The 57,671-nt window shown below is 37.6% G+C and carries 50 protein-coding genes (1 of these 50 running past the window's edge); 17 read left to right on the top strand and 33 right to left on the bottom strand.

Annotation, left to right across the window (positions count from 1 at the left end):
• Together OSO01_RS13400 and OSO01_RS13395 are read right to left on the bottom strand one after the other, a co-directional pair.
• On the bottom strand, window positions 1–694 hold the 5' portion of the coding sequence (locus OSO01_RS13400) for a DUF1444 domain-containing protein (protein ID WP_147210954.1). It extends 116 nt beyond the left edge of the window; only the first 694 of its 810 coding nucleotides appear in the window; its start codon is at window positions 692–694; its stop codon lies off the left edge, out of view.
• 315 nt (window positions 695–1,009) lie between these two features.
• Window positions 1,010–1,333, bottom strand: coding sequence for a thioredoxin family protein (locus OSO01_RS13395; RefSeq protein ID WP_147211075.1), 324 nt, complete (start codon window positions 1,331–1,333; stop codon window positions 1,010–1,012).
• A 270-nt stretch (window positions 1,334–1,603) separates the two neighbouring features.
• Here OSO01_RS13395 and OSO01_RS13390 point away from each other — a divergent pair, with 270 nt between their 5' ends.
• Window positions 1,604–2,044: a YtoQ family protein gene (locus tag OSO01_RS13390; RefSeq protein WP_147210953.1), complete on the top strand. Its 441-nt coding sequence runs from the start codon at window positions 1,604–1,606 to the stop codon at window positions 2,042–2,044.
• Between the two features lie 56 nt (window positions 2,045–2,100).
• On the opposite strand, the gene OSO01_RS13385 is transcribed toward OSO01_RS13390, so the two are convergent.
• Together OSO01_RS13385 and OSO01_RS13380 are read right to left on the bottom strand one after the other, a co-directional pair.
• A complete protein-coding gene (locus tag OSO01_RS13385; protein WP_147210952.1) occupies window positions 2,101–2,610 on the bottom strand; it encodes a DUF84 family protein in 510 nt (169 codons plus the stop codon).
• A 4-nt stretch (window positions 2,611–2,614) separates the two neighbouring features.
• Window positions 2,615–3,679 carry a M42 family metallopeptidase gene (locus OSO01_RS13380; RefSeq protein ID WP_147210951.1) on the bottom strand — a complete coding sequence of 355 codons (1,065 nt, stop codon included), beginning with the start codon at window positions 3,677–3,679 and terminating at the stop codon, window positions 2,615–2,617.
• A gap of 183 nt (window positions 3,680–3,862) precedes the next feature.
• On the opposite strand from OSO01_RS13380, the gene OSO01_RS13375 reads away from it, so the two are divergent.
• A complete protein-coding gene (locus OSO01_RS13375; protein WP_147210950.1) occupies window positions 3,863–4,177 on the top strand; it encodes a PepSY domain-containing protein in 315 nt (104 codons plus the stop codon).
• A gap of 67 nt (window positions 4,178–4,244) precedes the next feature.
• Here OSO01_RS13375 and OSO01_RS13370 read toward each other — a convergent pair whose 3' ends face one another.
• Window positions 4,245–5,102, bottom strand: coding sequence for a YtnP family quorum-quenching lactonase (locus tag OSO01_RS13370; RefSeq protein WP_147210949.1), 858 nt, complete (start codon window positions 5,100–5,102; stop codon window positions 4,245–4,247).
• A 332-nt stretch (window positions 5,103–5,434) separates the two neighbouring features.
• Here OSO01_RS13370 and OSO01_RS13365 point away from each other — a divergent pair, with 332 nt between their 5' ends.
• Window positions 5,435–5,617, top strand: coding sequence for a hypothetical protein (locus tag OSO01_RS13365; RefSeq protein WP_147210948.1), 183 nt, complete (start codon window positions 5,435–5,437; stop codon window positions 5,615–5,617).
• Complete coding sequence (locus OSO01_RS13360) at window positions 5,614–7,083, top strand: sodium:solute symporter family protein (protein WP_147210947.1); 1,470 nt, start codon at window positions 5,614–5,616, stop codon at window positions 7,081–7,083. The genes OSO01_RS13365 and OSO01_RS13360 overlap by 4 nt, the downstream gene beginning before the upstream one ends.
• Window positions 7,084–7,128: 45 nt before the next feature.
• On the opposite strand, the gene OSO01_RS13355 is transcribed toward OSO01_RS13360, so the two are convergent.
• The 7 genes from OSO01_RS13355 to OSO01_RS13325 form a co-directional block, all read right to left on the bottom strand.
• Window positions 7,129–7,317: a hypothetical protein gene (locus OSO01_RS13355; RefSeq protein ID WP_147210946.1), complete on the bottom strand. Its 189-nt coding sequence runs from the start codon at window positions 7,315–7,317 to the stop codon at window positions 7,129–7,131.
• Between the two features lie 222 nt (window positions 7,318–7,539).
• Complete coding sequence (locus OSO01_RS13350; protein WP_147210945.1) at window positions 7,540–8,595, bottom strand: FUSC family protein; 1,056 nt, start codon at window positions 8,593–8,595, stop codon at window positions 7,540–7,542.
• A 279-nt stretch (window positions 8,596–8,874) separates the two neighbouring features.
• A complete protein-coding gene (locus tag OSO01_RS13345; RefSeq protein WP_147210944.1) occupies window positions 8,875–10,260 on the bottom strand; it encodes an NAD-dependent succinate-semialdehyde dehydrogenase in 1,386 nt (461 codons plus the stop codon).
• Between the two features lie 193 nt (window positions 10,261–10,453).
• Entirely contained in the window at window positions 10,454–11,620 is a 1,167-nt protein-coding gene (locus OSO01_RS13340; RefSeq protein WP_147210943.1) for a hydroxymethylglutaryl-CoA synthase, read from the bottom strand.
• 301 nt (window positions 11,621–11,921) lie between these two features.
• Window positions 11,922–15,008, bottom strand: a complete 3,087-nt coding sequence (locus tag OSO01_RS13335; RefSeq protein WP_147210942.1) for an AAA family ATPase — start codon at window positions 15,006–15,008, stop codon at window positions 11,922–11,924.
• A 17-nt stretch (window positions 15,009–15,025) separates the two neighbouring features.
• A complete protein-coding gene (locus OSO01_RS13330) occupies window positions 15,026–16,192 on the bottom strand; it encodes an exonuclease SbcCD subunit D (RefSeq protein ID WP_147210941.1) in 1,167 nt (388 codons plus the stop codon).
• Between the two features lie 105 nt (window positions 16,193–16,297).
• Window positions 16,298–17,512, bottom strand: a complete 1,215-nt coding sequence (locus OSO01_RS13325; protein WP_147210940.1) for an EAL domain-containing protein — start codon at window positions 17,510–17,512, stop codon at window positions 16,298–16,300.
• A 608-nt stretch (window positions 17,513–18,120) separates the two neighbouring features.
• Between OSO01_RS13325 and qoxA the strand changes: the two genes are divergently transcribed.
• From qoxA to qoxD, 4 genes are all read left to right on the top strand, one after another.
• Window positions 18,121–19,011 carry a cytochrome aa3 quinol oxidase subunit II gene (qoxA, locus tag OSO01_RS13320; protein ID WP_147210939.1) on the top strand — a complete coding sequence of 297 codons (891 nt, stop codon included), beginning with the start codon at window positions 18,121–18,123 and terminating at the stop codon, window positions 19,009–19,011.
• A 76-nt stretch (window positions 19,012–19,087) separates the two neighbouring features.
• Window positions 19,088–21,037, top strand: coding sequence for a cytochrome aa3 quinol oxidase subunit I (gene qoxB, locus OSO01_RS13315; protein ID WP_147210938.1), 1,950 nt, complete (start codon window positions 19,088–19,090; stop codon window positions 21,035–21,037).
• Entirely contained in the window at window positions 21,037–21,639 is a 603-nt protein-coding gene (gene qoxC, locus OSO01_RS13310) for a cytochrome aa3 quinol oxidase subunit III (protein ID WP_147210937.1), read from the top strand. The genes qoxB and qoxC overlap by 1 nt, the downstream gene beginning before the upstream one ends.
• Window position 21,640: 1 nt before the next feature.
• Window positions 21,641–21,928 carry a cytochrome aa3 quinol oxidase subunit IV gene (qoxD, locus tag OSO01_RS13305; protein WP_147210936.1) on the top strand — a complete coding sequence of 96 codons (288 nt, stop codon included), beginning with the start codon at window positions 21,641–21,643 and terminating at the stop codon, window positions 21,926–21,928.
• 69 nt (window positions 21,929–21,997) lie between these two features.
• Here the strand turns inward: qoxD and OSO01_RS13300 are convergent, their stop codons facing one another.
• A complete protein-coding gene (locus OSO01_RS13300; RefSeq protein WP_147210935.1) occupies window positions 21,998–22,228 on the bottom strand; it encodes a hypothetical protein in 231 nt (76 codons plus the stop codon).
• A gap of 197 nt (window positions 22,229–22,425) precedes the next feature.
• Between OSO01_RS13300 and OSO01_RS13295 the strand changes: the two genes are divergently transcribed.
• The gene (locus OSO01_RS13295; RefSeq protein ID WP_147210934.1) at window positions 22,426–23,184 is read left to right on the top strand and encodes a processed acidic surface protein; all 759 of its coding nucleotides are present in this window, start codon (window positions 22,426–22,428) and stop codon (window positions 23,182–23,184) included.
• Window positions 23,185–23,290: 106 nt separating this feature from the next.
• Here OSO01_RS13295 and OSO01_RS13290 read toward each other — a convergent pair whose 3' ends face one another.
• A complete protein-coding gene (locus OSO01_RS13290; protein ID WP_156985956.1) occupies window positions 23,291–23,521 on the bottom strand; it encodes a hypothetical protein in 231 nt (76 codons plus the stop codon).
• Window positions 23,522–23,933: 412 nt separating this feature from the next.
• Between OSO01_RS13290 and OSO01_RS13285 the strand changes: the two genes are divergently transcribed.
• A complete protein-coding gene (locus OSO01_RS13285) occupies window positions 23,934–24,749 on the top strand; it encodes a ZIP family metal transporter (protein WP_147210932.1) in 816 nt (271 codons plus the stop codon).
• 70 nt (window positions 24,750–24,819) lie between these two features.
• Here the strand turns inward: OSO01_RS13285 and prpB are convergent, their stop codons facing one another.
• From prpB to mmgD, 3 genes are read right to left on the bottom strand one after another with little or no spacing between them, the layout of a single operon-like run.
• Window positions 24,820–25,731, bottom strand: a complete 912-nt coding sequence (gene prpB, locus OSO01_RS13280; protein ID WP_147210931.1) for a methylisocitrate lyase — start codon at window positions 25,729–25,731, stop codon at window positions 24,820–24,822.
• A gap of 27 nt (window positions 25,732–25,758) precedes the next feature.
• Complete coding sequence (locus OSO01_RS13275; protein WP_147210930.1) at window positions 25,759–27,192, bottom strand: bifunctional 2-methylcitrate dehydratase/aconitate hydratase; 1,434 nt, start codon at window positions 27,190–27,192, stop codon at window positions 25,759–25,761.
• A 17-nt stretch (window positions 27,193–27,209) separates the two neighbouring features.
• The gene (gene mmgD / locus OSO01_RS13270; protein WP_147210929.1) at window positions 27,210–28,316 is read right to left on the bottom strand and encodes a citrate synthase; all 1,107 of its coding nucleotides are present in this window, start codon (window positions 28,314–28,316) and stop codon (window positions 27,210–27,212) included.
• 218 nt (window positions 28,317–28,534) lie between these two features.
• Here mmgD and OSO01_RS13265 point away from each other — a divergent pair, with 218 nt between their 5' ends.
• Window positions 28,535–29,404 (top strand): LysR family transcriptional regulator, encoded by an 870-nt coding sequence (locus OSO01_RS13265; protein WP_147210928.1) that lies wholly within the window; start codon window positions 28,535–28,537, stop codon window positions 29,402–29,404.
• A gap of 53 nt (window positions 29,405–29,457) precedes the next feature.
• On the opposite strand, the gene OSO01_RS13260 is transcribed toward OSO01_RS13265, so the two are convergent.
• A complete protein-coding gene (locus OSO01_RS13260; protein WP_147210927.1) occupies window positions 29,458–30,375 on the bottom strand; it encodes an AEC family transporter in 918 nt (305 codons plus the stop codon).
• A gap of 225 nt (window positions 30,376–30,600) precedes the next feature.
• On the opposite strand from OSO01_RS13260, the gene OSO01_RS13255 reads away from it, so the two are divergent.
• Window positions 30,601–31,026, top strand: coding sequence for a thiol-disulfide oxidoreductase DCC family protein (locus OSO01_RS13255; RefSeq protein ID WP_147210926.1), 426 nt, complete (start codon window positions 30,601–30,603; stop codon window positions 31,024–31,026).
• 184 nt (window positions 31,027–31,210) lie between these two features.
• Here OSO01_RS13255 and OSO01_RS13250 read toward each other — a convergent pair whose 3' ends face one another.
• From OSO01_RS13250 to OSO01_RS13240, 3 genes are all read right to left on the bottom strand, one after another.
• Window positions 31,211–31,498: a DUF378 domain-containing protein gene (locus tag OSO01_RS13250; RefSeq protein WP_147210925.1), complete on the bottom strand. Its 288-nt coding sequence runs from the start codon at window positions 31,496–31,498 to the stop codon at window positions 31,211–31,213.
• A gap of 938 nt (window positions 31,499–32,436) precedes the next feature.
• A complete protein-coding gene (locus tag OSO01_RS13245; protein ID WP_147210924.1) occupies window positions 32,437–33,633 on the bottom strand; it encodes an ornithine--oxo-acid transaminase in 1,197 nt (398 codons plus the stop codon).
• A 207-nt stretch (window positions 33,634–33,840) separates the two neighbouring features.
• Window positions 33,841–36,975, bottom strand: coding sequence for a DEAD/DEAH box helicase (locus OSO01_RS13240; RefSeq protein WP_246145164.1), 3,135 nt, complete (start codon window positions 36,973–36,975; stop codon window positions 33,841–33,843).
• A gap of 260 nt (window positions 36,976–37,235) precedes the next feature.
• On the opposite strand from OSO01_RS13240, the gene OSO01_RS13235 reads away from it, so the two are divergent.
• Window positions 37,236–38,807 (top strand): peptide chain release factor 3, encoded by a 1,572-nt coding sequence (locus OSO01_RS13235; RefSeq protein WP_147210923.1) that lies wholly within the window; start codon window positions 37,236–37,238, stop codon window positions 38,805–38,807.
• 46 nt (window positions 38,808–38,853) lie between these two features.
• On the opposite strand, the gene helD is transcribed toward OSO01_RS13235, so the two are convergent.
• The 6 genes from helD to trmB form a co-directional block, all read right to left on the bottom strand.
• Entirely contained in the window at window positions 38,854–41,163 is a 2,310-nt protein-coding gene (gene helD / locus OSO01_RS13230) for an RNA polymerase recycling motor HelD (protein ID WP_147210922.1), read from the bottom strand.
• A gap of 258 nt (window positions 41,164–41,421) precedes the next feature.
• Entirely contained in the window at window positions 41,422–41,868 is a 447-nt protein-coding gene (locus tag OSO01_RS13225; RefSeq protein WP_147210921.1) for a hypothetical protein, read from the bottom strand.
• Window positions 41,869–41,990: 122 nt separating this feature from the next.
• Window positions 41,991–43,220, bottom strand: coding sequence for a Zn-dependent hydrolase (locus OSO01_RS13220; protein WP_147210920.1), 1,230 nt, complete (start codon window positions 43,218–43,220; stop codon window positions 41,991–41,993).
• A gap of 27 nt (window positions 43,221–43,247) precedes the next feature.
• Window positions 43,248–44,435: a hypothetical protein gene (locus OSO01_RS13215; RefSeq protein WP_147210919.1), complete on the bottom strand. Its 1,188-nt coding sequence runs from the start codon at window positions 44,433–44,435 to the stop codon at window positions 43,248–43,250.
• 673 nt (window positions 44,436–45,108) lie between these two features.
• Window positions 45,109–46,374 carry a uracil permease gene (gene uraA / locus OSO01_RS13210; protein WP_147210918.1) on the bottom strand — a complete coding sequence of 422 codons (1,266 nt, stop codon included), beginning with the start codon at window positions 46,372–46,374 and terminating at the stop codon, window positions 45,109–45,111.
• A 247-nt stretch (window positions 46,375–46,621) separates the two neighbouring features.
• On the bottom strand, window positions 46,622–47,257 hold the full coding sequence (trmB, locus tag OSO01_RS13205; RefSeq protein ID WP_147210917.1) for a tRNA (guanosine(46)-N7)-methyltransferase TrmB: 636 nt from the start codon (window positions 47,255–47,257) through the stop codon (window positions 46,622–46,624).
• A gap of 180 nt (window positions 47,258–47,437) precedes the next feature.
• Between trmB and OSO01_RS13200 the strand changes: the two genes are divergently transcribed.
• The gene (locus OSO01_RS13200; RefSeq protein WP_147210916.1) at window positions 47,438–47,719 is read left to right on the top strand and encodes a YtzH-like family protein; all 282 of its coding nucleotides are present in this window, start codon (window positions 47,438–47,440) and stop codon (window positions 47,717–47,719) included.
• 17 nt (window positions 47,720–47,736) lie between these two features.
• Here the strand turns inward: OSO01_RS13200 and OSO01_RS13195 are convergent, their stop codons facing one another.
• The 6 genes from OSO01_RS13195 to OSO01_RS13170 form a co-directional block, all read right to left on the bottom strand.
• On the bottom strand, window positions 47,737–48,555 hold the full coding sequence (locus tag OSO01_RS13195) for a phosphotransferase family protein (RefSeq protein WP_147211073.1): 819 nt from the start codon (window positions 48,553–48,555) through the stop codon (window positions 47,737–47,739).
• Between the two features lie 433 nt (window positions 48,556–48,988).
• Window positions 48,989–49,897 (bottom strand): diacylglycerol/lipid kinase family protein, encoded by a 909-nt coding sequence (locus OSO01_RS13190; RefSeq protein WP_186813666.1) that lies wholly within the window; start codon window positions 49,895–49,897, stop codon window positions 48,989–48,991.
• Between the two features lie 35 nt (window positions 49,898–49,932).
• Entirely contained in the window at window positions 49,933–50,862 is a 930-nt protein-coding gene (locus tag OSO01_RS13185; protein WP_147210914.1) for a nuclease-related domain-containing protein, read from the bottom strand.
• A 193-nt stretch (window positions 50,863–51,055) separates the two neighbouring features.
• On the bottom strand, window positions 51,056–51,619 hold the full coding sequence (gene thpR / locus OSO01_RS13180; RefSeq protein WP_147210913.1) for an RNA 2',3'-cyclic phosphodiesterase: 564 nt from the start codon (window positions 51,617–51,619) through the stop codon (window positions 51,056–51,058).
• Between the two features lie 2 nt (window positions 51,620–51,621).
• Window positions 51,622–52,356 (bottom strand): pseudouridine synthase, encoded by a 735-nt coding sequence (locus tag OSO01_RS13175; RefSeq protein WP_147210912.1) that lies wholly within the window; start codon window positions 52,354–52,356, stop codon window positions 51,622–51,624.
• Window positions 52,357–52,372: 16 nt separating this feature from the next.
• Complete coding sequence (locus tag OSO01_RS13170; protein WP_147210911.1) at window positions 52,373–53,995, bottom strand: putative polysaccharide biosynthesis protein; 1,623 nt, start codon at window positions 53,993–53,995, stop codon at window positions 52,373–52,375.
• Window positions 53,996–54,215: 220 nt separating this feature from the next.
• On the opposite strand from OSO01_RS13170, the gene OSO01_RS13165 reads away from it, so the two are divergent.
• The 3 genes from OSO01_RS13165 (at window position 54,216) to OSO01_RS13155 (ending at window position 57,187) form a co-directional block, all read left to right on the top strand.
• Window positions 54,216–55,484 carry an aminoacetone oxidase family FAD-binding enzyme gene (locus tag OSO01_RS13165; protein WP_147210910.1) on the top strand — a complete coding sequence of 423 codons (1,269 nt, stop codon included), beginning with the start codon at window positions 54,216–54,218 and terminating at the stop codon, window positions 55,482–55,484.
• A 116-nt stretch (window positions 55,485–55,600) separates the two neighbouring features.
• Window positions 55,601–55,795, top strand: coding sequence for a hypothetical protein (locus OSO01_RS13160; RefSeq protein ID WP_147210909.1), 195 nt, complete (start codon window positions 55,601–55,603; stop codon window positions 55,793–55,795).
• 222 nt (window positions 55,796–56,017) lie between these two features.
• On the top strand, window positions 56,018–57,187 hold the full coding sequence (locus tag OSO01_RS13155; RefSeq protein WP_147210908.1) for a dicarboxylate/amino acid:cation symporter: 1,170 nt from the start codon (window positions 56,018–56,020) through the stop codon (window positions 57,185–57,187).
• The last annotated feature ends 484 nt before the right edge of the window (window positions 57,188–57,671 follow it).

Here is a 57,671-nt window from a genome sequence, read left to right as displayed (position 1 = left end):
TCATCTGTGCTAAAATATCATAACCTGTTTTATTTTGAATGTCACCTAAAATAAGAACATCCTGATGTGGTACAGCAACGGTTAATTCCCCTTTTGCATTCGCAAGCATTTCTTCTAAAAATGCTTCATTTAAAATGCGGCTGGCATCGTAACCGTCCTGTGTTGCGAGAAAATAGAAATCATTTCCTGCTACCTGGTCCACTTTGGGCTGATAAGATAGAGAACGAATATTAAAAGCCGCTATTTCATCCAGCCTTTCCTTAGTCCATTCTTCTTCCCCTAATAATTCTTCATCAATAAGGCGGTAAGATTTTCCTAAATCAAGTGCATAGAAAACCCTTGTTTCTGCAGTGTGATCCTTAAAAATAAGCTTTTTTCCTGCCTTTGTTTTCGTTGGGAAAGAAGGAGAACGCAGCACTGGAAAAATCTGTTTCTCCATTCCTTTTAAATGCTGTGTCTGATTCATGATTTTCAGAGCTTCGTGAACATGCTCCACAATTTCATCGACAGCTTCCATACCCCGCTCATTGTATTTAGCAATTAAGTTAGGCAGGGAAACCGTCATTCCTTCTTTTGATTCTTTCCACTCAATTCGCACTGCATCATCATCACGCTTGTACACAATCCGATAATCGGGATTTTTCAATTCATCCTCCAGCAGATGCTTCATCTTGATGCTGGTCATTTTTGCCATAAAAATGCCTCCTTGTTTATTTAGAAAGCCCCTCTAAAAGTGCGTGTTCAAAAAGTCCGATAAACAGGGCCAAGAAGTTCAAGGCGACGAATTTTTTCCGGACGCACTTTCACAAGACGTGATGACTTCTGTGTTGTCCATAACAGAAGTTCCTCTATGCCTAACAATACGTGAGTAACGCTTTTGGTGGGACGAGTAATCGCAGTCCCATCGGAAAAAATTCGTCAACGCACTTCCGCAGGATGCGGTGGCTTCTGCGTTGCCCACATGACGTGGGCGTTATTAGTAGAAGTTCCTTTTATCGCCGTGTCATTTTTATTGGGCTTTTTGAACATCCTCTAAAAAGGATTCAATTTCTTCTTTCGTTTTTCGATCCTTACTAACAAACCGGCCAAGCTCTGCTCCTTTTTCAAACACAAGAAAGCTTGGAATGCCATAAATATCATACTCCTGGCACAGTTCAATAAAATTGTCCCGGTTCACCTCAATAAATTCAAATTGCGAATATGCTTCTTCTATTTCAGGCAATACCGGTTCAATCACACGGCAATCCGGACACCAGCCTGCAGTAAATAAAAAAACAACAGGTCCTTCCTGAATATACGCATTAAATTCTTCTGTATTTTGTAATTCTTTCATTTTAAACACCCTTTCTCTTTCTCTATAATAGCTTGCTGCCCATTTTCTTTCAATCAAGTTACCTTGTTTCATCTTTCCCTGAAGAAAATCTGTTTAGCAATCGTTCAAGATTACACTATGCTAGTTACATTAATTATCATAGGTTGTTATTTCTTCTTCGACACAAATAACATTTTCACAAAAAAACCTTTTGTCATAAGTAATCAAATAATTTAACAAGATTTAAAAAAACATTTACTATAAAGATAACATTGATTGGGAGGGATTGGAATGAATTTAACTGTTTATCTGGCTGGACAAATTCATGATAATTGGAGAGAAGAGGTTAAAAAGCTTGCCGAGGAAAAAAAGCTTCCTTTAACATTTGTTTCCCCGCAAACAAATCATGATCGTTCTGATGATATTGGTGAGGCAATTTTAGGAAAACAGCCTGGTAATTTTTATCGCGATGATGCTGCTTCAAGTGTTAATAATTTCCGAACACAGGTTTTAATGCAGAAATCAGATCTTGTTATTGCGTTATTCGGAGAAGAGTATAAGCAATGGAATACTGCCATGGATGCAAGCACTGCTATAGCTTTAGGAAAACCAACGATTATTATTCGCCCAGAGAAATTAATTCATCCTTTAAAAGAGCTGTCAAATAAAGCAAATATTACCGTAGAATCTGTAGAGCAGGCTTTAGATGTTATTGCGTATATCTACGAATAAGTAAATTTTGGTGATTAACAAAAAACAGGCCCGAAGGCCTGTTTTTTTATTGTTAACTATTTATTTGCAAAATCAAGCTGTCCTTTAAGAAGCTGTACAACATGTGTAAACATATCTTCTCTTGACACAAGGTTATTTGTAAAAATACCAATCGCACCTTCATGACTGCGGACATTTTCTTTTTTTGTATATGCGTCCATCACAACACTTAATTCACCAGCTGTTTTAAGTTCTTTTTCAAATTCTTTTGGAAGAGCTATTCTTGCTCCACTTGCTGTAAACAGTTCTCCGTCTGCTGTAGCCAATGCTCCCCAGTTACAGAGAAATAATGTATCATCTACATACATTACTCCTCCTTCTAAACCGATTCCTATTGAACCAGCCTCGCCTGATATGCACCCCTTCGCACGATTAATCGCACCAATTCGTGTTTCTTCATCTGAAAAAGGCTGAACAGAAACATTCGATGGAACTTCCAGTGAGTTCACCTCAAAATTAGAAAAGACATTTCTTACAGCCTCTACTTTTGTCGGATTCTTCGAGCCTATAATAACAGTTTGCTGCATTTTGTCAGCTCTGCTTTAACCCGGAAACAACTGTCTCATCAGTTGTTTTAACAAGTTTAACAATTAATTCTTTCGCAGCCGCATAATCATCTACATGAATAATGGATGCTGATGTATGAATATATCTTGAGCAGATTCCGACAACTGCTGAAGGGACTCCATCACCAGATAAATGGACACGACCAGCGTCAGTACCGCCTGGAGAAATAAAATATTGATAAGGAATATTATTCGATTCTGCTGTGTCGAGTACAAACTCTCGCATACCTTTATGCGTAATCATCGTACGGTCATAGATACGCAATAAAGCTCCTTCTCCTAATTGTCCAAATGCTTTCTTATCTCCGGATGCATCATTTGCCGGCGAAGCATCTAAAGCATAAAAAATATCAGGCTTTATCATATTAGCTGCCACTTGAGCTCCACGTAAACCTACTTCTTCCTGTACAGTTGCACCAGAATAAAGCTGGTTTGAAAGGGTTTCTCCCTGCAGTTCTTTTAAAAGCTCAATGGCTAAGCCGCAGCCATAACGATTATCCCAAGCTTTCGCCAGGATTTTCTTCTTGTTAGCCATTGGTTCAAATGGCGTAATCGGAACAATAGTATCTCCTGGTCGGACACCGATACGTGCTACATCCTCTTTATCATCCGCTCCGATATCAATTAACATATTTTTTATCTCCATCGGCTTGCCACGTTGTGCATCTGTCAGTAAATGCGGCGGAATAGACCCGATAACTCCAATAACCGGCCCTTTTTTTGTCATCACCTGGACACGCTGGGCCAGCATAACCTGACTCCACCAGCCCCCCAATGTCTGGAAGCGGAGCATTCCGTTATCCGTAATCTGTGTCACCATAAAGCCGACCTCATCCATATGCCCTGCTACCATCACTTTAGGCCCTTTACCATTTTTCACGCCAAATACTCCACCTAAATTATCCTGAATAATTTCATCGGAGTATTTTTCCAGTTCTTGTTTCATAAAATTACGAACGGCATGCTCATTACCTGGTGCGCCCTGTAATTCTGTTAAATTCTTAAACAATGTAAGCGTTTCTTTATTCATTAAAAAGCCTCCTAAGTATATTACTGCATCGACTAAAAAACTGTATTAACACTACTGCAAGTATACTCGAAAAAGTGAAACTCTTTCCAGTATTTATGTTCAATTGTTTGTATTTCTCCGTCAAATTACGATATACTACACATATAGCAGACATTGAATCTTACTAAAACAGAGGTGAATAAATTGAGCAAAAAGAAGGTATTACTTGCAGCAGCAATCGGTATTGCTATCGGATATATTGCACGTGAACAAGTAAGTAATCAAACAAAAATCACTCCAGAAAAAGCATTAAATCATGCAAAAGAAATGTTTAAACGTAATGGACCTATCAGCGGCTCCTGGATTTACATGAAACCGGAAGAATTAGAAAGAAACGGTCTGCTTTACGATGTGTACCGCGGTGGAGTAACCAGAAATATTGATGGTGCTAACAAACAATTTGATTTCTACGTAGACATAGAAACCGGCGCAGTTATAGATACAGAAGCAGCCGTTTAATACAATGCTTATTCAGGGCAGCTTTCTCTTTTAGAGATTGCTGCTCCTTTTATTTTCACTCTACCGTTTATTTATAAGCGTAGCGCATACGCTTTATCTGATCTATTATTTCTCCTGTTTCATTAAACTTAATTGCCCTGAAATACGCATCATGATAAAAAGTAAACCATGCATTTTCTTTATAGCCCTGATTCATCCAGTATTCTTTTTGTAATACGGATTGGACAGGGTAATCATCATATGCAAGAACCCAGAGCTTATTTTGATGTGCATGCGTCGGCATAATATCTGCCATATGTAAAAAGCTCTCCTTATCATCTTGGAACCGAATAATAGCGTGTCCATCACTATGACCGCCGGTATGGACCATCGTTAATCCTGATAAAATTTCCACTTCATCTGTAAAGGTACAAATTTGTTCACTAATCGGCTTCCAATTTTCCTCCCAATACGTATTTACCGACCGGATATTAGGGTGTCGCATCTCATCCCACTCCACCTGAGAAACATAAATTTTTGCTTTTTTAAACACAGATTCATATTTTTCTTCATCAGTAAGCTTTGTTAAACCATTCGCGTGATCATAATGAAGATGTGTCATTAATACGATCTCAATGTCATCAACAGTAAGCCCCAAATCCAGTAAAGATGCTTCTAATTTCGTTTCTTCCAACACCCCAAAATTTCTTTTCTGTTTCTCAGATAATTTATTCCATCCAATTCCTGAATCAATCAGCAAATAAGAGCCATCCAACTCCATTAAAATAGGATCTGTACGCAGCTCGATTTGATTTTTTTCGTTATTTGGATATTTTCTCTCCCACAACGCCTTTGGCACTACACCAAACATAGATCCGCCATCCAGATGTGTTACGCCCCCATTCAGCCAAGTGAGCTTTGCTCTGCCAACCTGTAAAGTTTCCATCTTAATCCTCCTTTTTTCTTCTAAGTTTATCTGATAAATCAACATCTCGCAAACGCTGTCATAAGAATCAAAATGTACGGTTTAAACACATATAACTAATCCCCTATTCTTTGGCTAAAGCTTTCCTTATCCCTTTACCAGAAGTCAGGTTTTAGCTGTTTTTTCATTTAAGCGTTGTTTACTTTCACCATTCGGAAAATCGCAGTTTAAAAATTATATTTTCACATTCACAAAAAAATGTGGCAAATTTATGAACTATCTGCTATGATTGTTAACGAATTCACATTCTTTTTCTTGTGAATTGAATCACATATATAAATGGAGGTATTAACATGAAGGAAAAAAGCTTAGCGATTATTATTGGAATTATTGTTCTTGCTGCTTTTATTATTCCATTTACACTTCTTAAAGACGTTGAAAAATGGTATGGAAGCTTTCTTTTTTGGTTGATATTAACTTTAATTGTAATCGCATGCAATACAATACTGACAAAAGATTGGGGCAATGAGGAATGAACGTGTCGCTTATTTGGTGGGGATTAGGAATTTATATTGCTGTATCTGTTTTTATCGCTTTTTTATCACGGACCGGCAAACAGACTAATATGGGAGCTTATTTCCTGGGAGACCGAAAAATGGGAGGTTTTGTTTCTGCATTAAGCTATAGTGCTACTACATACAGTGCATTTATGCTGGTCGGATTAGCAGGACTTACCTATCGTGGCGGTATCGGTGCACTAGGCTTCGAATTAATTTATTTAATGGGTGTATCGTTAATCTCATTTTTTGGTCCGCGTTTTTGGATTGTGGGCAAAAAATATGGATATATTACACCTTCTGAAATGATTGGTGATCGTTATCAAAGTAAAGCTGTGGCCATTGCAATTGCTATTAGTAACTGTCTTTTTCTCATCCCATATAGCGCCGTACAGCTGGCTGGTGTAGGATATTTACTACAGGGGGTATCAAACCAGCAAATCTCTTTCAGTAGCGGGGTAATTATCGCTGTCATTTTAGCAATTATATTTGCTTATATAGCCGGAATGCGCTCCGTTGCCTGGACAGATTCTCTGCAATCGCTATTTATGATTATCGGATCCACTTTGGTTGTCCTCTTTTTAATTCATGAGTTAGGCGGTTTCGCAGGATTCTTTCAGCAGCTGGAAACTAATCATCCTGAAATGCTGACAGTGCCTGGTAATGGCTATTTTAGCTTTTTAACATTTATTGGATTAACCATACCATGGTTTTTCTTTAGTATTTCCAATCCGCAAGTCAGTCAACGTCTGTTTATGCCCGCTTCTTTAAAAAGCATGCGGCATATGCTGTTAGGATTTATGATATTTGGATTGATTTATACCTTTGTATCCATATTCTGGGGTTACTCCGCTTTCTTACTGGAGCCAGGCCTGGATAATCCTGATTTAGCAACACCTGTTGTACTGTCTTCATCAGCAATACCGCCTGTTTTGGCTGTTATTGTAATGGTAGGTATTATTGCCGCTGCAGTCTCAACCATTGATTCTATACTGCTTACATTATCATCTATGTTTGCAAAAGACGTATATGGAAATATTCGCAAGGATACCACAGATCGCGTGCAGCTTAAGATTGGAAAATTTATTATTCCTGTTATTGCCTTGCTGGCTTATTTATTCGCAGAACTGCAGTTGGATTTGATCGCAGTATTATCCGTTGCTTCCTCTGCCGGCTTAATCGTTGTTGTTCCGGCTATTATCGGCGCATTCTTTTGGAAAAGAGGAACAGCTGCTGCTGTATTAGCGAGTACCATCATCCCCGGTACCCTTGTTCTGATTTTAGAGCTGCTGCAGGCAAAACCGTTCGGACTAGCTTCTGGCCTATGGGGGCTTATTCTATCAACATTACTGTTCATCTTTGTTAGTTTATTCACAAATGCTCCAACACAAAAGGCGAATGAATTTATTGATTATATAAAGGAAAACCTTCAAAATAAAAAATAATAAAATCCATAAAAATCGTGTAGATAGAGTTACCTACACGATTTTTTATGTTAATGAAGAAAGCATTTGATGCTGCTGCTTTTTAACAATTTTCATTTGTTCTTCTATTTGTATCCGCAGATCTTCCGGGATATGCTCCTGTTTGCTTTGCTGTAAAGTCTGGTAGGTTTCCTCATACCGTTCATACATATAATAAAGATTTTCTAGTTCATGACGAGATAAAAAACGTACCAAATTGATACTCCCCCTTCTATATATAGTATTACTACTATATACAAAACAGGAGATAAATATACCTATTTTCCTGGTATTGACAAGCAAAAATTTACCGCAGATAAACTTTTTTATAGAGGAAGAACAAAAGCTCTTGCGAAATGAATTTTCGTTTTATATTTCCTTAAACATAAAACGAAGGAGACTGCGATGTCACAATCTCCTTCGTCTCATATCTATGCTTTATATTTTGCCATCTGCATGTAATCCTTTTTTACGGACATATTTTTCCAACTTATCCAGTTCATAAAAAAGTTCTACGATACTATTCGCAACAGGAAAAACATAATGCCATTTTTCATAGTCTGTACCCTGCAATGCATCAATTAAATTATTAATCGTTACACCCATCGCCTGTTTTGTCTCTTTTTGTAAATCTCGGTCCAAGACGATGCGGTCTTCATACATAAGGAAGACATTTTCACTATAGTTATTGATTTCACTGACCAATTTTTTAATCAAGAAGGATTTACCGGCTGCCATTTGTTCAATTTCCTTTAAATTTTTCTCCAGCTCTACAATCAGTGTATGCTTTTTCCGTAATACCTGTATCATTTGCTTATAGATCACAATATTCCGGAAAAACGATCTTCGTTTTCGAATAAATAATCTATTTTTTTCATCTGTAATAATATCAAAATAGTCTCTTATTTTATTTATTTGCTTCTCCACTTTTCTTTCTTCATCACGAATTTGCGGTACACTCATTGTATTGCTCGGAATAACCCGCAGAAGAAAATGAGAGCTCTCACCGGCTTCCTTAATCATCTGAAACAGAATCTTTTGATGGTTTGGGGGATTTACAAATACATTAACAATAAAAGCAGAAAGCACCCCAATGGCTACCAGAGATACACGGGATAAAATATACACAAAATTAATATGATCTCCGTGACTTGCTACCATCATACTGACAATGGTTAAAACCGTTAAATTAATTGTTTTGGTCAAGCCCAGCTTGATATTAATTGCAATTGATAATATAACAACTGCCCCGACTGAAATAGGGTGACTTCCGAGTAAAAACACCCCTAAGATGGCGAGCGTTGCTCCGACAGAATTTCCAATAACTACTTCTTTAATATAATTAAATGAGCGCATAATAGACGGCTGCATTGCTATAACAGATGCAATCGCTGCGATAACAGCATATTCCATATCAAAAAAGCTTGTAATTAATAATGTTAATGTTACTGCCAGCCCTGTCTTTAACATCCTGGGGCCAATATTAAATTCCATTCACCTGCACCTCTCTAGAAGTAGTATACAGCTTTCCTTCAAACGTGTCACGGAAATAAAACACCGTTTTTTCTTGTGAATTTGAAAGTAAAATGATTCAAATACATTTACCTTCTATTTCATTTGATAAGCTTTATCAGACTGAATCCCGGCTTCTGAAGCCAAAGATTCAGTCTGTAAAAGATACTTGCCTGCACTTAGATATTTTTCAGGAATTAGAAATAATATATAGTTATTTTCAATTACAAGCATTTTACTGCATACATTTTCAGATGCGGATTATAGCTGAATGGACAGATATTTTACCTCAACATATTCATCAATTCCGTGGTGACCGCCTTCCCGGCCGAGTCCGCTCTCTTTAAATCCTCCAAATGGAGCTTGTGCTGTTGAAGGTCCTCCATCGTTAATACCCACAATGCCATACTCTAATTGCTCGCCAACCTCAATTGCTGTAGTGAGGTTTTCCGTGAATAAATATGCTGCTAATCCATAAGGAGTATTGTTAGCACGTGCAATAACCTCCTCCTTGGAGTCGAACGTGGTGATCGGAGCCAAAGGGCCAAAGGTTTCTTCCTGCATACACAGCATCTCATCATTTACATTAGTTAATACAGTCGGAGCAAAAAATAAACCTTCATTTGCTTTTTCATCACCTAACAGTTTTTCTGCTCCTTTGTTCAGAGCGTCCTTAATATGCTCCCGCACTTTTTCAACTGCTGACTGATCAATTAAAGGACCAATTTCTACTCCTTCTTCTAATCCATTCCCTACTTTAAGCTGTGCTGCTTTTTCTGCAAAAGCCTTTGCAAACTCCCGCTCAATAGACTCATGAACATAAATTCTATTTGCACAGACACAGGTTTGCCCCGCATTACGATATTTAGAAGCAATTGCTCCATCTACTGCTTTTTCAATGTCTGCATCCTCCATAACAATCAACGGAGCAAGGCCGCCAAGCTCCAGAGAAATCTTTTTCACAGTATCAGCAGATTTTCGCATTAATAATTTTCCTACCTCTGTCGAGCCTGTAAATGATATTTTCCGAACACGCGTATCCTCCATCCAGGCATCACTAATTTCACTGGAGCTTCCTGTTACAATTTGAAGCACGCCCTCTGGAATTCCTGCCTCTATCGCAAGCTCGCGCAGACGAATAGCTGTTAAAGGTGTGGCGCTCGCCGGTTTTACAACTGCCGTACAGCCGGCTGCCAATGCCGGTGCAACCTTGCGGGTAATCATTGCGGCTGGAAAATTCCATGGTGTAATCGCTGCAATGACACCAACAGGCTGACGGGTGACAACAATTCTCTTATCTCTCGCTGTTGCAGGAATAGTTTCGCCATAGAGCCTTTTTCCCTCTTCTGCGTACCAGGCAATAAAGCTGTTGGCATATTGAATTTCTCCTGCTGCTTCCTTTACAGGTTTTCCTTGTTCCATTGTCATGATTTCAGCTAATTCGGATTCATGCTGTTCAATAAGTCCGTGCCATTTATTTAATAAAGCACTTCTTTCATAGACGGATTGTTTCGACCATGCTGGAAAGGCTTCGTATGCTTTATCAACAGCTTGCTCAGCCTCCTTTTCCCCACCTTTTAAGACCGTATCCACTACCTCACCTGTTGCCGGATTCGTTACTTCAATAACTTCTTTACTTTTTGTCATTAGAATACCCTCCAACTTTCATGATATGCTTCACTCTACCCCAATTATACATCTTGAAATCATCAATTCCACCTATTTGAATGAATATAAAATGAATATAAGCTGATAAAAATACGTTTCCTTCACATTCACTTTTTATTTTTCAACAAAAAAACTCCCTGACAAAAGTTATTGCCCGGGAGATTTTATATTCCTATTTAGCTGCATAGCTGCGAATGTGATCTTTTACACCGGCTAAACAGATTTTTGCCGGATCTTCATCAATATTCAGCTGTTTCTCACTGCCATCTGTTGGAAGTGATTCTTCAAATACTTTCTCATATGCTGCTACAGAAATACATTTTCTATTTGCAAACATTGCTTGGTGCTCTGCTGTCTGCAGATGCTTTTTATAGTCCGGCTGCAGTTTTCCGGAGAAGAATTCACCGACAGCTCCAGAACCGTAGCTGTATAAACCGATCGTATCTCCTTCTTTTAACTCATCCTGATTTTCTAATAATGAAATCAGACTGAGGTAAAGAGAGCCTGTGTAGATATTGCCTACATTACGATTATATTTCGTACTGATTTGATAATTATTTTTTAACCTTTCCTGTACTTCCTCAGGTGCATCCTCAATCACTGTACGCAGTGCTTTCCAGCCCATTTTTGTATATGGTAAATGAAAAGCTATTGCAGCAAAATCCTCTAAGCTTCTACCAGTTTGCTCCTGGTAGTCTTTCCATACTTTTTGGAAGAAAGCAATATATTGTTCATTGGAGTATTTCCCATCCACATACGCTGTTGTGGAATATACCGGTCTCCAAAAATCCATAATATCCTCTGTATAATATGTGCTTTCACTTTCCAGATCCAGTAATCTTGGAGATGCACTTACTAAAATAGCCACTGCACCAGCGCCTTGCGTCGATTCACCAGGGGTATTCAACCCGTAACGTGCAATATCAGAAGCTAATACAAGAACTTTTTTATCCGGGTGAAGCGCAATATGCCCTTTTGCCATTTGAATTCCCGCAGTTGCACCGTAGCAAGCCTGCTTCAGCTCCACCGAGCGTGCCCTTGGATTCAAACCTAATAATTGATGTATATAAACAGCAGCTGATTTGGAATGATCTACTCCAGACTCTGTTCCAAAAATAACCAAATCTATTTTCTCTTTATCTTCATCATCTAAAATCTGTTCCGCTGCATTAGCTGCTAAAGAAACTGGATCTTGTGTCACTGGTGGAACAGCCATTTCATCCTGTCCCAAACCAACGGTAAATTTACCTGGATCAATTCCCCGTTCTTTTGCTAAATCATTCATATCTACATACAGATGCGGTGCATAAAACCCTAGTTTATCGATTCCAATCTTCACTATTATTCCTACCCTTCTCCTTACTAATATGAGGCTGCTTTAAAAAGCTCATATCCTGCGTTTTCGGTAAATCAAAACTTTATATACTTGGTGCAATAAAAATTCTCCCGAGATGTAAAACAATATCATATCGGGAAGAAGCCATTATATTTCCTTGGCAATATATTTCTTAATTATTCAGATGTCAATCCAAAACAATTATTGTCGAAAAATACAATAATTAAATGATAATACAAGGATTGTTTAAATAGCAAACAAAATAGCGTTATTTTATCTTTTAGCAGATTAATCACGGAGCCATTTATTTAACAATTATTTCTGTTTTACTGAATCCTTCTTTTGTTTTATGAACTTCTATCGCTGCCGGAAAAACATCCTTCAGCTCCTGCACATGCGAAATAACACCTATCATTCTTCCGGATTGCTGCAGCTGTATAAGCGCATCAATCGCTTTAAGCAAGGATTCTTCATCCAATGATCCAAAGCCTTCATCAATAAACATTGTCTGAATAACAATATTCCCCTGGAAGCTTTGAATGACATCACTCATACCAAGTGCAAGACAAAGAGAGGCATGGAATTTTTCTCCTCCAGACAATGTTTTTACATCTCTGGTCTGCCCTGTGTATTGATCATAGACATCTAATCCTAGTCCACTTTGTTTTCCACGTGATTCCTGGCGGTCACTTCTCGTCAGATAGAATTGTCCATTGGAAAGATCGTTTAAGCGCAGATTTGCAGCCTCAATAATTTGCTCTAGATACTCCATCTGCAGATACCGTTCAAAAGATATCTTTTTGGGATTTTGTCCCCGCAGAGTATCATATAAATCTGTTATTACCATCCGCTTTTTCTCCACATTTGCAGCTTGAAGATCAAATTCCTGTAACTGGTTTATATAAAATGTCATGTCCTTCTTTTCCTGCTGCAGCTGCTGCAGCTTTTCAAGATTGACTTTTGTTTCTTGCTTCCATTTTTCTAAGACAGTTTCTATCTCCGATACATCTTGTTTTGATTTTCCTTCCAGCTTCTTCTTAAGTTCGGAAATTTGTTTTTCTAATTGATAGCCTTGTTTTTCATAATCAGCAAGCCTTTTTCTCACAGACTGATAAGTAGATTCATCCCACTTTACTTGCTGATATGTCAGCTCTGTAAAATCTGCCTGCTCTAACTTCTCCTGAAAGATTTTCTCTAAGTTGTCTATTTTCTGTTTCCGTTTTATATGATTTTCTCGCAGGTTATGCACGTCAGCCGTCCATTTTGTAAATGCTTCCTGTACGTTTCTATAGTTTTCCTGCACATCTGTCCAGCGCTTTTCCATTTGTTGCTTTTCGGTTCTTAAATTGCTGATTTCAGCTTCCAATTTGGAAAGAATGCGTAAGCTCTCTGGAATCTGGGTGAATTGCTGCTGATAAACCGCCCTCTTACTTTGATAATCAGTTTGAAGCTGACTGACCCAGCTACTTTGTTCATTAACAGCAGTGTCACTTTGCTTTTGTTCCTGACGCGTCCTTGCTAATTCTTTTTTACATTCATTTAAGCGTGCTTTAGATTGCTCCAGACGACCTTCCTCGCTTTTTTTCTTCTTCCCTTTCTCAACGATTTCCTGATATTTTTGCTCCGGGTTAGAAAATTCCAATTCGTGCTGAGTAAGCTCCTGTTCTAATGCTTGTTTTTCTGATTGATAAGCTTTTATATTTGCAGCAAGTTCCCGCCAAACAGCTTCTTTTTCATCCATCCGTTTTTTTGACTGTTCCAGCTCCTCTTTGGTGACTTCTGCTTCCTTTGTTGCAGCTGGCGATGGGTGCTTTAAGCTGCCACAGACCGGACAGGGCTCACCATCATGCAAATGCACAGCTAATACATGTGCCTGATTAGCAAACCAGGCTTGTTCCAGCCGTTTATAGCCTTCTTTCTCCTTCAGGTAAACAGCTTCTTTATTCTTTAAGGATGCCTCACCTGTTTGTATTTGCACTACTTTTTCTTTATATTTTTTCATCAGCATTGCCTGCTCGCGGAGCAGTCTTAATTCGTCCCTTACTGCCTCCAGCTTATCTGAATCTTTATCTAACAGTTCTTCTTCTTTTTCCAGGCGGTCGATTTGTTTACTGCGTAACTCATGGCGCTCTTTTAATTTATCTAACTGTGATTCTCCCTGCTTTAATTGGGCATCTAGTTTCTGAATCTCCATTTTTTTTTCTTCTAATTCTTTTACAACAGGCAAAAAGCCTTCTAGACGATTTACTTCTATTGATATTTTATCCCGTTCTCCCGCATTTTCCTGTTCTTTTTTAAAATCAACTTCTGCCTGCTGTTTTTGATTTTCCATTTTTGTCTGTTGTGCTTCCAGCTGCTGCAGCGCTTTGTCACCTTCTTCGAACTCTTTACTTGCTTCTTTCAGCTGATGTTCATATGGAATAATCAACTTTGCCTGCTCTGCCGCAGACACTTCACTTTTTAATCTATCCATTTCTTCAGCTTGTTCTTTCCATGATGTGAAATGATTCTGATGCATCTCCAGTTCAGAAAAATTCTCATTAACCTGTTTTGCATGGAATAATTGATTTTGAACATATTCCTGCTGCTTTGTTGCTTCTTTATAGAAACTGTCCACTTCTTCGATAGTCTGTTTATTCTTTCTCAATTCTAATTCCAGTACCCCAATAATCTGATTTGCATTAACATGCTCTCTGCTTGCCAGTTCATGTATATCAGAATCATCCGCAAGCTCCAAAGAAAAAATTTGCGCACGCAGCTGCTCCATCCGATTTAAAATACGCTGATTTTCTTGCTCTAATTTTGCTTTCTTCTCTTTAAGCAGTTCATTCATATATTTATAATGCTCTGTTTTGAACAAGCGTCTTAATATTTCTTCTTTGTTTTCTGTACCGGAAGTAAGTAATTTACGAAATTCCCCTTGTGGAAGCATTACAATTTGTTTAAATTGATCCGGTGTCAGACCGATAATCTCTTCTACTTTTTGATCAATTTCACTTACCATTTGCCTGTCTACACAGGGAAATTCCCCTTCTTCTCGTATTTCATAAAATTCACATTTATCTCCAGTCTTACTTTTATTCCCTTTCTTAACATGACCAAGCTGACGAAAAATACGATATGTTTTATCCTGTATTTGAAAAACAAGCTCAGCCGATGTATGTATATCTTCATCTGCAAAGTCACTGCGCAGCATGCGTTGATCTTCCCGATCAGATCCACTTGCTTTCCCATATAATGCAAAAGCTATTCCATCAAATAACGTGGTCTTCCCTGCTCCCGTTTTCCCTGAAATCACAAAAAGTGTATTCCCCTGAAGCTCGTCAAAGTCAATGGTTTCTTTTTCTTTATAAGGCCCAAAAGCATTTAATGTTAGTCGTAATGGCTGCATTCTATTTTCACCTGCTTTTATCTGGATGCTTTCCGTTCACTGGCTGCATCCTGAATTTCTTGAAATAATTCATTCATAATTTGATTAATTTCTTCTGATGCTCCCTTCTCCGTCACTTCCTGATAAAAAGCATCAAATAATTCCATTTCACTTAAGCTCGTCTTCGGAGCCTGATTCTCTGTGTGATTATTTGCACCTGTTGTTGTTCTGATTCTTTCAACATGCATGGCGTTTGGAAAAATAGAACGTACCTTTTCCATTGGCGATAATACCGGCAGCTCATCCAGTAATTGCACAAATACATAATCTTCACTTCGCGGCTGTTTATAAATATCCTCCATCTTCCTTTTTAAAGAACGGATTTCCCGTTTAGGAATAAGGAACTTCTTCTCCACCTGAATTTCCCCTTTTTCATCCAATTCCACTACTAAATATCCTTTTTTATGATGTTCCTCTGATAAGGAATATTTCAGTATTGACCCGGAATATCGGATTTTTTCTTCTAATACATGATGAGCCTGGTGGAGATGCCCCAGAGCCGTATAATGAAAATCTTTAAACAGATGTGCATCAACATGCTCTGCACCGCCGATGGATAAGGGACGTTCAGAATCACTTGTATTTTCCTCTGTCTCGCCAAAAGGAGTTACAAAGGCATGTCCAACATAAACATGACGCGCTGCCGGATCCATATTTTCTTTTATGCGATTAACCAGAAAAGCATTTGCATCCTGATGATTGCGGATATCCTCTTCTTGAAACAAGGTTTTCACCACACTCGGATCCGCATACGGATTAAGATGAAAATGTACTTCACCAAATTCATCTGAAAGAATAATCGGCTTTCGATTTTCCGACAATTGCCCAATAATATGATAGCCATTTTCTTTCATCAGCCGGCTGCCAAAATGAAGTCTGCCTGGACTATCATGATTCCCCGCAATCGCTAAGACAGGTATACCTAATTGATTAATAATCCTGTCCAAAGTTCTATCCAATAAATCAACTGCTTCCACTGGCGGTACGGCACGATCGTATAAATCTCCTGCAATAATAACTGCATCTGGACTCTCTTTTTCTACCGTCTCAACAAACTGATCCAGAATAAACGCCTGGTCTTCAGTCATATACACTCCTTGTACCAGCTTACCTAAATGCCAATCTGCTGTATGAATTAATTTCATTTTGCAACCTCCCGACGAACCATACTTCCATTTAATTTTCATATTTCTTTTTCACAAAGTTATTCCGGCTTGTAAAGTCCTGTTGTATGTACAGAACCCTTTTATTTATAACAAGCCTTCTTTTTCAATCAAATAACTATAAGGAATATCAAAAAATATATAGCGCTGGTGCGACAACGGATAAGCATAGGTTCTAATCAGCTCTGAACGTTCAATATCTGTATATAAATCAGATAAAATTCCTTTTTTTTCAATATTCATCCGCATAATATTTTCGAAAAAATATGGACGCCAGCTCCAATTTTTATGCATTCCCTCTTGTAATAATATCCAATTCCCCTGACTATCCTTTTCTACATTTGCTGATACTTGTAATCCAACGCTATTACAGATATATATACGAAATACAAAATCTTCACAGCCTTTAGCAAGCTTTAGTAACCAGGCATCATCATTTCCTGGTCTCACCTGTGACAAAAGCCCGTTAATAGTTCCATGAACTAAATCTAATAATTCAAATTGCGCTTTGGCCTTCTGTTGTTCATAGGTTACGAATTCTCTAAAATACTCGGTTAATTTACTTTTACAGCAATCTTCCTCAATAAACTCCTGCTGCGGCGAAGTCAGGTAACTTCCCTGGTAATATTCTCCCCCGCTTTTCCAGGCAAAGTTCAATTGATTATAAGAACGTATTCCTTTAAATAATAGAGATGCACCTATTTTTCTGGATAGCATCGATACACCAAAATAAACATCCTTATACAAATGCGGCAGGAAATCATCCTTTAAAAATGATGTATCTACTTTTATAAAAGAAGGATGTAAAATAGCTAATTGATTTAAACTGCCATTCGGATAAGCTAATTCAATACTAATTTTAACTCCTAAAGTTTTTAAATATTTAATGATATGATTTAGCTGATCCATGTTGCCGGTCAGACAAATATCTTTAATTTCCAGAATTATTTTATTCAGATCTAATCCATTTTCTTGATAATCATGAAGTAAATTAATGAATGTTTCACCATTATCACGAACGAGTAATTCCGCATCATAATAAAAAGAAAGGTATCCTGGATAATTTTCCTGTAATTTCTTTTCAATCGCTTTTTGATGAATGTATTGATTAACTTCCAGACGAAATTCATCCGGTATAGAAGTATCATCGAAGAGCCAATCCAAACGCTGCTTTCTGCCATTTTCATCTAAAAAATAAGCAATTACTTCATAGCCGCTGATCAGCTGCTTGTCTGCACGGATAATTGGTTTATAATAAGGAAGTAATTGTTCTAAATCTATTAAAATATCTAGTGGATCCATACTGACTCCCCCTTCATGTCATTATATCATATTCCATTTTAAACCTTTTTGCGTATATTTTTATACGGATATTTTTACATACTCCTTCAATAATAACAAAATAATAAACTGAATCCTTATTCCATGATTTTTTACTATCATGAATTATTATTTAATCGTACAAATTTCCCAACAGAATATGGGAAATCCCATACTACCATTTTTTATTATTGTCAAGCTTTTTTCGACATTTTTCGACACTTTTCAAAAATATGTAGAAGTTTTCTTGAACATTTTGTGAAGTGTTTCTCAATGTCTTGTAATTTCTTTACATCAGTATTAATATTGTTTCTGCTATAGAGTTATACTAAATTAATTGTGTGTTCAATAATCGAAAGAATGTTTTCCAATTTTCTTTGAACAACCTCTTAATAAAGTGAAACTTCATTCGGCGGAGGATTTTCATCCCCGCTGAATGATAGTTGAACCAATCGGGCCGTTACTGGCTGTGTAAACTCCCATATAGAGCCTTTAATTCTTCTCAATTCTTGAAGTTGGAGTCTTACAGCCGGTTACACTTCGATAAAAACCAGACAATCTTATACACAATCAAGGGAAGGGGTATTAACATGAAGTTAAAGTGGGCCTATTTAGCAATTTTAACAGGTATTGCCGGATTACTGGCAGGCTGTGAACCATTACTCGTACTTAATCCAAAGGGTCCCCAGGCAGAGACAACTGCAAATGTGATTTGGTTATCTATCATTACAATGTCTTTCATTGTTGTTGTTGTCCTAGTAATGCTAACAGTTATTTTATTTAAATATAGAGCATCAAAACAAGATCCTGATTATGAACCTCCACATATTGAAGGCAATAAATATGTGGAAGGGATTATTGTCACAATTCCAATTCTAATTGTTGCTTTTTTATCTGTTGTTTCCACTATTTCAACGCATCAAGTGGAAAGTCCTCCGGAAGGATATGCTGAAGATGAACCAGTCGTTATTTACGCATCATCTTCTAACTGGAAATGGCATTTCAGTTATCCGGAGCAGGATATTGAAACAGTAAATTATGTTTTCATCCCAACAAATCAAAATGTGGAATTCCGTTTATATTCTCACGGAACAATTTCAAGTTTTTGGATTCCGCAGCTTGCAGGGCAGAAATATGCGATGGCTGATATGACAAACTACTTGAATGTTGTTGCAGAAGAGCCTGGAGAATATATGGGAAGAAACTCCAACTTTAATGGAGAAGGTTTTGCAGAGAATGAATTTACAGTAACTGCGCTCGCTCCAAGTGAATTTGATTCTTGGGTCGAAGATATTCATAATACTGCCGATCCGCTTACAGAAGAGAAATTTGAAGAATTATTAGAGCCTGGACATTTAGGACAAATGACTTTTAATGGTACTCACCAGGAATTTAAACCTGCGCCTGAAGGAGAAAATAGCCCTCATGATCACGGAGGTTCCTCAGATTCAGAAGAGGAAGGCGAACATCACCACCACTAAGTCATTTATTTGGCTAGCAGCACACTCCTGGAGTGTGCCTGAATATTTCTAAGCTCTAGAAAGGAGTTTTATCATAATGGATTTTTTTGATAGATTTACGATTCCACCCCATGATGATCCAATGCTTTATGCGTCCATCGTTGCAATTGGACTTGTAAGTATTGCGATTGTTCTCGGTGTTACCTATTTTAAAAAATGGGGTTATCTTTGGAGTGAGTGGTTAACAACAGTTGATCATAAACGTATTGGAATTATGTATATTATTTCAGCATTGCTGATGCTTTTCCGAGGTGGCGCTGACGCTGTTATGATGCGGCTGCAAACTGCTGTTCCGGATAATTCCTTCTTAGATGCACAGCATTATAACGAAGTTTTCACCACACACGGTGTTGTTATGATCTTTTTCATGGCAATGGCATTTATTATCGGTATGATGAACTTTGTTGTTCCGCTTCAAATCGGAGCAAGGGACGTTGCTTTTCCGCGTTTGAACGCGCTCAGTTTCTGGTTATATTTCGCCGGAGCTATGCTATTTAATATTTCCTTCGTTGTCGGAGGATCACCAGATGCCGGATGGACAAACTATTATCCGCTGGCAGGAACAGAATTCAGTGAACATGTCGGGGTTAACTACTATAACTGGGCACTGCAAATTTCCGGTATCGGAACCTTGATGACGGGAATTAACTTTATCGCTACAATTATGAAAATGCGTGCACCTGGTATGACATTAATGAAAATGCCAATGTTTACCTGGTCTGCATTAATTACAAACCTTATAATCGTGTTCGCGTTCCCTGTATTGACAATTGCTTTACTAATGGGAACATTAGACCGTCAATTCTTTACCAACTTCTTTACAACAGGAGACGGCGGTATGGATATGATGTGGGCAAACCTGTTCTGGATTTGGGGACACCCTGAAGTATATATTCTGATACTTCCTGCATTCGGGATTTACTCACAAATTATCGCTACATTCTCTCAGCGTAATTTATATGGCTATAAATCGATGGTTGCATCGATGGTTATTATTTCCTTGCTATCCTTTATGGTATGGGTTCACCACTTCTTTACTATGGGACAAGGCGCAGTTGCAAACAGTATATTCTCTATCACAACAATGGCAATCGCTGTGCCGACGGGAATTAAGATATTTAACTGGCTTCTGACGATGTGGAAAGGAAAGATACGATTTACGACACCAATGATGTATTCTGTGGCATTTATTCCGTTGTTTACCATTGGCGGGGTAACAGGTGTTATGCTTGCAATAGCAAGTGCTGACTACCAATATCACAACACAATGTTTTTAGTAGCTCACTTCCATAATGTAATCATCCCTGGTGTTGTATTCGCGATGATTGCCGGTCTCATTTATTATTGGCCAAAAATGTTTGGTTTCTTGCTGAATGAACGTATTGGTAAATGGGCATTCTGGAATATTGTTATTGGTTTCTGCCTGTCCTTCTTCCCAATGTACATTACCGGTTTAAACGGTCAGGCACGAAGAATGTACACTTATTCAGAAGCATCTGGGTTTGGTCCTTTAAGTATGGTGTCCTTCTTTGGTGCGTTGCTCTTAGCAATCGGGTTCGTATTGATCGTTTATAACGTTTATTACAGCTTCCGATATGCACCAAGAAATGTCGGGGACGACCCTTGGAATGCACGTTCTCTTGAATGGGCAACCCATAATCCAGTTCCAGAATATAACTTTGCTATTACACCAAATGTTAATTCAAGTGAAGCATTCTGGGATTATAAGAAGAACGGACATGACTTATTTAAAGGTGAAATTAAGGACATTCATATGCCGAATAACAGCGGCTGGTCCATTATTTTTGCCGGTATCTTCTTTGTTTTTGCCTTTTGCTTCGTATTCCATGTATGGGTAGGAGTGATTATCGCATTCGCCGGTATTATTGGCTGTCTGCTGTATCGTTCCTTCGAAAAAGATGATGGGCATCATATTCACAAAGAAGAAATTGAAGAAACGGAAAAGAAATTTGGAGGTGCTAAGTAATGAAACTTGATTCCAAAAATCTGCCTCTTGAATATAGCACCGAAACCAATAGAATGAATATCCTTGGATTCTGGATTTTCCTAAGTGCGGAAATCATGCTGTTTGCGACCCTGTTTACATCGTATTTTGTTTATGTAGACCGCGGCGTGGGCAGCGGGCCCGCCGGGGCAGAGATTTTTGAATTGCCACCGGTATTGATTGAGACATTCCTTCTCTTGACAAGTAGTTTTACGATTGGATTAGCGGTCCATGCAATGCGTATTAATCGTGTAAAAGCAATGATTGGCTTTATGGTAGTTACACTTCTCTTGGGTGCTGGATTCCTCAGCGTGGAAGTATATGAATTTATTCACTACTACCACATAGGTGCAACATTACAGACAAGCGGTTTTACAGCAACACTCTTAACAACGCTCGGGACGCATGGTGCCCACGTAACGTTAGGGCTGTTCTGGGGTATCATGATTATTATTCAAATCCTTCGCAATGGCTTAAATGCGCGGACAGCGAATAAATCATTTATATTCTCCCTTTACTGGCACTTCTTAGATGTTATGTGGATCTTCATTTTCAGCTTTATTTACTTGAAGGGAATGATGTAGCATGAAAGAACTTTTTCCACTAAAACAGGTTAACGGATATATCTTTTCGCTACTCCTTACTGTTGTTGCATTAAGTGTCTATTTCTTTGACATGTCTTTTGCAATGGGATTAACCATTCTTGTTGTTACAGCATTTATTCAAGCAGGGGTGCAGCTCGTTGTATTTATGCATGCCGGAGAAAGTGAAGATAAAGGCGGTATCTATGTCCATACAATTTATGGCGTAGTGCTGGCTCTGTTAACTATCCTTGGTTCATTACTGGCAATGATATGGGGATATATGTTTTAAATAAATTGAAAAGCTCAGGCATCGATGCCTGAGCTTTTTTATTACATTCAACTATCAACTTTTCACCGACTATAACTGCTTCTGATTTTGATTCTTTCTCCTAATATTCTCTTCCACTGCAACAAGGAACAACCCCATAATAAAGATAAATGTGCCGCCCTCTGCTAAGCCGATACCTATAGCTGTCACCAGTGGTATAGCGCTTACAAAGTAACCGTATATAAACATTATTGCACCAATTGTAATTAATGTCCCGCAGACTAGAGACAAGCCTTTTAATAATTTTTTGTTAATCTCCATGAATCTCATCTCCTTTAATTATAGTATGCCTTTTGTTCAATAATTTGTCAATATCTTTGTGTCAATTTATCGAACAAGCAAATTTACTCTTGACTCGTGACTTTCGGTTTATTTTTTTACCTTATCCTTATAAGCATGGAATTTCGTCTTAAAACGCTTTATACTTAAGATATAGTATAGTTACAGGAGGATGAAGGATGAAAAAGAAATTATTATCTGTATGTTTTGCACTGGTACTTATGATTGGCCTTTTACCTTCCCAGGCATTCGCTATTGATGCTGATGACCCTCAATTGGAAAGTTTTTTAGAATCCATTGATTGGGAATTGGAAGATTATGAAGGTTATCTGGCGGATTTTGGCCTTGAATTAGCTGATTTTGAGGATGCTTCCTATTTAGGTACACCGCTTACCGAAGAAGGTTTAGAAGAAATTTATGATACATATGATCTAACATATGATGAATTAAACGACCTGTTGTATGAAGAGGAAGGATTCCTTGAAGAGGATGAAGAATTTCCGGATAGTATCTGGTACATGTTTATCGAGGATATTGAATTCAGTTTAGATTTAATTATGAATGATCCTCTTACTGCATTGGATGAAGATCTTTCTGAAGAGAATTTAGAGGCTGCTGCGGAAGAATATGGTTTTGGATCTATCGAAGAACTGGAAGAACTTTTCAATTTATATGAAGATTCCATTAACAACTATACAACACTTTTTGAAATTGAAAATGCAACTGAAATTTATGTAGCAATGGAAGATGGCTCTGACTTAGATGATGAAACGTGGGGAGAAAATGACGATGTATCAGAAGATGATGATCTTTGGGAAGATAACACTGACCTTTCTTTAGATATGCTGGATACTTCAATATTATCAGATGAACCAATTTTTGATATTTACGCAATGATCACAGTTATGCTTTTAGAATCTGCATTAGATTTCAAATAATCTTACTTTCGGGAATTAATACTTATCCTTACGTTTTTTTATTTTATACAAAATAACCTTCTTCCAAGATGACAGATTAAATCTCTTCATGGAAGAAGGTTTTACATTATATAAAACTCTTATTTTTTAATAACTGCCTGATTTCCATTAGATCGTACTCTTCTTCTATTTTTTCCTTTATAAATGTTAAAACCTCTACTGCTTCAATTTCAAAATATGTTATTTGGTCAACAATTTTTGTTGGTATATATCCTTTAAAAGAATCCAGCCACTCCCCTATTTTATACATGGGTGCTTGAATAACCTTACTCATTCCTAATAGGCTGATAACATACATCTTTATTTCACCGACCTTATATTTCTTTCATTTTTTCTTAAGTTTATTATACCTGTGAAGTTCATTTAAGGTATGGAATAATTAAGTAAAAATAATAACAATGAGGAGACATGCAGAAAGCCGGATTATTATTAAAAACTATTCCCGATATTTACTATCCCATACTGTATCTTAATTTAAACTGCCAACCCCCTAAATAGTCCTTACTGAAATCTGCGATGATTGGGCTAGAAATGCATACAGCAAACAGACACTCAAACAAGTTCTCTTTTTTCCTTTTCATTCTTGTGTTCAAATATGTATGATTGTTTTTTCATCCTATTTAATGATAAAGTAATAAAGTTAGCATAATTATTAGTTCTTGAATAAAAAAATATATGATAAACGAATGGAAAAGAAAGGAATAGACATCATGTTAGAGATTTTTCAAAATTTTAGCCCTGTCATGCAGGCCTTATTAGCAACAATTTTCACATGGGGAATGACTGCACTCGGGGCAGCAATAGTATTTGCAACAAAAACCGTTCATCAAAAACTGTTAGATAGTATGTTAGGATTCGCTGGAGGTGTTATGATAGCAGCCAGCTACTGGTCATTACTCGGGCCGTCTATCGAAGCATCAACAGATAATGCCATTGGCCCCTGGTTTCCTGCATTAGTCGGTTTTTTACTGGGAGGCGGATTTTTATGGGTTATTGATAAAATCCTTCCCCATCTTCATCCAAACACAGAAAAAAAAGATGCTGAAGGGCTCGCACCATCTAAAAGAAAACGAAGTACATTACTTGTACTTGCAATTACAATTCATAATATCCCTGAAGGTCTCGCTGTCGGAATTGCTTTTGGCGCATTAGCAAATCATAGTACCGAGGCTGCTTTAGCGGGGGCAATCACTCTTGCCATCGGAATAGGAATTCAGAATTTCCCTGAGGGTGTTGCTGTTGCAATGCCGTTACGTGGTGAAGGAATGTCCCGAGGAAAAAGCTTTATGTATGGACAATTCTCTGGACTGGTAGAACCAATTGCCGCTGTAATAGGTGCATTAGCTGTTGCTCATATTGAACCATTGCTTCCTTATGCGTTAAGCTTTGCAGCTGGAGCGATGATCTTTGTTGTTGCGGAGGAGGTTATTCCAAGTTCTCAGGAGAATGGAAATAGAGATTTGGCAACCATTAGTCTGATGATTGGTTTTGCACTTATGATGGTGCTTGATGTCGCATTAGGTTAAGCTTGTATTCCTTCAAAAGAAAAGGATACCTGTTATTTTAGAATCTAAAATAACAGGTATCCTTTTTTGTTCACTTAAAATAATCCTCTATTACAGTCTTGGAAATTCCCTGATCAAGTGCTTCAAATTCACCATATTGAATAGCTTCATAGAGTTCTTTTCTGGTTTGCATATTCTCTAATCCATTTTTCTGTGTACCCTCATCCCGAATCAATTCAAAAATTCGTTCATAAGCTTTTGCAGCCACACGTAAAGAAGTTACTGGATAAATAACCATATCAAAGCCTGCATTTTCAAATTCTGACGCTGTTAAATAAGGTGTTTTCCCAAATTCTGTCATATTGGCCAACAATGGTGCATCCACTGCCTCAGCAAAAGCCTGGAATTCTCCATTATTTTGAAGAGCTTCCGGAAATATAGCATCTGCTCCAGCTTCAACATAACCTTTCGCACGATCAATTGCACTATCTAAACCTTCAATAGCTCTGGCATCGGTTCTCGCCACAATATAAAGTGTCGGTGCTACCTCTTTAATTGCGGCTATCTTTTGCATCATTTCTTCCTTGGTAACGACATTCTTTCCATTCAAATGTCCACATTTTTTAGGCAGCTGCTGATCCTCCAGCTGAACTGCAGCTACATTCGCTTCCACCATTTCTCTCGCTGTACGGACAACATTCAGGACACCGCCAAAGCCTGTATCAATGTCTACAAGCATTGGTAAATTGGTTGCCCGGATAATGTCCTTTGCCCGGTCAGCTACTTCCGCAGAGGTTACAATCCCTAAATCAGGTAATCCCCTGCTTGCAGTATAAGCAGCTCCGGATAAATACAGCGACTGAAATCCAGCCTGCTTTGCTACTAATCCTGCCATTGCATCATGTGCTCCAGGAATTTGCAAAATTCCCTTTTCCCCTGCCATCTGCCGAAACTGTTCAGCTAGTTCATGTTGTGGTAACGGGCTGTCTACAATCCAAGCCATTTTTCCCTCACCCTCCTAGAATGTATTCTAATCTAAAAATAATTCTATAAAATCAGTAATTGCTATTTGCTTTACCGTTTCATAATTTATCGTCTGCTTTTTAATACGCTCTGTCTGTTTTTCTGTAAACTGTGTTGCTAAATTAGCTTCATACTTTTTAATTATTTGCGGGAATGCTTCCTCTCTGCGGAATCGATGTCCTAAAGGATATTCACAATCAATGATATCTGTGGAAGTGCCATCCATAAAATGAACCTGCATGGCATTCGCAATAGAACGTTTCTCCGGATCCAGATAATCCTCTGAATACTGCTTGTTCTCGGTTACGGTCATTTTATCGCGAAGTTCATCAATACGTGGATCTTCCGCCACATCGTCTTCATAATCCTCTGCAACGATATTTCCTTTTAATAATCCAATCGCTGCAATGTACTGCAAGCAATGATCTCTATCTGCCGGATTATGGAGCGGTCCTTTTTTATCAATGATACGGATAGCTGATTCATGCGTTGATATAGTAATTTCTTTAATTTCATCAATGCGGTCTATCACTTCTGGGTGTAATTGAACAGCTGCTTCTGCTGCTGTTTGCGCATGAAATTCTGCCGGATAGGAAACCTTGAACAATACATTTTCCATCACATAGCTATCAAGCGGTCTCTTTAATACAAGTTCTTTTCCTTTAAAAAGAACATCCTGAAAGCCCCATCCTTCTGCACTTAAAGCAGTTTGATAACCCATTTCCCCCTTTACAGCCATGAGTGCCAGCCGGACCGCACGGCTTGTTGCATCACCTGCTGCCCATGATTTTCTGGAGCCCGTATTAGGAAAATGGCGATATGTCCGCAGACTCGAATTATCAATCCAGGCATTTGATAATGCGTTGACGATTTCTTCCTTCCCGCCGCCTAACATTTTCGTAACAACAGCTGTTGTTGCAATCTTTACATATAATACATGATCCAGACCAACACGGTTCAGACTGTTCTCCAGAGCAAGAATTCCTTGAATTTCATGCGCTTTAATCGACATCTCTAAAATCTCTTCAACTGTTAAAGGTTCTTCTCCCTTATTTTGCCGCAGTCTGCTGACGTAATCAGCAACTGCTAAAATACCTCCCAGATTATCTGAAGGATGTCCCCACTCCGCCGCAAGCCATGTATCATTATAATCTAACCAGCGTATCATTGCCCCTATATTAAATGCTCCTTGTACTGGATCAAGCACATGAGCTGTGCCCGGCACCCTTACCCCATTTGGAACAACTGTCCCGGGTACAATTGGTCCCAACAGCTTGGTACACTCCGGGTAATTTAAAGCAAGAATACCACAGCCAATTGTATCAATTAATACATGATGCGCAGTTTTAATAGCCTCTTCACTGTTAATTTCTTTATTTAATACATAATCAGCAATCTCTTCTAAAAGTTGATCTGTCTGGTTTGTTTTTACGGATACCATCTGTATTTCCTCCCCTGTTAATAACCTTTTCCTGTATACTCTACTCTAGGCCTAAAAATTCTATTATTATCATGCTGTTCAATAATATGTGCTGCCAGCCCGGCCGTTCTTGCATTAAAGAAAATTGGTGTATAAAGCGGTATCGGAATACCAAGCTTCCAATAAACCGGTGCTGCATAATAATCCAGGTTTGGATATAAGCCCTTTTCTTCTCTCATAATAACTTCCCCGGCTTCACACATCTCTAAGAGCTTATAATCATTGTCTTTTTCACACAATTTCCGCAACGCTTCCTTTGTAATAGCTGCTCTTGGGTCCATTTTCTTCATATATACCCGGTGGCCGAATCCCATGATTTTCTCTTTGTTTTGAAGTTTGTGATGAATTAAAGCCTCAAAAGCATCTACAGAATCTACATCCTGCAACATATACATGACAGCTTCATTCGCACCGCCATGTAAATGACCTTTTAAGGAAGAGATAGCTCCAGTCAATGCGCCATACATATCTGAATTTGTAGAAGCAATTACACGTGAAGCAAATGTGGAGTTCGGCATTTCATGCTCACTATAAAGTAATAATAGCTGATCAAAAATTTCTATTTCCAGTTTTGACGATATTTTTCCTGTAATCATTGATAAAAAATTAGCACTGTAGCTGAGTGTCTCATTTGGCTCAGCAATATCCAGACCCTCTGTAGCAAAATAACTGTTTACCGTAATAAAAGGCAATTGGCCTAAAAGCTTATAAGCGCGCCGTTTATTTTCTTCTTGGGAGCGGTTTTCTATTTCAGAATCGAATCCGGCTAATAACGAAATAACTGTACGCATCCCGTCCATTGGATGCATTCCTTTTGGTAAAAGATTAAATAAAGGCAAAACATCATCAGACAATTTATAAAATTTCTTAATATTATCCTCCAGGCTGTTCTTTTCTTCAGGACTGGGCAGATAACCTTCCAGCAATAAATGAACAACATCAAAATAAGTTTTATCCTTTGCTAATTCAATTAAATCCTCTCCGCGAATGACTATTTTTTCACGGTTCACATCTAAAAAAGATATTTCTGTTTTCGCTGCAATAACACCATCTAAACCGGGAACAAAACTTTCATAAGCACGCATTATTTTTCCCCCTTTATAATGAAAGCGTAATCATTTTGTTATCAAACAAGGCTAATGCAGAATTTTAAAAGGGAAATAACATCCTTATTTAACCTTTTCTGCTCTGCATAAACGTTTTCTTATATTTAAGTATAACCTTGAATAGAAAATTAGAAAAATATATAATACTAATAAATAACGATAGATTTTTTCTATATCTTGATTTAGGAGGATGGCCATTGAATTTACAAGACTGGAAAATGCTTGCCGCACTTTATAAAACCGAAAATATTACCCAGGCTGCTCATCAATTATTTTTATCCCAGCCTACTTTAACTTCAAGAATTCAAAAGCTTGAAATTCATTATGGAGTTCCGCTTATTCTTCGGAAACGACGTGGTATTACTTTTACTCCTGAGGGTGAGGAACTTGCCCATCATGCTAAAAGAATGCTTCTCGAACAGCGTAAAATGGAAGAAAAGCTGATCAATATGCAGGAAGAGGTACAAGGAACATTGCGGGTCGGTGTTTCCAATTTCTTTGCTGCAAATAAAATGCCGAAGCTGCTGCAGCGTTTTAAAGAAAAATATCCAGAAGTGGAATGCCAGGTTGTTACAGGCTGGAGCAGTGATATGCACCGTCTTCTATTAAATCATGATGTACATATCAGTTTTATTAAAGGTAATTACGCCTGGAAGGAAAAGAAAGCGCTGTTATATGAGGAAGAAATCTGCGTCGCCTCTCCATGGGATTTCGCATGGGATGAAATTCCCAAGCTTCCAAGGGTAGACTATTACACAGATGAACATATGCGGATTTTATTAGATGATTGGTGGCACCAAAATTATATTGAACAGCCTAATATTACAATCCATGTCAATCAGGTGGAGACCTGTAAAGAGATGGTTGTTCACGGGCTCGGTTATGCGATAGTTGCTAATCTGGTCGTCCGTCCGCATCCTGAATTATTTATCAAACCAATTACAGATCCATCCGGTGAGCCTCTAAAAAGACAAACCTGGATGTACTATCAGGAAGATACTCTGCAAATGAATATTGTCCGTGCTTTTGTTGATTTTGTTCAAACATTAGATGTAAAAGCTTTATAAATGCGTGTTCAAAAAAGACTGATATAACATTTTATTTGACTCTTTAATCCGCTTTAATGATACGCTACAAAGCTTGCAAGCAGCCAAATCAGAACAAAACTTACAATGATTGTTATATTAACTATAGTACCGACTATTTTCGTATTATATTGGTATCTTATTGCATAAACTACGGATGTCGTGGAGGCTGGCAGAATAAAACCGATTAACACAGTATTTGCAAGCATTGGATAATCAGAGAGTATCCAAAAAAGACTAAATCCCAAGAAGAGCCCCGTTCCATACTTGATGGCTAAATACTTCCCTATCAGAGGAAGCCATGATTTCTCGAAAGAAAAATTTAAATAAAGGCCCAGTAACAGCAGGGACAGGGGCATATTCGCTACAGAAATAATTTCTGCAGTGTCTAAAAACAGACCCGGCAAATGGAACCCAGATAGGTTCAAGGCAACGACAAACATATAGGTTAAAAATGGAATAGACCGAAGCAGTGGACTGAATGCCTCTCGCAAATAAAAGCTTGATGTCCCCTTCGCAAAATAACCAGCTATAAAAAAGCATACTCCAAACACAATAACAGCATTACCTACATCAAACATACCGAAATGCTGAATGCCTTCTCTTCCCCAGATAGCTTCTACAAGCGGAAAAGCAAATAAACCGACATTGACACCAGGAACCATCATGGCAGCCATCCCTTTTATACCATCTTTCTCAGAGCGGAATGCCAAGATGCCTATCAGCGCGGAAGCAAGCCCAAATAAAAAAGCAATGAAAATAAGTGAAACAAGAGATAAGGATATCACCATCTGATCAAATGTAACAATCACTAATGCGGGCAGAGTAATATTAAATACAATTCTTGCAATTGTCTGTCCGTCCGATTCTTTTAAAATTTTTATCCTTTTAAAAAGGTAGCCCAGTAAAATAATAAATACAGAAATAATAAATTGCAGTTGAAACCCTTCCAAAATTTTCTACTCCTTTAATTCATTAAAAAATGCACCTTTGTTATCTTATCACAGTCTTATTACTGTTCATACAGAAAGGCTTTATGTTTTTTAAACATTTTGGGTATTCATTTATTGATGGAAGGATTTCAGTGTGTCTGCGCTTCTTTGTCAAACCAGTTAAACTTGTATGTAATAAACAGGGGTTGTATGATAATACTAAGCTTGGTTGTAGGGGTGTTATAAATGAAACTTATTTTATTTGATGGAGAATGTCATATCTGTGACGGCTTCGTTCAATTTATTCTGAATAGGGACAAAGAAAATCAATTTCTGTTTACTTCATTGCAAAGTGAGGCCGGAGAATTTATTCAAAAGAATTATCGGGTTCCAGAGAATATCGATAGCGTTTTATTCATTGATGGAGATAAAGTTTATATCAAATCTGATGCTGCTTTAAATATATTGCAAAAATTAACATTTCCCTGGAAAATGCTGATAGCGGGCAAAATCCTGCCATATTTTATAAGAGATGCCCTATATGATTTTATTGCGCGCAACCGGCATAAATGGTTCGGTAAAAAACAGACCTGCCGTCTTCCTACGGCACAAGAACGCAAAAAATTTATAGAAACAATTGATGATTTAAAAAAACAAAAGCCTTTCGTCTAAAATAAAACAGCCTTCCCGGAGAGTTTCCCCATATCTCCCGAGATAAGGCAGCTGCACTAACCAGGCAGTAAACATATCTGAAGTGCAGCCCAAACACTTTTTTACTGTTTAAAGCCCACTTCAGATATTCATCCTGCTTCAGGGATACATCTGCGTTTTATTTTTTCGAAAGGCTTTTTGCCAGTTATTTATCGTCAATTTCTTCCTCAATGCCATAATCCTCACTAAATTCTGTTCGGAAGCCTGTTTGTAAATGATCCGAATCCTGGATTGGTTCACCAACCCCAGAGAATAAAGTTGTAAGATAATAAATGGCGCTAATCCCAACGAGTCCATAAATAATTCGAGAAAGGACAGCGGTCTGCCCGCCAAAAATAGCCGACACTAGATCAAATTGAAAAAATCCAATTAGTCCCCAGTTGATACCACCAATAATCAATAAAGTGACTGCAATAGCATGTAGTGTTTTCATTGTCTCTCACCTCCTCACTGCTTATCTTTTACTTAATCACTTATTTCATACTTCCACTGTTTGGGAATTATTGTTTTATAATAACTCAACTTTCGCACCTGAGAATAAACATCTATACCTTACCCTACCAGGATAAGCATGTTCTTCATTATCCTGCTTGCATTTTGTGAAATATCTTTTTGTTGAATGGAGATTGTGTATAGCTCCTGCAACCAACCACTACGCTTTCCATGGGGACGGCTTCAGCTAACTTGAAAAGAAAACCGCTTTTTGCTTAATGAAAAGATCATTTTAGTGTTTCAAATGGTTGAATTGACAATTTAAATGATGACACAGCATGGGATAGTAAATATCAGGAATAGCTTTTATGAACAGAAAGTAATGGCGACGGGACATTTTTACATGCACCACGAAAAAGATATTCTTTGCTTGTCTAATTTCTATTGGCTCCGTTGTATTAAACAGTATAGAACACCCTTTCTAGCGGAGGCGGACCGTTTTGACTCCTGAAGGGAAAGCGGAAAGCGTCGTTTAAAAACGTAACAACTGGACCGAAGCAACTGAGATAAAGGAATTACCGTGCGTTTACGAACGGATGATAACTTATAGTAGGGCGCTATCGGGAAGTTGTCTAGTTTTTGACGCTTGCAGCTGGACAGGGAATAGCATCATCTGAAGATCCACTTTTGCCAAGTGCTCTTCTTGGCAAAAGTTAGCTGAAGCATGCCCCTAGGAAAGCAAAACGGTCCGCCGCAGCGGTGGCCTCATACATTACCTTCTTTCTAGCCAGAGTTTATGCTTTGTCAAGAATTAGGTGGAAGGAACGATCAACACATGTCTCCATGATAAGCAAGTTACTTTTTAAGGTACGGAAGTTGAGTAATAATAAAAAGCCCTAATGATTTTCGCATTAGAGCCTTTTATAAAACTTACCTTATTTAATTAGTCTGCAGCACTTTCTTTATTCTATCCAATGCCCAGTCAAGCTCTTCTTTACTGATCGTTAATGGAGGAGCAAAACGGATAGTGGTTTCATGTGTTTCCTTACAAAGAATTCCGTTTTCTTTTAATGATTCACAAATAGGGCGTACAGGCTTATTAAATTCTACACCGATAAATAATCCTTTAGCACGTACTTCGTTCAAATCAGGATGGTCAATAGCAGCTAATTCAATAGCAAAATACTCTCCCAGTTCAAGTGACCTGTCGACAAGTCCCTCTTCTTCAATTACATCTAATGCAGCCATAGAAACAGCACAGGCTAACGGATTTCCTCCAAATGTCGACCCGTGCGAACCAGGTGTAAATACGTCCATAATTTCCCTGTCAGCTGCTATAGCAGAAATAGGCATAACACCTCCGCCCAGCGCTTTCCCCATTACATATATATCAGGCTCTACATTTTCCCATTCACAGGCAAACATCTTTCCTGTACGAGCAAAACCAGTCTGCACTTCATCGGCAATAAATAGTATATTTTCTTCATCACAAATTTTTCGAACCTCCTGCAAATATCCCTCCGGTGGAATAAGGATACCAGCTTCCCCTTGTATCGGCTCTAAAATAACTGCTGCTGTATTTGGTGTTATCGTTTCTTTTAACGCTTGAATATCTCCATAATTTATCTTATAAATACCAGGAACAAAGGGACCATAGTTTGTTGTAGCACTTGGGTCATCAGACAATGAAATCGCATTCATTGTTCTACCATGGAAATTGCCCCTGGCAGCAATAACCTCTGCCTGATTATCCTCTATACCTTTTTTCTCGTATGCCCATCTGCGGGCAGCTTTTATTGCCGTCTCTACTGCTTCAACTCCAGTATTCATAGGCAATACCTTATCTTTTTTTGTTAACTCGGCAAGACGCTCTGTCCAGGGTCCTAACAGTTCATTATGAAAAGCTCTTGAAGTAAGCGTCACTTTATCTGCTTGATCTTTTAACGCTTGAATTATCTTAGGATGTCGATGCCCTTGATTCACCGCTGAGTATGCGCTTAGCATATCCATATATTTATTTCCTTCCGGGTCCTTTACCCAGACTCCCTCAGCTTCTGAAACAACTACCGGTAATGGATGATAATTATTTGCACCATAGGTTGAAGTCAGTTCCATTATTTCTTTTGATGTCACCATAAAGCAGCCTCCCTTGATTTTATTCAGATTTGTTCTCTTTCTTCTTAAGCATAATCATTAGTCTGAATAAACGTCAAGCCTCTTATCAGATTATGTAAAATGATTTCATACTTTCCTTTTATACCATTGATTTAACAGATGTTTTTCCCACGTAGAAAAGAAGCTTAAGGAGGAAGAGTAATCACCATCCAGCCTTAAGCCAATTATCTATTGCAGCGTTTCTCGCAGCAGTTTCTCCACATCTTCATCTGTCAGCTGATAATTCCATAAATCCTTCGTCTGCACCATCTGTTCTATCAGTTTTCTTTTTTTCTGCTGGAGATCATACATTTTATCCTCAATTGTTCCCTCCGTCAGCATGCGAATCACAGTAACATCATAAATCTGACCGATTCGGTGCGCACGGTCTATGGCTTGATCCTCTACTGCCGGGTTCCACCATGTATCATATAGAATAACCGTATCCGCACCAACTAAATTCAAGCCTGTTCCCCCCGCTTTTAAAGAAATTAAGCAAATATCATTTTCCCCCTGATTAAATGAACGGCATATTTGCAGCCGATCCTCAGAAGGTGTTTGTCCATCTAAATAGAAATAAGGAATCTCCTCTATTCTCAATAAATCTCCTATGCGCTTCAGCATTTGGGTAAACTGGGAAAAAATCAGCATTCGCTTGCCTGAACGTTTTGCATCCTTCACGATTTTCATTAAGCGCTGAAGCTTGGCAGATTCTCCATCATAATCACGTATAAATAATGACGGATCACAGCAAATTTGCCTTAGACGTGTGAGCCCTGCCAAAATCTTAATACGATTTTTACGAACCGTATCACGATCCAAATGTTTAAATTTTGGATGTCTTAATTTCGATAAATACGAAATGTAGATTTGCTTCTGTGCTTCTGTCAATGGAACACGTTCGATATATTCCGTCTTTATCGGCATATCCTTCAGAACATCCTTTTTTTCTCTTCGCAGCATAAATGGATGAACTCTTCTCAGAACCTGATCATTGGTAAGCCAGGCAAAGTCTTTCAAACCGCCAAGCAATTCGGGAAATATAATATGAAAAATCGACCATAAGTCCTCCATTTTATTTTCTAAAGGAGTTCCCGTTAAAGCAAATTGATAATCTGCTTTTAATTTTTTTACCGTCCGGAAAACCTGTGTTGCCGGATTCTTAAAAGTCTGCGCTTCATCAAAAATAATTGTCTGGAACGTAATGTTTTTCTTCAGCCAATCAATTTCATTTTTTAAAACACCATAAGAAACAATCCATACATCCTTCTCGAGCAATGTTTTCTTTTTCCGCTTTCTTTCCTGGATGGCGCCGTCCAGTATCTCTGCTGAAAATCCTGGTGCGAATAATTCCCATTCCTGCTTCCACTGATAGCATAAAGATGTTGGGCAGACAATGAGTACAGGTGCTTTTTTCTCCTTTTGCTGCTGGTATTTCGTCATACAAAATGCAATAGCCTGCACCGTCTTTCCTAATCCCATTTCATCTGCTAAAACACCGCCAAGTCCAGCTTCAGCCACTGCCAGCATCCAACGGACACCATCCTTCTGATAAGGCTTTAAAATAGGTTCAATTTCTGACGCTATCGGATATTTTTCATTTGCTGGAGCCTGGATATCATAAATCATTTCCTTCACAGCTTCTCCTTCAGCCAGATAGCCATTATCCTCCATTCGATGGGCAAACGATAACCCATCCTTTAGCGACAGCTCAATTTCCTCCAAAATTTCAGAAGGCGTCATTGAAACAGAGAGAAGATATTTTTCCAATTCTTTTATTTCTTCTGTTTCCAATGTGAGAAAGGAGCCATCCTTTAACCGATAATATGGCCGCTTTTCTTCTATCGCTTCAAGAATCTGACGAACCTCCTGTTCCCAGAAGCCTTTCACCTGGAAGGAAAAGGCGAGCCAATTTGTTCTATCGCGTTTATGCTTCACACGGACAATCGGCTGGAACCGCTTCTTGCTGATTTGATTACGGACAGCATTTGTAACAAAAACATCTGCTATCTTATACAGTTCAGGCAAGTAATGGTATAAAAAATCATATTCTAGCTGTTCATTTTGCAGAATAAAACTGCCTTCCGTATGTGCAAAGCCGCTTCTTTCCAGAAAAGCAATAATTTCTGCTTCTTTTTCCTTATCACGGCGAACCATTGCTGTTTTCTCAAAAGGCGTTATCTTTTTATCTCCATATTGAAATTCCAAGCCTGCCAGTAAACGATTATGAATCCGATCAATATAGATACTTGCTTTAAGCGGTGTATAGAGACTCTTCAACGTTCCAGTTGTATCCTGTACTTCACCGATCCGTTCTAAAAGTACAGAAATAGATACAATTTGTTCCTTGCTGACAACGATTGTTCCCGACTGTTGTTTCCACAGCTGCTCACATAAATGAATCAGCTGCTTTTCTTCCTCTGTCAATAAATATAAAGAACCGTTCTGATAAATAAGCTGATAAGCCAGCAAAAATATTGTATGGCTTCTTTCCAAAAATGAAATCGAATAATTTATTCCTGTTTGACGGATACGAAAAGAAAATGAGGGCAGCGCGTCGTAAAAGCTTAATAACTGCTTGTGATATGCATCAGCTTCCAAATACAAAGAAACAAGTGGACTAGAATGAAGTAATCTTTCCATCCGCTCCCAGACTGTTGCCGGAATAGAGATCCAGCTTGTTTTATCAGCAAAAGCTGTTCCAATCATTTGCTGATCCTCATAAGCCTGAATAAGCTGTTCTAAAATCTGATTGCTGTCATCTTCAAAATAAAATTTAGCTGCATCATATAAGAGATTTTCAGCAACAGAAAATCGCGTTCCATTTTTTAATGCTTTCAAAAAGGCGATAATATTATTAACAAGTTTACCATCAATTTGCACAGCCATTTGCAACGCTTTCCGCTCTGATTTTTCGGGTATACGCAAGTAAAAATGCACCGGAATAGCTTGTCTTGTTTCAAAATAACCACGATGCCGAAATTCCTTTTCTGATTTTCCTGTAAGTGAAGTGCTGTCTGTTTTCGGCTCACCAGTTTCATGTATACCAATTAAAACTGCAGCAATATGCTGGCAATCCAATGTATAAGAACCAAGCTTCGGGCAGCTGCACCCGGTGCTTTCTATTTTATTATTTCGATACGTCAGCGTTATATGGAAATCATCTGTGGTTCTAACTGTTCCAATAATCTGCTGATCAAGAAAGGTCAGCTGGACATTTCCTTTTTTCCAGAGACGTTCTCCATATTTATAAGACAGCTCTCCACATCGTTCTTTGATTTCCTGCTTGGATATCCATACCATTTTACTGCACGACCTTTTCATTCATTTCTCATACTCCCATATTTACAGCCAAGCTTATATTCATAAAATAAACTTTTGACCAGATTTTTTTATTTTATCCCTTCGATTATTTCACGAATGGGGTTAAATTGTAGTATGATATATCTATTGTTTATTATAAAGCAAGAATGCTTTAACATCTAATAAAGAAATGATGATTTTAAACGTAGCTCCTGATCAACCTATCAGCAGTAAATACAGCTCTTAATAATTGATCGGTCTATTATAGAAAGGATTTCACTATGACAATTCAAGAAGAAGTAAAAAAAAGAAAAACATTTGCGATTATCTCGCATCCCGATGCCGGGAAAACAACGATGACAGAAAAACTATTACTATATGGTAATCTGATTCGTTCAGCCGGAACAGTTAAAGGAAAAAAATCCGGCAAATTCGCTACATCTGACTGGATGGAAATTGAGAAACAGCGTGGTATCTCCGTTACATCCAGTGTCATGAACTTTCAATATGAAGGTTTTCATATCAATATTTTAGATACCCCTGGACATGAAGATTTCAGTGAGGATACCTACCGGACATTAACCGCTGTGGACAGCGTTGTTATGATTATTGATTCCACTAAAGGGATTGAAGCACAGACGATTAAGCTGTTTAAGGTTTGCCGTATGCGCGGTATTCCCATCTTTACCTTTATGAATAAATTAGACAGGGAAGGAAAAGAACCTCTTGCTTTATTGGAGGAGCTGGAAGCAGTATTAGAAATTGATACTTTTCCTATGAATTGGCCTGCAGGCATGGGGAAAGGTTTCTTAGGTATCTTTGACCGGGACAATAAGCAATTTGTACAGCATCATCCTGGTGCAGAAGAAACCTATATTCCTTATCAAGAATTAGAAAACCATCCAGAGTTGACAGAAAATGCAACTTACCAAGATGCATTAAATGAATTAGAGCTTGTTGAAGAAGCTGGAAATACGTATTCTGAGGAAGCTATTTTAAATGGCGAATTAACTCCTGTTTTCTTCGGCAGTGCGCTGTCTCCATTTGGCGTTCAAACATTTTTTAATTCCTTCATCCGCTTAGCACCAAGTCCGACACCGCGAAAGTCAACCAAAGGAGCAGTTGACCCACAGGAAGAAGACTTTTCTGGATTTATTTTTAAGATCCAGGCAAATATGAATCCAGCACACCGTGATCGTATTGCCTTTTTACGTGTATGCTCCGGAAAATTTACCCGCGGTATGAGTGTTCAGCTGGCCCGGACTGGAAAGGAATTAAAATTGGCCCAATCTCAGCAAATGGTTGCCTCATCCAGAGAAACCATTGAAGAGGCATATGCAGGGGATATTATTGGAATTTATGATCCAAATGCCTATCAAATTGGCGATACTCTGCTTACCGGGAAAGAAAAATATGAATTTGATGAACTGCCGCAGTTCCCGCCGGAAATCTTTAAAAAGGTAATGGCGAAAAACGCATTAAAGTCGAAGCAATTTCGTAAAGGGATTGAACAGCTTGTTCAAGAAGGTGCCATACAGCTGTTCCGGGATAAATTAACGGATTCCTTTATTCTGGGCGCGGTCGGAGAATTACAATACCAGGTCTTCACTTATCGCATGGAAAATGAATATAATGCTGAAGTAATCATGGAGCCCATTGGCGAGCGTATTCCCAGATGGTTAAAGCCTGAACAGGCTGATGCTTCATTGTTTGACTCAGGAAATCTGCTGGTTCGTGACCGTCATGATCAGCCGCTTGTACTCTTCCGCAATGAGTTTGCGTTAAACTGGTTTAAAGACAAGAACCCAGATGTTGAGCTGATTGATCTTTTTGAAACAAATAATTATCAATAAAAAAGGATTTCTGTCCCCAATCTGACCAGGGACAGAAATCCTTTTCTCATCTCTCAACAATTGTCGAATATCTATATTTCTCGTTAGGGATTTTGCTTAAGAATGGAGACATTTCATTGGAAAATAAAATCGTTAAATCATGCATAGCCCGGGTACACGCAGTATAAAGCAGATATCTATCTGCAGCATACGAATACACCTCATCAGAAGCATCTGCAAGAATCACTGCATCAAACTCAATCCCCTTCGCCAAATAAACAGGAACAACAACAATACCTTTTTGATAGGTTTTTGAATCCTCATTAATCTGTTTTATATCTACCTCTTTATGCAGCTTCCGGTATATATCATCACAACCAGCAGCTGTCTTCGCTATAATTGCAATTGTTTCATATCCTTCTTGCTGCTTTTCCTCTATTTTATAAAGCAGCGCATCCTTTTCAGAAATCGACTTTGTCAAACGAATAACTTCTGGAAGTACACCACTGCGGTTAAAAGGTTCAACCGGTTCATCGCTTGGAGAAAAATAAGATGTAAAATCCGAAATCTGCTTCGTTGATCGATAACTTTTTGTTAATACAATCCGTTCTGTACTATCCTCATGTGAGATTTTTTCTTGAATCGGATTCTCCTTTGATGCATAGGAATAGATTGCCTGGTTAACATCACCAAGCAATGTAAAGCTGGCATACGGATAAAGGTGTTTTAGATACGCAAATTGAAACGGCGTATAATCCTGTGCTTCATCAATAACAATTAAATGCACTGGACGGGTAACTTCATGACCAATTATTTCCCCTTTAAAAAAGTTATACGCTGTTGCCAGTTCCCATGGAATCTGTTTTTTTCGGAGCAGCCTTATTGCTTCTACTTTATATCGCTGGATAGCATCATTTCCATTCAACTCTGCTATGAGGTCCATATACATTTTAAATGTATTGACAAAGCGATTTTGACGAATCATTTTTTGTAAAGGAGCAAAGGTTTTACGAATAATTTTCTCTCTTAAAACCTTTTCTTCATCCTGAATACTGCTTTCCTCCTGCTCACTTTCAGCTTCATGATAAGCCTTCATATAATCATCCTTGGATAACAGCTGAATCTGATCCAGAACCCAATCTTTCTTGATTTCCTCTTTTTGGATTTCACGAATACGCTGCAGTAACCAATTCCTTAGCTGTTCCATTTTATTTGGAAGACGCATATCTTTCTCCAGCGATGCAAAATAATTTTCTATCTCTTTTTTATCAATCAGTAATTCATTCCGAAAACGTATCGATCTGAAAGTAAGATTCGTCCGGTTTAATTTCTCTAAGTGCTGATTAATATCCTCCATAAAAGCCGTACTGGAAAAGTGCTGGATAGCTTCTAATTGTGTCTGCTGCTCTTTTTCCTCTAAACGCATCAGTTTTTCAATTTGAGTGAATGGTGAATCTACATGCAGCGCCTTATCCGTTCCATTTGAAACAAATTGATGGAAGGTTTGCTGGTTAACTGGTTCTTCACCCAACTCAGGCAGAACATTTGCTACATAGCTTGTAAATAAGTCATTTGGAGATAATAACAATACCTGATTCGCTGTTAAATTAGTCCGGTGATGATAAAGTAAATAAGCAATACGCTGTAAAGCTGCCGATGTTTTTCCGCTTCCCGCAGCACCTTGAACAACAAGCACTTTACTGCCTCGATGACGGATAACTGCATTTTGTTCCTGTTGAATTGTAGAGACGATGGATTTCATTTGCGTATCTGCCGCCTGACTCAAGCTCTCCTGAAGCATCTCATCAATGATAGTTACCGACGTATCAAAAATTCCTTTCATTTTTCCATTACGAATCATAAATTGCCGCTTCAAGCTCATTTCACCATGAACCGTTTCTTCCTGACTCCTGTATTCTACCGGTCCTGGAGCATAATCATAATAAATCCCGGAAATAGGTGCACGCCAGTCATAGATAAGAAAATCCTTCTCTTCTTCATCCATTAAAGAAGAAGTACCAATATAAATTTGCTCTATATCTTCACTGCCTTCTTCCTGAAAATCAATTCTTCCAAAATAAGGCTGATTTTTCAGGCGCTCTAATTGATTCATCCGTTGATAATTTTTCCCATAATGCCGTTCTTTTTGGGCAAGGATATTCGATTGCTGTTTAATGCTTTCCTGTGTTTCAATGATATCATCCATCTCATCCATGTTGACTGTAATATCATCCCAAAAAGTTTTACGCAGCTCTACGACATCCTCTTTGACCTTGGAGGACTGTTCCTTCAAAGCATTTTGTTTCTTTTCAATAATATCTAATACCTTCTCCAGACGCTGATATTCAAATTCATGGTTATTATTTTGCTTATCCATCAACTTCCTCCTTTAAAACCGAAACAAATAGTTGACATATATATTCTTATACTGTATAATGATAGTATATACGTGTATATTATAAAGTATATCTTTAACTTTTATATTTTATCATTGTTGAATAAATTAATCAATACATAGATATAAAGCCTGCTATTTTTTGGTCGGCTTTTTTGCTGTTTATTTTTCATCACTTTTATTATTCAAAATGCATCAATGTAATTAATTAATACATTGCCAGTGATATTTTATGTTGTATCAATCTTTTACTAACAATATATCATATTGAAGAATGAAATTTTTTTCTATTTCCAATTTAGCCATGTTAAATCCTAATTTTATTCCATATTTCAAGATTTTTCGATACTCCGAAATTGAATCCTCCAACGCCTCTTCCTTCACAGAATTATTTTTATCCATATATGATAATAAGTCCTGTACATTTTCCCCCGTTAATTTATCAGTAGTACTAAGGATACTCGAAATATAGTTTGCTACCTGTTCATTAGCGAAGCTCATACCTTCCAGTACTCCTTTTGGAAAATCAGGAGCCAGTTTTTTCAGACCTTTCTTAGCAGCCTCTTCAGAAATATCGTCTCTATAATAAACTCCCAACATATCGTGAAAACTTTTTTGACTCTGTACCTGCTGCTCTTCTGCTAATGTTCGAAAGTTCTTCTCTAATTCTTTCAGTTGGGTTCTCAAGCTAAAATCCATCCTTCGTATTATTTTATTTAAATATATCATTCTTTTATAAATACCTGCCAGAACCAGACTTTTATTTATACGAAAAGCTATCGACAACAAAAAAACCCAGTGCCTAAGCACTAGGATTTTTTTGTTAATTTTAATGCAGTTTCATACAATACTTCCACACCAGCAGCAAGCTCATGTGTTGCCGTCCACTCCTCCGGACAATGACTGAGCCCGTCTTTGCTGGGAACAAAAATCAATCCGACCTCCGTTATATCAGAAAGAACCATCGCATCATGTCCTGCTCCACTGTGCATGGTGATATAGGAGATATCCAGCTGTTCACAGGATGCTTGCAGCAGAGAACAGATTTCTTGATTTAATTCCTTTGGCTGCATGTACAGCGATTGCTCCACTTCAGCCTGGATATTATCCTTTTCATAAGACGCAATGAAGTCTTTTACTTTTTGTACTACATTTTTAATATGCTCTTCTTTGCTTGAACGAATATCGACAGAGAACGTTACTTTATCCGGGATAACATTAGCTCCATTAGGAAATACCTCATGTCTTCCTACTGTTGTAACTGTCCCTTCTCCTTCTTCTATTGCAATCTGCGGGAGCTTAGCAATAATATTCGCCGCTGCTACCAACGCATCTGAGCGACGATCCATCGGTGTTGTACCAGCATGTCCGGCTTTTCCGGAAATAGTTACTTCAAGCTGTGTTAACCCGACAATAGATTCCACTACACCAACCGAAATTTGCTCTTCTTCTAAAAGAGGCCCTTGTTCAATATGCATTTCTAAAAATGCTTTTATTGTTTTTGGGTCACGTTTTACCTCTAAGGAAGGATCTAAACCAATCTCTTCCATAGCTTCCGGCACAGAGATGCCATTTTTATCTTTAAGCTGTTTTATATCATCCTTTTGAAGATATCCTGCAATTCCTCTTGACCCCATTAAACCGCCGCCGAATCTAGATCCTTCTTCTTCAATCATCGCAATAATTTCCAGTGGATGTGCCGGCTTGATATGATTTTCCTGAAATAGTGCTGCTATCTCTAATCCAGCAACAACACCGGCAGGGCCATCATAATCTCCTCCATTCGGAACACTGTCAAAGTGAGAGCCTACGATAACACTTGGCGCATCCTTCTTTTCACCCTCGAGCTTGCCAAAAATATTACCGAGACCATCTTCTCTTACTTTCAGTCCGTATGTTTTCATCTGCTCTTTTATATAGGTGCGGGCCTGTAAATCCTCTTCACTATACGTTAAACGCGTCGTTCCCTGATTTGGTGTGGCTGTATATTTACTTAAACTATTAATATGCTTTTCAATCCGTTCCTGACTAGCTATCATGTGAAGATACCTCCATTAAATACATACTTATAAGAAATTAACAAATACACCTGCTAGTATAACAGATACAATCGTCACCGTCACAAATCCTCCAACTAACATCGGGGAAAGCATATGACTCGTTAAAATTTCTCTTTCCTTTGGATCCTTTGTTAAAGAATTAATAACCTCATTTGTAATAACGTAATCTGCCGGGAAACCATAGAAGGCAGTTAACGAGATTGCATATGCCATTGCCTTGCTGACTTTTAATAGCTTTCCAACAATAAAGGAGAAAATGTACATCCCAATAACTGCTAAAAGAATACTTCCAACTAATAAGTAAATGATGTCAAGCATCATTCCAGGAGTAGCATTTCTTAATCCATCAAGAACATATAGCATTAATCCTAACATAGCAAAGCCAAAACCATTTGCTTTTTGCAATGCCTGCTTTTCTAAGAAGCCGATACTTCTTCCGATTACCCCAAACAACAGACAAAGTACCATTGGACTGACAGTTACCAGCGGTTCCAGCAAAGTAGAAACGAAATAAGCTAGAAAACCAGTGAATGCTAATCTAAAAAATATGAAATAACTTGTATGATATTGTTCAGGCAGCTTTTTAAATAATTTCGCACCCTCGTATTCTTTCACTGTTCCTTTACCTTCATCATCAACTGATTTTAATTCACCACTGCGAATTTGTCCCAATAAATGTTTTCCTTCTTTTTTCAGCATAACTGATGTTAATGGGTAACCGGCAAACCCTTGCATGACATAGATAACAATTGCAAATACGGATAAGCTGACAAGCCCAGCATCTGCTGCTCCTTCTGACATAATCAGTGAAGATACCAGTCCACCTACTAATGGCGGTACAGCAACAACCATAGCCTGAAACCCAAAGAGCATGGTACCAAAGCTAAGTAAAAAGGCAACAACACCTAAAATACCGCCAAGTGCAATTAAAATCGTTTTCCATTGTGCTTTCAGCTCCTGTAAAGATAAGAGTGTACCCATATTTACAATCAATAGGTACATAAGTGCGGTAGCAACCACAGGAGGTATTCCAGCTACGGCAACAATATCTTCCGGGAAGAAGGTCCAATATCCTGCTAAAAACAATACTGCACAGACAAAAATCGACGGCACCCAGGCTTTTGTTCTCGCAGCAACTACATCTCCTATATATAAAATCAAAACAATAAGTACTAACGCAAACATCTGTGACATGCTCATTCATCCTCCAAAAATTTAATTGTTTTTTCTTGTTGTCTGTCTTCAAAAAGGTTATGAACATTTTTACGACTAAAGACAATCAATATCTAGTTTAACAATTCGATTGAAAAATTTTGTAAATTAAATATATTGAGATTAATATTTCATTCACATATTTTTCTGACTATTTACTGCGTAATAAAAGATTTCCATTTCTGGAGAAATTACTTATCCGCATTACATAAAAGATTTTAATATCATAAAATACATCTCTGAAAAAAATTCATATTCTAAGAGTAAAAAATACAGCCCATGAAAGTATGGCACTGCTTCGTTTTCAAAGTATTCAATGAATAATTTGTTTCCAGGTAATACTCTCTGCTTCAAATCAATTGTCAATAATCAAATCATTTTGTCGATAATCGACATATTATCACCAATGGGACCACTCGTCAATAAGAATTTAACAGGCTTTACAGCTTGATATAACTGAGTTCTATTATAGAACAGCTAATAAAATGTTATAACGCTTGATTTGGTATCGCTTTCTATATTTCATTACAATTTTATTAATATGGAAAAATTTATAATAGAAAAAAAGAACTTTAAAGCAGCATATAATTTCTCTAGTTAGAATTTAAATACTGCTAAAGTTCTCTTTTTCGTAAATTATTTATTTTGTACTTCCCTACTTATCTTCATTTGATAAGTTTAATATATCTAACAGCTTAAAGAATAGACTGATTAAAATAGCTACAATTGTTGCCAGTCCCATCCCTTTCAGCTCTACTGTTCCCAGTTGAATGGTTGCTCCGCTTACTCCAATTGCTAATACGACACAGGTCAGTATCAGATTTTGTGATTTATTATAATCAATCTGCTGCTCTACAAGCATGCGCAAGCCGCTTACTGCGATAATACCAAATAATAATAAAGAAATCCCACCCATAACAGGTGTTGGAATAGACGAAATCAAGGCAGCCAGTTTTCCACAGAACGAAAGAAGAATTGCAAGTACTGCTGCTCCGCCAATAATCCATGTAGAATATACTCTTGTAATCGCGAGAACACCTATATTCTCGCCATATGTTGTATTTGGTGTCGATCCGAAAAAGCTGGAAATCATTGTGGAAATACCGTTACCAAATAATGACCGGTCCAAGCCGGGATCCTTTACCATATCTTTCTTTACAATATTCCCAGTAACCACTAAATGTCCAATATGCTCCGGCACCAGAACAAGTGCGGCCGGTAAGATAATAAGAATATCAGACCAGTTAAATTCAATTTGATAATATGTCGGCATTTGAATCCAGGCAGCCTCACGTACTGCTGAATAATCGACAATCCCGAACATTGTTGCAATAACGTACCCAGTTACTATCCCGAGTAAAATTGGAATAATTTTCAGGAATCCTCTTAAGGTTACCCAGTAAATAATGGTTGCTCCTAAAGTCAATAAAGATATTGTAATAGCTGTCATATCTCTGGAAGCCTCTTCCCCAGGCAACAGGCCAGCCATATCTGCAGCATTAGGTACAAGTTCAAGCCCGATAACCGCAACAATTGCTCCCATGGCAGCAGGCGGGAAAATCACATCGATCCAGCTCGTGCCTGCGTATTTTACAATAACCCCAATTAAGGTTAAGACAAGGCCTACCACAAAGAATCCACCGAGCGCTGCACCATATCCTCCGCCATTCGTCAGAACCATTGTAACTGGCGAGATAAAGGCAAAGCTCGATCCTAAGTATGCAGGAATTTTTCCTTTTGTAATAAGAATATATAGTAGTGTTCCAAAGCCATTCATCATTAAAATGGTAGCTGGATCTACATTAAATAAAATCGGAACTAAAACGGTTGAACCAAACATAGCAAATAAATGCTGCAGGCTTAAAGGCAAGCTCTGTAATAGCGGCGGCCGTTCATGTACTTGTATTTCCCTTGATTTCATAGCTATCTGTCCCTTCTATGTAAATTCCATATTTATTTTGTCTAATCTAAAGACACCTTACCCATGCGGAAGGTAAGGTGTCAGAATTCACAAAGGAACATTATCCTCTAAAGGAACATATATTTTGCTTTATCCGATTGACCTTACCAGCCTCACTGGACCAGATTAAAGGTTCATTACATACGATAATATCATATTATATTATGACAAATAAATGCAATAACTGTCAATCATGCATTTGTAAAGATTAGAATTTTGCTTTACAGCGATAGATAACATGGCCCTTCGAAGAAAACTTTTCTTCATACTCTGTTTTCACATTTTTTTCATCTTCTATTGCGTGCAGGTCCAGGTTCACTTCAACAAGCTTCATCCCATATTCTGAAAAACTGACCAGGGAATACTCAAATAATCCTCTATTGTCTGTTTTCAGAACGATTTGGCCTTCGTCAGGCAAAATATCCTGATACTGCTCTAAAAAGCTCTTATAAGTCAAGCGTCGCTTCTCATGCCGATTTTTTGGCCAGGGATCGGAAAAGTTTAAGTAAATCTGTTCAACTTCATTATCCGCAAATAAAGAACGGATATCATTCGCATCCTCATTTAAAAGGCGGATATTAGACAGGCCAGCTTCATCAACCTTTTGAACTGTTGAAACAATAATACTTTTGGCAACTTCTATACCAATAAAATTAATGTCCGGATACTGTTTTGCCATCCCTGTGATGAATTGTCCTTTACCTGAGCCTATTTCTACATGAATTGGATTTTCATTTCCAAAAACGCTGCTCCATTTCCCTTTATTCAGACTGGGATTTTCTAATGCAATATGATTTTTTTCTTTTAAATAATCGTCAGCCCAAGGCTTATATCTTTGTCTCATATAAACTATCCTCACTTTATTACTTTTACTTATGATATAACGTCAGAAAACCAAACTCCCAGGACATAAAAAACATAGCTTATGTTTCCTGCTGTTTAAAAGGAGATCAGTTAAGTTAATCAGCCGTGAATAATAAATGACCATTCGTTTAAACTATTCTCAGGAATGAGGTGAATTAAAATGCAATTATCTTTAGAAAACAAACTGCAGCTACTATGTGATATTCTGGATGAACATCAATCTAATTCTTCCGGATCTCCTAATGAATATGCTCAACTGGAACGGCTTACTGCTTCCATATTAGCCAAAAAGGATCTGTCTGACCAGGATATTCAGGATGTCCTGACAAGCATTCATCAATACGGAAAAACGGGAACTGGCGTATCCGATTGCGCCAGACATATTGAAAATCATCAGGATCAGATCAGCCACTGGATTAATACAGTCCAGCAAAACCTATAAAAACTGGTTCATACAATTTATGATACGATAAAATCCTTAATCGACCAATTGATTTCCAGTAATTCCTTTAATCTCTGCTGAACCTTTCCGTTCTCATGCCGCGCAAAGTGCCAGCATAAGAATTGCAGATTGTCCTGAAGCAGATACCAGTACATGCGAATAAACCATTGTCTATCTGGCTCTATTCCGTAATTGATAAGCCACTTTTCCCATTTTTCCCGGGGTATATACCATTTTAAGAGCATACCAATATCCGTCGCAGGGTCAGCAATGGTTGCATTATCCCAATCAATTAAATAAATCATATTATCTTTTGTTAAAATTAAATTATTATGATTCATATCACAATGGCAAACTGCCAATTTTTGGTTTCTAGTGTAAGGAAGCATTATTTCTAATAAACCAATTGCTTCCTTTACTTCTTTTTGTTCATATAGTAAACCATTCTCTTCTAACTGCAGACATAGTTTCGAAAAACTTTCGTCTGAAGTTGTCGGTTTTTTCCCCATTTTCAATAGCATATGCATTAATTCAGAGGAATGATGTATTTTATACAATAAATCAGCCACAGCTTGCTGCTTCATTTCTTCTTCATTCAAAGAACGCCCTTCCAGCCATTCTTGAGCGGTAATAACATCACCATTTTCTATTCTCTTTGTCCAAATAAGCTTTGGTACAATTCCTTCCGCAGAGAGTACCGCTAAGAAGGGCGATGTGTTTCTTTTCAAAAACAATCGCTTCCCGTTTTTTTCAGCTATAAATGCCTCACCGGTTAAACCACCAGCCGGTCTGACAAGCCATCCTGTACCTAAAGCATGTTCGAGCCAGTTAATCATAATGTCTTCCCATCTTTCAAAATTAGCATTCAAGGATCGTCCGAAAAATCTTTATTTATCACAGTATAACTGACTGGGACTGCGATTACTCGCCCCATCGAAGGGAGTTTGCAGGGCTCTCACTTCGAGAAATAAGAAAATAATTTATTTCTAAGCAGGAGTCGGCCAGCCAGGTTACAAAGGCGTTGTGATTACCCGCCATCAAAAAAACTCACGCAATGAAGTTTCACTTTATGTAAAAGACTATTCTTGCTTTTTATCTGTTTACGAATACAGATAGATAAGCAACCCTTCTCTATTTCCGATAAATAATATGATTCTTTTTAACGTGTTAAGTCTTTATTGTATCTATAAATGATCAAAATTACAATATCTATATAATTTATCAATTATATTAAAATAGAATGAAACTTCAATCAATCTGTTTTTCTTACTATTTCTTTATATATACCGCCTGTTTTTTCCTTTTTATATAACAAGTCTGTAATCTGCCGGTTTCTCCATCTGCCTGATAGCTGACAGGAGATTCAACCTCAATTGTCATTTCTTTTACCTGAAATAATTCAACTTCCTTTAAATATTGATGCAGCCCAAAAATAACCAGCAGGAATAACAACAGGATTTTCTTTTTGGAAATCTGATGGATAACCAATATGGAAAGATTGTGTGGATTAACGGTTGCATGAGGAACTACTTTTAGTCCTCCTCCACAGTAGGGATGATTTGCTGCCGAAACTATCCAGGTATTTTCTATATGTCTTATCCTTCCATCATACGTCAAACGGATATTCATTGGTTGAAATCTCAAGATAGCTTGAATTAATGCAATTAGATAAATCAGCTTTCCTAATTTGAGCTGATTAAGCCAAATTTTTAAATGGGATTGATTCGCTATTTCTGTTGTAGCTGCATCAATTCCAATACCTATACTGTTTATAAACTTTTTTTCTCGACCATTTTCCAGTTGAAATGAACCGTTCCAAAAATTAGGCTTAGCCGGGTTTGAAATGATATTCTGCCATTGTTTTTCAGCAGTATCCCTTTGTCCTATTCCTTTGGCAAAATCGTTTCCAGAGCCGCCCGGGATAAATGAAATAGATACCGATTGATTTGACCAGCCATTCATTACTTCATGCATTGTACCATCTCCACCGATAACAATAACATGTTTTATATATTCTTTTTTTGAGTAAGTTTCGGCAATTATCTGGCCATCCCCCGGCTGGTTTGTAAATAACGTCTTCCGCTCTATATTTCGATAGCTGGTCATTTTTTGAATTCGTTCAAAAATCTTTTTTGCATGACCATTACCGGCATTCGGATTCACAATTAATAAATACATACTTCGGTATCCTCTTCTTACAGTAATCCGGCGGCTTATTCTTCTTCCCATTCCGGTCTTGGTATTGACTGCGATAAGCTGTTTCGTAATAATGTTTCAGCTACATTCAGCTGTCTCTTCTTAAGTGGTAAATGAACAGACCTTTTATTCTGAAACCATTCTGGGAAAGCAAGCTTATCAATAATCTCACTTTGATAAGGTGATGTTGCATATAAAATACGATTGGTTCTGGATATAACAATTTTTTTAATTGGTATATCAATATTCTCTGCTTGAAGAAAACGCTCAATCCATTTTTCAGATCGTTTTAATGAAATTAATGGATTAACAATACGTATTGGCTCTTCATTATTTTTAGCCGTAATGGTCCAGGTCCGTTCATCTCCGGCCATAATTACTTCATCTGTATCCAATTCTACAAAAGAAAGTATTTCTATCCCAATTGGAGTAATGAGAATAATATCTGTTTCAACTGCTGCTTGCTTCACTTCAAATATCGGTCTGTACATAACAAGATATGTATCTGGAAAACGCTGTAATAAGAATCTTAATAAGGAGTCATTATAATAACCAGAGTCAACAATGGATACCTGTGAAACAGTTGATGACGCCCATTTTATTTGAATTTCCATTAACCGGTCCAAAAAAACCTGCTTTAATTCTTCTTCTGTATCAGGTATTTGGGTTATGTCTTTTTTTCGTTTTACTATCTTCTCATCAGGTGTTAAATCCTCTACAACAACCGGCTTTTTCATGAAACGTTCTTTCCATTTTTGCAAAAGAGAAATTTTTTCCTCGGTACTTCCTGCTTCTGCTTGCTCTTCTTCCTCCAGAGCAGGATCCAGCCATTCCGAATAGAAGCGCTGCCATTGCTCTTTCTTTTGTCTGATATATTGCGTAGGATAGCGATATGTATCCCATTCATACCTTGAAATATAATCCTGTAGCTTAATTAACTGTGCCATCTATTCTCCTCTTTCTCATTAGAAAACCCGGCATTCGCTAAGTCTTTAGGTGAATGCTTTAATTGCGCTTATGCAAATAGAAAATATTTATCCTGTGCTGTGCGCTATAAAAAATGGGCTGCAAAGGTTCGTTTTATCATCGATTTACAAACTCATTTATCTATATACACTCACAGTTACTTATTCATTGCTTTCAGCTCAATGGAAAACTCTGAACAATCTCATATTTTGGATTTGACGCAGGGTGTACTTTATATAAATGAATAGCATCTACCTTAAATATATCGTCTAAGTCAGGGGTATTATCCAGTATGTCGTTCCAAATCTTTTCTGTTAAGAAATTATCATGATTTGCCCACTTCTTAGCTATTGTAATGTGCGAAGTATATGCTCTTTTCTCTCTATTATATCCAATTGATTCACATATTTGAACAACTTGTTTCTGAAGCTGGTTTAATATTGGATTATTCTCAATCCCCATCCAGAGTACTCGTGGCTGCTGCTGGTTTCCGAAAGTCCCCAGTGCAGTTCTTTTTATATCAAATACGGAATAGGCTGCTGTTGCAGATGAAAGTTTGCTTTGGAGAGCGTGTAATAATTTTTCGTCCACATCTCCTAAAAAAACAAGCGTGATATGAAAATCCGGCCTGCTTGCCCATTGTTTATATGGAAGCTGATTTTTTAGATTAATCTGCCACTCTGATAATTGCTTTGCAAGCTCCGGCTTCACCTGGATACCTATAAAATAATGAGACATGGTTAAAACTCCTTGTTTTTTAAACTGAAGCAATACGCCATTTCTTCCTCTGTCAGCGGACGATAAGCCCCTAATGGCAATTGGCTGTCCAAGCTCAACTCGCCCATCCGATACCGTTTTAAATAAATAACCTTACAATTTACTGCTTCAAACATACGTTTAATTTGATGAAATTTTCCTTCTGTAATCTCTATTTCAACCTCAGAAAACCCTGGTTCTTCAGTTGCAGCTAATATTTTGAGATTAGCTGGTTTTGTCTGGTATCCGTCATCCAGGATAATACCCGCAGTAAATTGTTGAACAACGTCCTGCGGGAGCTCTCCTTTAACCTTTGCACGGTATATTTTTGAAACATTTTTATTAGGTGAGATCAGCTGATGTGCCAGATCCCCATCATTTGTTATCAATAATAACCCTTCTGTATCTTTATCCAGCCTTCCTACAGGAAAAGGCTGAAAATGCTTATCCTGCTCTGATAACAGGTCAATGACTGTTTTATCTTTAACATCAGCCGTTGCCGAAACAACACCAGGAAGCTTATGAAGCATTAAATAAATAAATTCCTGATAGATAATTGGCTCGTCTTCTACACGTACACTGTCCTCATCTGGATTTACTTTAATAGAGCCATCTTTGATTACTTTATTATTTAAGGTGACTTTTTTTGATTTCAGCAGTTTTTTTACTTCTTTTCTGCTCCCGACGCCCATATTTGCTAATAATTTATCTAATCGCATATGAATCTCCCTACTTCTATCTTTTCATGCGTTTTAATCGGTTTAAGCCTGGTACACTTCCATTAAATATATGATCCAGCAAAGTTGATTTATACGCTAAATAGAGATAAAACAATCCTCCAGCGGATACACCGATCAGAAGCATAATAACCGTTGCCCAGCGTACTTCCTGATATGGCAGGAAGAAACCAAAAGCAAATTTTAATACAGCAATTACGAAGCACATCATTCCGGTAAAAATTAATATTAAAATCGTTCGTTTAATTGTTTGTTTAAACGAAAAATTCACGGTTCTCTTTAATCGCGCTAAATTGAGGCCAACAGCAATTCCTGCTGCAATCGCCGTACCTAAAATTGCACCCTTGCCGCCAAACAGATGAATAAACTGACTGTTAAAGATTACTTTTACTAACAAGCCGCCCAATAAGCTAACAACTGCATAATTCTGCTGGTTAACCCCCTGCAGCATTCCAGCTGTAACGGTAATCAAGCCAAACAGTAATGCTACCGGAGCGTACCATGCCATTAATGATCCGGTAATCTCAATATCTTCCAAGGTAAATAAAGCACCAAAAATTTCATCAGAAAGAATTGCAATCCCGGCAGTTGCAGGAATAACAAAAACCATGATAACCTGTAAAGCTTGATTAATAAGCTTTGTATAAGTAGTTTGATCTTTTTGTGTAAAAGCATTCGTTAATGACGGGAGCATTGCCATAGACAACCCTGTTGCAATTGTCATTGGAATAATGATTATTTTATGTCCCAAGTTGTTAATAACAGCTATCTCCGTTTCCCATAAAGCAGCCCGGCCACTGGCGACCATTGCAGGCTGAAATGTAAACTGGTCAACGAACTGGTATAAAGGAATAGCTAATCCGACTATGACAAATGGGCCTGCATAACGGAATAACTCCTTAAATAAATCTACTGTACGAAAATCATGTGTTATTTCCTGTTTGGCAATTTGTTTATCGATAAACGGCTTTCTCTTTTTCCAATACCAAAATAGAACTAAACATGATGCAAGTGCACCAATCAATGCAGCGAATGCAGCAAAGCCGACTGCTAATGTAATCGACCCATTAAAATAATTTACAATAATATAGGAGCCTGCCAAAATAGCTATGATTCGCACAATTTGTTCTATCGTCTGCGAGATAGCAGTCGGTCCCATCGATTGATTCCCTTGAAAAAAACCTCGGACTATACTCATTGCTGGAATTACAATTAATGCAAAACTGACCATCCGAATAACAAAAGCAACATCATCTGAGGTAATTGATCCATTTTCTCCTTTAATCTGGTGTGCCCCTATCCAATCTGCTGATAAAAACAAAATAAGGAATGCAATAACACCAGTAACAAGCATTAGTGCGCTGCCGGCCCGAAACATTCGCATTCCAATTTGATAATCGCCTAAAGCATTATATTTAGACACAAATTTCGATACAGCTGCAGGGATTCCAACAGTGGATAAACTGATAAAAATACTGTAAGGTGTATACGCATATCCAAATAGCGCATTACCTGTAGTACCCACAATCGCAAAAAACGGTATAACAAAAATCATTCCTAAAAACCTGGACAGGAACGATGCACCTGATAACAGCATTGTTCCTCGTAGCATATTTGACATTGTAACTTTTTCACCTACAATTAGATTAATAAAATAGATTGCTTTATTTTAGCACTTCCTATTAATTTTAGCATACTTTTTGTCTGCTTTCTTTGATTTAAATTGCTAAAAATCGACAAATCCAATAAAAGCTCTTTATTATTACATATAAATTATATATATTGTACATTTTTTTAGAAAATGCTACGATACGCATGGAAAAGAAAGGAATGGGAAAACTTTGAATTATGATGTTGTTGTTATAGGCGGAGGGCCCTCCGGATTAATGGCTGCAATTTCAGCAGCTGAACATGGTGCAAAAACACTGCTTATTGAAAAAGGTAAAAAGCTTGGTAAGAAATTAGCCATCTCCGGAGGCGGACGTTGTAATGTAACTAACCGTTTACCACAGGAGGAAGTGATAAAACATATTCCTGGTAATGGCAAATTTTTGTACAGTGCTTTTTCCATATTTAATAATTATGATATTATTGATTACTTTGAAGGTCTCGGAATTGCTTTAAAGGAAGAAGATCATGGCAGAATGTTTCCGGAATCAAATAAAGCAATGGATGTTGTGAATGCACTTATCCATCAATTGAAAGAGCAGGGTGTTACGGTGAAAATGAATACAAAAGTAGCAGCTATAGAATACGGTGAGGATATACATACTGTACATCTTGAAGAAGAAGCCCCTGTTAAATCTGCAGCTATTGTTATTGCTGCCGGTGGAAAAGCCGTGCCTCATACTGGTTCTACAGGAGATGCCTATCCATGGGCGAAGACTGCCGGGCATACTGTAACCACACTATACCCTACAGAAGTGGCGCTCACCTCAAATGAAGCATTTATTAAGCAAAAGAAGCTCCAGGGGCTATCCTTAAGAAATATTGGTTTAAGTGTCTTAAATAAACGTGGAAAACCAATCATAACACATCAAATGGATATGATTTTCACCCACTTTGGTATTTCCGGGCCAGCCGTATTACGCTGTTCCCAATTTGTTGTCAAAGAGCTTATGCGTGGCAGAAATGCGGTAGAAATGCATCTTGATATTTTACCAGAAATAACAGAAAATGATTTATCTAAGCAAATAAAGGATATCCTATCAGAAAATCCAAAAAAAGCTTTTAAAAATGCAGTCAAAGGACTGGTTCCTGAGCGTCTTCTTGATTATTTAATGGAAAAGCATAACATTGGAGCAGAGCAAAAATGCGCCAACATTTCTAAAAACACTACGCTTGAATTTGTGAAAAATATTAAGAACTTTTCCTTCCAAGTACATGGCAGTCTTCCTTTGGAAAAGGCCTTTGTTACTGGCGGCGGTATTTCTATTAAAGAAATTGTTCCAAACACAATGAAATCAAAAATGATGGATGGACTATATTTCTGCGGAGAAATTTTAGATATACATGGCTATACTGGAGGATATAATATTACCTCTGCCCTCGTTACCGGCAGAATCGCCGGGATGAATGCAGCTCTCGACACAAAAGCAGATGTTAATTAATTACTTTCATAATTTATCTTTCTGCGGAAATAATAAGCTTGTCTGAACTGGCCTTCTGCTTATTGGCCAGCGGCTAATGACTGTCTTTTTCACACTTGTTGAAGGGAAGGATTAGTATGGAAAAAAACTCAATTTGGCTTCCATTGGTTGCCTCTGTTGGTATCGGCGCAGCTACATTTTATTCTATGACCAATCAGCAGCAAAATGTAGGTCAGGCATTGCAACAGGCAGCACCTTTTTTCAGCTCTAAACAAAAATCAGGTTCGAAGAAAGAAGATCCTGAAACGTTAGGACCATTTGGAATGAGTTAATTCTCAGACGGAGAAGTATCCTTAGTGATACTTCTTTTTTTATAGTGAGACAGGAAGAATTTATCAGGTATGTCAATTCCAAAGCTATTAGAAGCGTACAAAATTATTTTCTCTGTCAATATTATACTTATATGAATGTAATATATGCCTAGCTAACATTTTAAAATTGAGTTATACTATGGGACGTCAAATTTTATAAGCAAACCAGATTGGAGAGTTTTTATGCAACGCTTTGGTTTATTGTTACGAATTATTATTGCCATTGCTTTTGGTATTGTTATCGGATTAATTGCAAACGATTGGCTTATTCGATTATTCGCCACCTTCAATGATATATTCGGCGGATTTTTAAGCTTCATCATCCCGCTTATCATCATTGGTTTTATTGCTCCTGGCATTGGAAACATGGGAAAAGGTGCTGGAAAATTATTATCCGTTACTGCTCTGTTGGCTTATGTATCAACTATTCTTGCCGGTATTGTTGCATTTATAGCAGCAAGTAATCTTTATCCAGCTATTTTAAGCGGCCAGTCATTAACGATGTTTAATGATCCTAATAACGCACTGCTGAAGGGTTTTTTAGATTTTGAATTACATCCTCCTTTTGAAGTCATTACAGCACTCATTCTTGCATTTGTTTTAGGAATTGGAATGGCGGCATTAAAAAACAATGCATTATTAAATGTTTTTAATGATTTTCGTTCCATCGTGGAATTAGTTATCAGTAAAACAATTATCCCTTTACTACCGATCCATATTTTTGGGATTTTTGCCAATATGACCCATGCCGGTCAAGTTGCTTCAATTATAAAAGTATTTGCTGTTGTATTTGTAATGATTATTCTATTACATATTTTATACTTGACTCTTCAGTACTCTGTTGCTGGAGCATTGAGTAAACAGAATCCTTTGGCTATGTTAAAAACCATGTTGCCTGCTTATTTTACAGCACTTGGAACACAGTCCTCTGCTGCTACAATTCCAGTTTCATTAGAGCAAGCAAAGAAATTAAAAATAAAAGATAATATTGCTGATTTTACGATCCCTTTACTTGCTAATATACATTTATCTGGAAGTACGATTACTCTGTTAAGCTGTGCAACTGCTGTTTTGTTTTTACAAGGGGAATCGATTACATTTGGAACTGTTTTTCCTTTCTTACTGGTATTAGGAGTTACTATGATTGCAGCTCCCGGAGTTCCAGGCGGAGCCGTTATGGCGTCTATTGGTCTGCTTGAATCCATGTTAGGCTTTGACCCAACTATGGTATCATTAATGATTGCACTATATCTCGCCCAAGATAGTTTAGGTACCGCTTGTAATGTTACTGGAGACGGCGCAATTGCAAGTATGACCGATTCCATTAACAACCGTTGGAGCATCTCTAAATAATAAGCAAGGACAAATAAATCCCTTTTTGATAAAATGTTCTTTTCATTTATCAAAAAGGGATTTTTTATTAATATTAAAAGTAGTCGAAACATATAAGATTCTAGAAAAGATATGATACAAAAATTTTTAAACAAATCTATACATTAATCTACTTTTTCAATCAATATGTTATTTTGAGCCGATTCAATAAATATTTTCATTAATACTTGGCCAATTCTCAGTTTCCTATAGTTCTCATCAATTAATATTGCTAACATTCCTCTATGTTCAAGGCTCTTTTTCAAAGTTAATAACTCCTAAAGTTTTCATTTCAGTGTTATTTAATTATATAATCTCCTTCCCTGAAAGGAATAGAATGCATTTTTATCTGTTGACGAATGGAGAACGCCTCTACATTCAGTATAGAGCCCATAGAATCCATGTTTCATAAGTTTCTAAACGAAAAAAGAGTTAAGCATTAGTATGCTTAACTCTTTTACATTGT

Origin of the sequence: Oceanobacillus sojae, from assembly GCF_007991515.1 — a bacterium.
GTDB lineage: Bacteria > Bacillota > Bacilli > Bacillales > Amphibacillaceae > Oceanobacillus > Oceanobacillus sojae.
This window is presented reverse-complemented; position numbering and strand designations above follow the sequence as displayed.

Excerpts from the sequence above, each read along its gene's own strand:
- OSO01_RS13215 (WP_147210919.1), bottom strand. The coding sequence starts at position 44,435 with ATGTCACAGATGTTTGCGTTAGTACTTATTGTTTTGATTTTATATATA.
- OSO01_RS13350 (WP_147210945.1), bottom strand. The coding sequence starts at position 8,595 with ATGGAATTTAATATTGGCCCCAGGATGTTAAAGACAGGGCTGGCAGTA.
- OSO01_RS13195 (WP_147211073.1), bottom strand. The coding sequence starts at position 48,555 with ATGATTAACTGGCTCGAACATGCTTTAGGTACAGGATGGCTTGTCAGA.
- OSO01_RS13295 (WP_147210934.1), top strand. The coding sequence starts at position 22,426 with ATGAAAAAGAAATTATTATCTGTATGTTTTGCACTGGTACTTATGATT.
- OSO01_RS13360 (WP_147210947.1), top strand. The coding sequence starts at position 5,614 with ATGAACGTGTCGCTTATTTGGTGGGGATTAGGAATTTATATTGCTGTA.
- qoxB (WP_147210938.1), top strand. The coding sequence starts at position 19,088 with ATGGATTTTTTTGATAGATTTACGATTCCACCCCATGATGATCCAATG.
- qoxC (WP_147210937.1), top strand. The coding sequence starts at position 21,037 with ATGAAACTTGATTCCAAAAATCTGCCTCTTGAATATAGCACCGAAACC.
- OSO01_RS13190 (WP_186813666.1), bottom strand. The coding sequence starts at position 49,897 with ATGTATTTATTAATTGTGAATCCGAATGCCGGTAATGGTCATGCAAAA.
- OSO01_RS13250 (WP_147210925.1), bottom strand. The coding sequence starts at position 31,498 with ATGAAAACACTACATGCTATTGCAGTCACTTTATTGATTATTGGTGGT.
- OSO01_RS13285 (WP_147210932.1), top strand. The coding sequence starts at position 23,934 with ATGTTAGAGATTTTTCAAAATTTTAGCCCTGTCATGCAGGCCTTATTA.
- OSO01_RS13255 (WP_147210926.1), top strand. The coding sequence starts at position 30,601 with ATGAAACTTATTTTATTTGATGGAGAATGTCATATCTGTGACGGCTTC.
- uraA (WP_147210918.1), bottom strand. The coding sequence starts at position 46,374 with ATGAAATCAAGGGAAATACAAGTACATGAACGGCCGCCGCTATTACAG.
- OSO01_RS13395 (WP_147211075.1), bottom strand. The coding sequence starts at position 1,333 with ATGAAAGAATTACAAAATACAGAAGAATTTAATGCGTATATTCAGGAA.
- OSO01_RS13185 (WP_147210914.1), bottom strand. The coding sequence starts at position 50,862 with ATGGCACAGTTAATTAAGCTACAGGATTATATTTCAAGGTATGAATGG.
- OSO01_RS13175 (WP_147210912.1), bottom strand. The coding sequence starts at position 52,356 with ATGCGATTAGATAAATTATTAGCAAATATGGGCGTCGGGAGCAGAAAA.
- trmB (WP_147210917.1), bottom strand. The coding sequence starts at position 47,257 with ATGAGACAAAGATATAAGCCTTGGGCTGACGATTATTTAAAAGAAAAA.
- OSO01_RS13390 (WP_147210953.1), top strand. The coding sequence starts at position 1,604 with ATGAATTTAACTGTTTATCTGGCTGGACAAATTCATGATAATTGGAGA.
- OSO01_RS13235 (WP_147210923.1), top strand. The coding sequence starts at position 37,236 with ATGACAATTCAAGAAGAAGTAAAAAAAAGAAAAACATTTGCGATTATC.
- OSO01_RS13365 (WP_147210948.1), top strand. The coding sequence starts at position 5,435 with ATGAAGGAAAAAAGCTTAGCGATTATTATTGGAATTATTGTTCTTGCT.
- OSO01_RS13290 (WP_156985956.1), bottom strand. The coding sequence starts at position 23,521 with ATGTATGTTATCAGCCTATTAGGAATGAGTAAGGTTATTCAAGCACCC.
- OSO01_RS13220 (WP_147210920.1), bottom strand. The coding sequence starts at position 43,220 with ATGATAGCTAGTCAGGAACGGATTGAAAAGCATATTAATAGTTTAAGT.
- OSO01_RS13385 (WP_147210952.1), bottom strand. The coding sequence starts at position 2,610 with ATGCAGCAAACTGTTATTATAGGCTCGAAGAATCCGACAAAAGTAGAG.
- helD (WP_147210922.1), bottom strand. The coding sequence starts at position 41,163 with ATGGATAAGCAAAATAATAACCATGAATTTGAATATCAGCGTCTGGAG.
- mmgD (WP_147210929.1), bottom strand. The coding sequence starts at position 28,316 with ATGCGTGCTTATGAAAGTTTTGTTCCCGGTTTAGATGGTGTTATTGCA.
- OSO01_RS13325 (WP_147210940.1), bottom strand. The coding sequence starts at position 17,512 with ATGGATCCACTAGATATTTTAATAGATTTAGAACAATTACTTCCTTAT.
- OSO01_RS13330 (WP_147210941.1), bottom strand. The coding sequence starts at position 16,192 with ATGAAATTAATTCATACAGCAGATTGGCATTTAGGTAAGCTGGTACAA.
- prpB (WP_147210931.1), bottom strand. The coding sequence starts at position 25,731 with ATGGCTTGGATTGTAGACAGCCCGTTACCACAACATGAACTAGCTGAA.
- OSO01_RS13155 (WP_147210908.1), top strand. The coding sequence starts at position 56,018 with ATGCAACGCTTTGGTTTATTGTTACGAATTATTATTGCCATTGCTTTT.
- OSO01_RS13240 (WP_246145164.1), bottom strand. The coding sequence starts at position 36,975 with ATGAAAAGGTCGTGCAGTAAAATGGTATGGATATCCAAGCAGGAAATC.
- qoxD (WP_147210936.1), top strand. The coding sequence starts at position 21,641 with ATGAAAGAACTTTTTCCACTAAAACAGGTTAACGGATATATCTTTTCG.
- thpR (WP_147210913.1), bottom strand. The coding sequence starts at position 51,619 with ATGTCTCATTATTTTATAGGTATCCAGGTGAAGCCGGAGCTTGCAAAG.
- OSO01_RS13335 (WP_147210942.1), bottom strand. The coding sequence starts at position 15,008 with ATGCAGCCATTACGACTAACATTAAATGCTTTTGGGCCTTATAAAGAA.
- OSO01_RS13380 (WP_147210951.1), bottom strand. The coding sequence starts at position 3,679 with ATGAATAAAGAAACGCTTACATTGTTTAAGAATTTAACAGAATTACAG.
- OSO01_RS13345 (WP_147210944.1), bottom strand. The coding sequence starts at position 10,260 with ATGACAAAAAGTAAAGAAGTTATTGAAGTAACGAATCCGGCAACAGGT.
- OSO01_RS13170 (WP_147210911.1), bottom strand. The coding sequence starts at position 53,995 with ATGTCAAATATGCTACGAGGAACAATGCTGTTATCAGGTGCATCGTTC.
- OSO01_RS13200 (WP_147210916.1), top strand. The coding sequence starts at position 47,438 with ATGCAATTATCTTTAGAAAACAAACTGCAGCTACTATGTGATATTCTG.
- OSO01_RS13160 (WP_147210909.1), top strand. The coding sequence starts at position 55,601 with ATGGAAAAAAACTCAATTTGGCTTCCATTGGTTGCCTCTGTTGGTATC.
- qoxA (WP_147210939.1), top strand. The coding sequence starts at position 18,121 with ATGAAGTTAAAGTGGGCCTATTTAGCAATTTTAACAGGTATTGCCGGA.
- OSO01_RS13300 (WP_147210935.1), bottom strand. The coding sequence starts at position 22,228 with ATGGAGATTAACAAAAAATTATTAAAAGGCTTGTCTCTAGTCTGCGGG.
- OSO01_RS13370 (WP_147210949.1), bottom strand. The coding sequence starts at position 5,102 with ATGGAAACTTTACAGGTTGGCAGAGCAAAGCTCACTTGGCTGAATGGG.
- OSO01_RS13245 (WP_147210924.1), bottom strand. The coding sequence starts at position 33,633 with ATGGTGACATCAAAAGAAATAATGGAACTGACTTCAACCTATGGTGCA.
- OSO01_RS13275 (WP_147210930.1), bottom strand. The coding sequence starts at position 27,192 with ATGGTATCCGTAAAAACAAACCAGACAGATCAACTTTTAGAAGAGATT.